This is a genomic window from Streptomyces sp. NPDC002490, from assembly GCF_040296045.1.
Classification (GTDB): Bacteria; Actinomycetota; Actinomycetes; order Streptomycetales; family Streptomycetaceae; genus Streptomyces.
In genome coordinates, this window is sequence record NZ_JBEOWM010000040.1 from 1 (window position 1) to 57,671 (window position 57,671).

General features: G+C 72.7%; 47 protein-coding genes and 1 tRNA gene (1 of these 48 running past the window's edge). 16 read left to right on the plus strand and 32 right to left on the minus strand.

From position 1 onward, the window contains the following. Positions 1 to 143 precede the first annotated feature (143 nt). Positions 144 to 1,640: a 30S ribosomal protein S1 gene (rpsA, locus tag ABT092_RS23165; RefSeq protein ID WP_351246856.1), complete on the minus strand. Its 1,497-nt coding sequence runs from the start codon at positions 1,638 to 1,640 to the stop codon at positions 144 to 146. Positions 1,641 to 1,877: 237 nt separating this feature from the next. On the opposite strand from rpsA, the gene ABT092_RS23170 reads away from it, so the two are divergent. Together ABT092_RS23170 and hrpB are read left to right on the plus strand one after the other, a co-directional pair. Next, positions 1,878 to 2,846 (plus strand): class I SAM-dependent methyltransferase, encoded by a 969-nt coding sequence (locus tag ABT092_RS23170; protein WP_351246858.1) that lies wholly within the window; start codon positions 1,878 to 1,880, stop codon positions 2,844 to 2,846. A 121-nt stretch (positions 2,847 to 2,967) separates the two neighbouring features. Continuing rightward, positions 2,968 to 5,553, plus strand: coding sequence for an ATP-dependent helicase HrpB (gene hrpB / locus ABT092_RS23175; protein WP_351246860.1), 2,586 nt, complete (start codon positions 2,968 to 2,970; stop codon positions 5,551 to 5,553). A 54-nt stretch (positions 5,554 to 5,607) separates the two neighbouring features. Here the strand turns inward: hrpB and ABT092_RS23180 are convergent, their stop codons facing one another. Continuing rightward, a complete protein-coding gene (locus ABT092_RS23180; RefSeq protein WP_351246862.1) occupies positions 5,608 to 7,392 on the minus strand; it encodes a lytic transglycosylase domain-containing protein in 1,785 nt (594 codons plus the stop codon). Between the two features lie 275 nt (positions 7,393 to 7,667). Continuing rightward, positions 7,668 to 10,397, minus strand: coding sequence for a DNA polymerase I (gene polA / locus ABT092_RS23185; protein ID WP_351246864.1), 2,730 nt, complete (start codon positions 10,395 to 10,397; stop codon positions 7,668 to 7,670). Between the two features lie 186 nt (positions 10,398 to 10,583). On the opposite strand from polA, the gene ABT092_RS23190 reads away from it, so the two are divergent. The 7 genes from ABT092_RS23190 to ABT092_RS23220 all read left to right on the plus strand — a co-directional run bounded on the left by ABT092_RS23190 (position 10,584) and on the right by ABT092_RS23220 (position 19,850). After that, positions 10,584 to 12,890 (plus strand): FdhF/YdeP family oxidoreductase, encoded by a 2,307-nt coding sequence (locus ABT092_RS23190; RefSeq protein WP_351246865.1) that lies wholly within the window; start codon positions 10,584 to 10,586, stop codon positions 12,888 to 12,890. Positions 12,891 to 12,966: 76 nt separating this feature from the next. Then, complete coding sequence (locus tag ABT092_RS23195) at positions 12,967 to 13,434, plus strand: PaaI family thioesterase (RefSeq protein WP_351246866.1); 468 nt, start codon at positions 12,967 to 12,969, stop codon at positions 13,432 to 13,434. A 693-nt stretch (positions 13,435 to 14,127) separates the two neighbouring features. Continuing rightward, the gene (locus ABT092_RS23200; protein WP_351246937.1) at positions 14,128 to 15,351 is read left to right on the plus strand and encodes a branched-chain amino acid ABC transporter substrate-binding protein; all 1,224 of its coding nucleotides are present in this window, start codon (positions 14,128 to 14,130) and stop codon (positions 15,349 to 15,351) included. A 149-nt stretch (positions 15,352 to 15,500) separates the two neighbouring features. Then, positions 15,501 to 16,433 carry a branched-chain amino acid ABC transporter permease gene (locus ABT092_RS23205; protein WP_351246868.1) on the plus strand — a complete coding sequence of 311 codons (933 nt, stop codon included), beginning with the start codon at positions 15,501 to 15,503 and terminating at the stop codon, positions 16,431 to 16,433. Then, positions 16,430 to 18,235 (plus strand): branched-chain amino acid ABC transporter permease, encoded by a 1,806-nt coding sequence (locus tag ABT092_RS23210; RefSeq protein ID WP_502968488.1) that lies wholly within the window; start codon positions 16,430 to 16,432, stop codon positions 18,233 to 18,235. Before ABT092_RS23205 ends, ABT092_RS23210 begins: the two co-directional genes overlap by 4 nt. Before the next feature lie 77 nt (positions 18,236 to 18,312). Next, positions 18,313 to 19,137: an ABC transporter ATP-binding protein gene (locus tag ABT092_RS23215; protein WP_351246939.1), complete on the plus strand. Its 825-nt coding sequence runs from the start codon at positions 18,313 to 18,315 to the stop codon at positions 19,135 to 19,137. Then, the gene (locus tag ABT092_RS23220) at positions 19,134 to 19,850 is read left to right on the plus strand and encodes an ABC transporter ATP-binding protein (RefSeq protein WP_351246872.1); all 717 of its coding nucleotides are present in this window, start codon (positions 19,134 to 19,136) and stop codon (positions 19,848 to 19,850) included. Before ABT092_RS23215 ends, ABT092_RS23220 begins: the two co-directional genes overlap by 4 nt. Positions 19,851 to 19,972: 122 nt before the next feature. Here the strand turns inward: ABT092_RS23220 and ABT092_RS23225 are convergent, their stop codons facing one another. Then, positions 19,973 to 20,632, minus strand: coding sequence for an ANTAR domain-containing response regulator (locus ABT092_RS23225; RefSeq protein WP_351246874.1), 660 nt, complete (start codon positions 20,630 to 20,632; stop codon positions 19,973 to 19,975). Between the two features lie 93 nt (positions 20,633 to 20,725). Here ABT092_RS23225 and ABT092_RS23230 point away from each other — a divergent pair. Next, a tRNA-Leu gene (locus ABT092_RS23230) sits at positions 20,726 to 20,808 on the plus strand. 294 nt (positions 20,809 to 21,102) lie between these two features. On the opposite strand, the gene pyk is transcribed toward ABT092_RS23230, so the two are convergent. The 5 genes from pyk to ABT092_RS23255 all read right to left on the minus strand — a co-directional run bounded on the left by pyk (position 21,103) and on the right by ABT092_RS23255 (position 28,456). Next, positions 21,103 to 22,533: a pyruvate kinase gene (gene pyk / locus ABT092_RS23235; RefSeq protein WP_351246876.1), complete on the minus strand. Its 1,431-nt coding sequence runs from the start codon at positions 22,531 to 22,533 to the stop codon at positions 21,103 to 21,105. A 212-nt stretch (positions 22,534 to 22,745) separates the two neighbouring features. Continuing rightward, a complete protein-coding gene (locus ABT092_RS23240; protein ID WP_351246941.1) occupies positions 22,746 to 24,191 on the minus strand; it encodes a lysine N(6)-hydroxylase/L-ornithine N(5)-oxygenase family protein in 1,446 nt (481 codons plus the stop codon). Between the two features lie 294 nt (positions 24,192 to 24,485). Beyond that, entirely contained in the window at positions 24,486 to 26,978 is a 2,493-nt protein-coding gene (gene pepN, locus ABT092_RS23245) for an aminopeptidase N (protein ID WP_351246878.1), read from the minus strand. Between the two features lie 248 nt (positions 26,979 to 27,226). Beyond that, entirely contained in the window at positions 27,227 to 27,571 is a 345-nt protein-coding gene (locus tag ABT092_RS23250; RefSeq protein ID WP_351246880.1) for a chorismate mutase, read from the minus strand. Positions 27,572 to 27,670: 99 nt separating this feature from the next. Further along, positions 27,671 to 28,456 (minus strand): S1 family peptidase, encoded by a 786-nt coding sequence (locus ABT092_RS23255; RefSeq protein ID WP_351246882.1) that lies wholly within the window; start codon positions 28,454 to 28,456, stop codon positions 27,671 to 27,673. Positions 28,457 to 28,687: 231 nt separating this feature from the next. Here ABT092_RS23255 and ABT092_RS23260 point away from each other — a divergent pair, with 231 nt between their 5' ends. Beyond that, positions 28,688 to 29,575 carry a hypothetical protein gene (locus ABT092_RS23260; RefSeq protein WP_351246884.1) on the plus strand — a complete coding sequence of 296 codons (888 nt, stop codon included), beginning with the start codon at positions 28,688 to 28,690 and terminating at the stop codon, positions 29,573 to 29,575. Between the two features lie 9 nt (positions 29,576 to 29,584). Here ABT092_RS23260 and ABT092_RS23265 read toward each other — a convergent pair whose 3' ends face one another. From ABT092_RS23265 to hisI, 15 genes are all read right to left on the minus strand, one after another. Further along, on the minus strand, positions 29,585 to 30,415 hold the full coding sequence (locus ABT092_RS23265; protein WP_351246886.1) for a TrmH family RNA methyltransferase: 831 nt from the start codon (positions 30,413 to 30,415) through the stop codon (positions 29,585 to 29,587). A gap of 150 nt (positions 30,416 to 30,565) precedes the next feature. After that, a complete protein-coding gene (locus ABT092_RS23270) occupies positions 30,566 to 32,026 on the minus strand; it encodes a glutamate synthase subunit beta (RefSeq protein ID WP_351246888.1) in 1,461 nt (486 codons plus the stop codon). Continuing rightward, positions 32,019 to 36,533 (minus strand): glutamate synthase large subunit, encoded by a 4,515-nt coding sequence (gene gltB, locus ABT092_RS23275; protein WP_351246943.1) that lies wholly within the window; start codon positions 36,531 to 36,533, stop codon positions 32,019 to 32,021. Before gltB ends, ABT092_RS23270 begins: the two co-directional genes overlap by 8 nt. A 499-nt stretch (positions 36,534 to 37,032) precedes the next feature. Next, positions 37,033 to 37,764, minus strand: coding sequence for a VIT1/CCC1 transporter family protein (locus ABT092_RS23280; RefSeq protein WP_351246890.1), 732 nt, complete (start codon positions 37,762 to 37,764; stop codon positions 37,033 to 37,035). Positions 37,765 to 37,954: 190 nt separating this feature from the next. Next, on the minus strand, positions 37,955 to 38,896 hold the full coding sequence (lgt, locus tag ABT092_RS23285; RefSeq protein ID WP_351246892.1) for a prolipoprotein diacylglyceryl transferase: 942 nt from the start codon (positions 38,894 to 38,896) through the stop codon (positions 37,955 to 37,957). Between the two features lie 135 nt (positions 38,897 to 39,031). Continuing rightward, entirely contained in the window at positions 39,032 to 39,814 is a 783-nt protein-coding gene (locus ABT092_RS23290; RefSeq protein WP_351246894.1) for a DsbA family protein, read from the minus strand. Positions 39,815 to 39,953: 139 nt separating this feature from the next. Further along, positions 39,954 to 40,748, minus strand: a complete 795-nt coding sequence (trpA, locus tag ABT092_RS23295) for a tryptophan synthase subunit alpha (protein ID WP_502968490.1) — start codon at positions 40,746 to 40,748, stop codon at positions 39,954 to 39,956. Positions 40,749 to 40,804: 56 nt separating this feature from the next. Beyond that, the gene (gene trpB / locus ABT092_RS23300; protein WP_351246898.1) at positions 40,805 to 42,091 is read right to left on the minus strand and encodes a tryptophan synthase subunit beta; all 1,287 of its coding nucleotides are present in this window, start codon (positions 42,089 to 42,091) and stop codon (positions 40,805 to 40,807) included. 111 nt (positions 42,092 to 42,202) lie between these two features. Continuing rightward, on the minus strand, positions 42,203 to 42,397 hold the full coding sequence (gene trpM, locus ABT092_RS31045; RefSeq protein ID WP_502968489.1) for a tryptophan biosynthesis modulator TrpM: 195 nt from the start codon (positions 42,395 to 42,397) through the stop codon (positions 42,203 to 42,205). Positions 42,398 to 42,405: 8 nt separating this feature from the next. Next, positions 42,406 to 43,215 (minus strand): indole-3-glycerol phosphate synthase TrpC, encoded by an 810-nt coding sequence (gene trpC / locus ABT092_RS23305; RefSeq protein ID WP_351246900.1) that lies wholly within the window; start codon positions 43,213 to 43,215, stop codon positions 42,406 to 42,408. A 157-nt stretch (positions 43,216 to 43,372) separates the two neighbouring features. Further along, positions 43,373 to 43,810 carry a DUF2752 domain-containing protein gene (locus ABT092_RS23310; RefSeq protein ID WP_351246902.1) on the minus strand — a complete coding sequence of 146 codons (438 nt, stop codon included), beginning with the start codon at positions 43,808 to 43,810 and terminating at the stop codon, positions 43,373 to 43,375. 181 nt (positions 43,811 to 43,991) lie between these two features. Beyond that, positions 43,992 to 44,213, minus strand: coding sequence for an HGxxPAAW family protein (locus ABT092_RS23315; RefSeq protein WP_351246904.1), 222 nt, complete (start codon positions 44,211 to 44,213; stop codon positions 43,992 to 43,994). Positions 44,214 to 44,365: 152 nt separating this feature from the next. Next, the gene (locus tag ABT092_RS23320; protein ID WP_351246906.1) at positions 44,366 to 45,007 is read right to left on the minus strand and encodes a TIGR02234 family membrane protein; all 642 of its coding nucleotides are present in this window, start codon (positions 45,005 to 45,007) and stop codon (positions 44,366 to 44,368) included. Positions 45,008 to 45,061: 54 nt separating this feature from the next. Beyond that, positions 45,062 to 46,549: an anthranilate synthase component I gene (locus tag ABT092_RS23325; protein ID WP_351246908.1), complete on the minus strand. Its 1,488-nt coding sequence runs from the start codon at positions 46,547 to 46,549 to the stop codon at positions 45,062 to 45,064. 11 nt (positions 46,550 to 46,560) lie between these two features. Then, entirely contained in the window at positions 46,561 to 46,929 is a 369-nt protein-coding gene (hisI, locus tag ABT092_RS23330; RefSeq protein WP_351246910.1) for a phosphoribosyl-AMP cyclohydrolase, read from the minus strand. A gap of 143 nt (positions 46,930 to 47,072) precedes the next feature. Here hisI and ABT092_RS23335 point away from each other — a divergent pair, with 143 nt between their 5' ends. Then, a complete protein-coding gene (locus ABT092_RS23335; protein WP_351246912.1) occupies positions 47,073 to 47,708 on the plus strand; it encodes a TIGR03085 family metal-binding protein in 636 nt (211 codons plus the stop codon). 23 nt (positions 47,709 to 47,731) lie between these two features. Here the strand turns inward: ABT092_RS23335 and hisF are convergent, their stop codons facing one another. The 8 genes from hisF to hisD are packed head-to-tail and all read right to left on the minus strand — an operon-like array spanning position 47,732 to position 53,472. Beyond that, positions 47,732 to 48,487 carry an imidazole glycerol phosphate synthase subunit HisF gene (gene hisF, locus ABT092_RS23340; RefSeq protein WP_351246913.1) on the minus strand — a complete coding sequence of 252 codons (756 nt, stop codon included), beginning with the start codon at positions 48,485 to 48,487 and terminating at the stop codon, positions 47,732 to 47,734. Continuing rightward, the gene (locus tag ABT092_RS23345) at positions 48,484 to 48,882 is read right to left on the minus strand and encodes a RidA family protein (protein ID WP_351246915.1); all 399 of its coding nucleotides are present in this window, start codon (positions 48,880 to 48,882) and stop codon (positions 48,484 to 48,486) included. The genes hisF and ABT092_RS23345 overlap by 4 nt, the downstream gene beginning before the upstream one ends. After that, the gene (gene priA, locus ABT092_RS23350; protein WP_351246917.1) at positions 48,879 to 49,607 is read right to left on the minus strand and encodes a bifunctional 1-(5-phosphoribosyl)-5-((5-phosphoribosylamino)methylideneamino)imidazole-4-carboxamide isomerase/phosphoribosylanthranilate isomerase PriA; all 729 of its coding nucleotides are present in this window, start codon (positions 49,605 to 49,607) and stop codon (positions 48,879 to 48,881) included. Before priA ends, ABT092_RS23345 begins: the two co-directional genes overlap by 4 nt. After that, positions 49,604 to 50,260: an imidazole glycerol phosphate synthase subunit HisH gene (gene hisH, locus ABT092_RS23355; protein WP_351246919.1), complete on the minus strand. Its 657-nt coding sequence runs from the start codon at positions 50,258 to 50,260 to the stop codon at positions 49,604 to 49,606. The genes priA and hisH overlap by 4 nt, the downstream gene beginning before the upstream one ends. An 8-nt stretch (positions 50,261 to 50,268) precedes the next feature. Then, the gene (locus tag ABT092_RS23360) at positions 50,269 to 50,433 is read right to left on the minus strand and encodes a CG2302 family histidine operon protein (RefSeq protein WP_351246921.1); all 165 of its coding nucleotides are present in this window, start codon (positions 50,431 to 50,433) and stop codon (positions 50,269 to 50,271) included. A 2-nt stretch (positions 50,434 to 50,435) separates the two neighbouring features. After that, positions 50,436 to 51,038, minus strand: coding sequence for an imidazoleglycerol-phosphate dehydratase HisB (gene hisB, locus ABT092_RS23365; RefSeq protein WP_351246923.1), 603 nt, complete (start codon positions 51,036 to 51,038; stop codon positions 50,436 to 50,438). Then, positions 51,035 to 52,150 (minus strand): histidinol-phosphate transaminase, encoded by a 1,116-nt coding sequence (locus ABT092_RS23370; RefSeq protein WP_351246925.1) that lies wholly within the window; start codon positions 52,148 to 52,150, stop codon positions 51,035 to 51,037. Before ABT092_RS23370 ends, hisB begins: the two co-directional genes overlap by 4 nt. Further along, positions 52,147 to 53,472: a histidinol dehydrogenase gene (gene hisD / locus ABT092_RS23375; RefSeq protein ID WP_351246927.1), complete on the minus strand. Its 1,326-nt coding sequence runs from the start codon at positions 53,470 to 53,472 to the stop codon at positions 52,147 to 52,149. Before hisD ends, ABT092_RS23370 begins: the two co-directional genes overlap by 4 nt. A gap of 449 nt (positions 53,473 to 53,921) precedes the next feature. Here hisD and ABT092_RS23380 point away from each other — a divergent pair, with 449 nt between their 5' ends. The 4 genes from ABT092_RS23380 to ybaK form a co-directional block, all read left to right on the plus strand. Continuing rightward, the gene (locus tag ABT092_RS23380) at positions 53,922 to 55,523 is read left to right on the plus strand and encodes an oxidoreductase (protein ID WP_351246945.1); all 1,602 of its coding nucleotides are present in this window, start codon (positions 53,922 to 53,924) and stop codon (positions 55,521 to 55,523) included. 117 nt (positions 55,524 to 55,640) lie between these two features. Continuing rightward, positions 55,641 to 56,669: a hypothetical protein gene (locus tag ABT092_RS23385; protein ID WP_351246929.1), complete on the plus strand. Its 1,029-nt coding sequence runs from the start codon at positions 55,641 to 55,643 to the stop codon at positions 56,667 to 56,669. Positions 56,670 to 56,680: 11 nt separating this feature from the next. Beyond that, complete coding sequence (locus ABT092_RS23390) at positions 56,681 to 57,421, plus strand: LON peptidase substrate-binding domain-containing protein (RefSeq protein WP_351246931.1); 741 nt, start codon at positions 56,681 to 56,683, stop codon at positions 57,419 to 57,421. Positions 57,422 to 57,469: 48 nt separating this feature from the next. Continuing rightward, positions 57,470 to 57,671, plus strand: the 5' end (the start) of a protein-coding gene (gene ybaK, locus ABT092_RS23395) for a Cys-tRNA(Pro) deacylase (protein WP_351246933.1). It continues 296 nt past the right edge of the window; only the first 202 of its 498 coding nucleotides appear in the window; its start codon is at positions 57,470 to 57,472; the stop codon falls past the right edge of the window.

The window sequence follows — 57,671 nt, forward strand, 5'->3', positions numbered from 1 at the left end:
GCTCCCGCAACCCCGCAAGATCATCGCGTCCAACAGCCACGGTCCTCGCAACTCCCACACATCGCGGGTGTTGCGAGGACCGTTAGAACCCAAGGGGAAGGGGTGCGGGCCCGACGTCAGCGGCTAGCGCCTAGTGGGGAGCCTCAGCTCTGGCCACCGGCGAGCTTCTCGCGGAGCGCGGCGAGCGCCTCGTCCGAAGCCAGGGCACCGGAGTTGTCCGCGGACTCCGAGGAGTACGAACCGCCACCGGAGGCAGCCTGGGCGGCGACGGCGTCGCCACCCTCGGCGGCAGCCTCCGCGTCGGCCTCGCGGGACTTGATGACCTGGGCCTGGTGCTGCTCGAAGCGGGTCTGCGCCTCCGCGTACTGGCGCTCCCACTCCTCGCGCTGCTTCTCGTACCCTTCGAGCCAGTCGTTGGTCTCGGGGTCGAAGCCCTCGGGGTAGATGTAATTGCCCTGGTCGTCGTAGGACGCGGCCATGCCGTACAGGGTCGGGTCGAACTCGACCGCGGACGGGTCGGCACCGAAGGACTCGTTGGCCTGCTTCAGCGAGAGGCTGATGCGGCGACGCTCCAGGTCGATGTCGATGACCTTGACGAAGATCTCGTCGTTGACCTGGACGACCTGCTCCGGGATCTCCACGTGGCGCTCGGCCAGCTCGGAGATGTGGACCAGGCCCTCGATGCCCTCGTCCACGCGGACGAACGCACCGAACGGAACGAGCTTGGTGACCTTGCCGGGGACGACCTGACCGATCTGGTGCGTCCGGGCGAACTGCTGCCACGGGTCTTCCTGGGTCGCCTTGAGCGACAGGGAGACGCGCTCGCGGTCCATGTCCACGTCGAGGACCTCGACGGTGACTTCCTGACCGACCTCGACGACCTCGGAGGGGTGGTCGATGTGCTTCCAGGAGAGCTCGGAGACGTGGACGAGACCGTCGACGCCACCCAGGTCCACGAAGGCACCGAAGTTGACGATCGAGGACACGACGCCGGAGCGGACCTGGCCCTTCTGGAGGGTGGTGAGGAACGTCTGGCGGACCTCGGACTGGGTCTGCTCCAGCCAGGCACGGCGGGACAGGACCACGTTGTTGCGGTTCTTGTCCAGCTCGATGATCTTCGCCTCGAGCTCCTTGCCGACGTACGGCTGGAGGTCGCGGACGCGACGCATCTCGACCAGGGAGGCCGGGAGGAAGCCGCGGAGGCCGATGTCGAGGATGAGACCACCCTTGACGACCTCGATGACGGTACCGGTGACGATGCCGTCCTCTTCCTTGATCTTCTCGATGGTGCCCCAGGCACGCTCGTACTGGGCGCGCTTCTTCGAGAGGATCAGGCGGCCTTCCTTGTCCTCCTTCTGGAGGACGAGGGCCTCGATCTCGTCACCGACGGCGACGACCTCGTTGGGGTCGACGTCGTGCTTGATCGAGAGCTCGCGGCTCGGGATGACACCTTCGGTCTTGTAACCGATGTCGAGCAGGACCTCGTCCCGGTCGACCTTCACGATGACGCCGTCGACGATGTCGCCGTCGTTGAAGTACTTGATCGTCTCGTCGATCGCGGCGAGGAAGGCTTCCTCGTTACCGATGTCGTTGACCGCTACCTGCGGGGTGGTGGCGGTGGTCTCGGTGCTGCTCGTCATGTGGGAAAGGGCTCCGGTACGGACATTGAAGTCGTAGGTACTGCTACGCCGGGAGCCGTTGTCGCTCTGCAGAAGGCCGGACAGTCCTGAGAAGCGCGCTCCGCACCCTCGCGGGGAAACGGACCACACCTCGAAACCGAGGGGACATACATACAGACGCGAGCGCAGCCTGCTCTGTCTGAGGAGCGCAGGCTCGCAGCGCAACTTGTAGCATACGGGGGCAGCCGGACAGGGTCAATGCGCGAAAGGCGCACACCCGGGGCGGATCGCCGCATTCCCGGCACCGAAACCGTCACACGAGGCCACAGCGGCCACATCCGGCCATGGACCGATCTCTTTCGGCCGACGTGGAACGCGTCCGCGGTTCGTCGGAAGAGTACGACGAGGGAGCCAATCATCCAAGAGGTCGAACTGCCCGAGCCGGAAGCCACCCGGCGCACCGTTTCGGGCACGGAGAGCAGCCGCGCCAACCGCGGCTGGTGGGACCGCAACGCCGACGAGTACCAGAGCGACCACGGGGCGTTCCTCGGGGACGACCGGTTCGTCTGGGGCCCCGAGGGGCTGGACGAGGCGGACGCCGCGCTGCTGGGGCCGGCGACGGAACTGGCCGGGCGGGACGTCCTGGAGATCGGGGCGGGAGCCGCGCAGTGCTCGCGCTGGCTGGCCGCGCAGGGGGCCCGGGCGGTGGCGCTCGACCTGTCGCACCGGCAGCTCCAGCACGCCCTGCGGATCGGGTCGGACGGGGTGGCCCTGGTGGAGGCGGACGCCGGAGCGCTGCCGTTCCGGCCGGACTCCTTCGACCTGGCGTGTTCGGCCTACGGGGCGCTCCCGTTCGTCGCGGACCCGGTGCGGGTGCTGCGCGAGGTGCGTCGGGTGCTGCGACCGGGCGGCCGGTTCGTCTTCTCGGTGACCCACCCGATCCGCTGGGCCTTCCCCGACGAGCCGGGTCCCGAGGGCCTGTCGGTGGCCGCGTCGTACTTCGACCGCACGCCCTACGTGGAGCAGGACGAGAGCGGCGAGGCCGTGTACGTGGAGCACCACCGCACGCTCGGCGACCGGGTGCGGGACGTGGTGGCCGCCGGGTTCCGCCTGGTGGACCTGGTGGAGCCGGAGTGGCCGGAGTGGAACGGGGAGGAGTGGGGCGGCTGGTCGCCGCTGCGCGGGCACCTGATCCCCGGCACCGCGGTCTTCGTCTGCGAGCGGTAGGGATCGCCCCCGGGCCCGGCTGCGCGCCCCCTGCACCATGGAAAATCACATCATCATGCGATCCCACCCCGCTTGTGGATAACCGAACGCACCGGTCGCGCCCAGGCCGCACACTGACCGCATGATCCGAACCGATGCACTCGACCGTCTCCCGGTGCGCGAGGCCGTGCCCGCCCTGCTGTCCGCCCTGGACGACCACGGGACGGCGGTGCTCTGCGCACCGCCCGGCACGGGCAAGACGACCCTGGTGCCGCTGGTGCTCGCCGGTCTCGTCGGCCCGCAGGGCGACCGACCGGGGTCGCCCGCTCCCCACCGGGTCCTCGTCGCCGAGCCGCGTCGGATCGCCGCCCGGGCCGCCGCGCGCCGGATGGCCTGGCTGCTGGGCGAACGGCCCGGCGGGCGCGTGGGGTTCACCGTGCGCGGTGAGCGGGTGGTGGGCCCGCAGACCGTGGTCGAAGTGGTCACGACCGGCGTGCTGCTCCAACGGCTCCAGCGGGAGCAGGAGTTGACGGGGGTGGGGACGGTGGTCCTGGACGAGTGCCACGAGCGGCACCTGGACGCGGACACCGCTGCCGCCTTCCTGCTCGACGTGCGGGGCACGCTCCGTCCGGACCTCCGGCTGGTGGCCGCGTCGGCGACCACCGACGCGCGCGGCTGGGCCGAACTCCTGGGCGGGGCACCGGTGGTGGAGACGGCGGGGGCGTCCCATCCGGTGGACGTGGTGTGGGCACCGCCCCCGCGCACGGTGCGACCTCCGCACGGCACCCGGGTCGACCCGGCCCTGCTCGCGCACGTCGCCTCGGTGGTGCGGCGGGCCTGGGCGGAGCGGACGGGGGACGTGCTGTGCTTCCTGCCCGGGGTCGGGGAGATCGCCCGGGTGGCGGGGCAGCTGGCGGACCTCCCGGCCCCCTCGGGCGAGGGCGGCGCCGAGGTCCTCCAGGTGCACGGACGGGCCCCGGCCGCCGTGCAGGACGCGGTGTTGGCCGGTGGGTCGGCGCGCCGGGTGGTGCTGACGACCTCGGTGGCCGAGTCCAGCCTGACCGTGCCGGGCGTGCGGACCGTGGTGGACGCGGGACTGGCCCGGGAGCCGCGGACGGACCACGCCCGGGGACTCGGTTCCCTGACGACGGTGCGGGTGTCCCGGGCCGCCGCCGACCAGCGGGCCGGGCGGGCCGGGCGGGAGGCCCCGGGGACGGTGTACCGCTGTTGGTCGCCCGCGGAGCACGACCGGTTGGCCCCGTTCCCGCTTCCGGAGATCAAGGTGGCCGAGTTGACGGCGTTCGCCTTGCAGAGCGCGGTGTGGGGTGACCCGGAGGCGACCGGCCTCGCCCTGTTGGACGCGCCTCCACCGGGTGCGCTCGCCGCCGCACGGGCCAGCCTCGGCGCGCTCGGCGCGGTCGACGGATCGGGTCGGGTGACCCGGCGCGGGCTGCGGATGGCGCGCGTGGGGCTGCACCCACGACTCGCGCGGGCCCTGTTGGACGGGGCCGCGGAGGTGGGCGGGCGGCAGGCGGCCGAGGTGGTGGCGCTGTTGAGCGAGGAGCCTCCCCGGGCATACGGGGACGACCTCGCGGCCGCGTGGCGCTCCGCCCGACGGGGCGACGACGGCTACGGCGCACGGTGGAAGGCCGAGGTGCGCCGGCTGACGGCGGCCGTGGACGGGGCGGACCACGAGCGCTCCGGGGGCCCATCGGTCGGGGTCCGGCCCGCTCAGGACTCCCTGCTCGACGACCGGGACCGGGTGGCGGGACTCGTGGCGGCGTTGGCCTTTCCGGAACGGCTGGCCAGGGAACGGGGCGAGGGCGACTACCGGATGGTGTCGGGCACCCGGGCCCAGTTGGGCGAGGGCTCGGCACTGCGGGGCGTGCCCTGGCTGGCGGTGGCCGTGGCGGACCGGCCGGCGGGGGCGGGGCACGCCCGGGTCCGGCTCGCCGCCGCGGTGGACGAGGGGGTCGCGCACCGGGCTGCCGGGTCCCTGCGCACCGAGGGGGACGAGGTCGCCTGGTCGGACGGGGACCTGGTGGCGCGGCGGGTCGAGCGGTTGGGAGCGGTGGAGTTGTCGGTGCGCCCGTTGGCGGAGCCCGATCCCGCGCTGGTCGGGGAAGCGGTGTTGGAGGGGTTGCGCCGGGAGGGGCTGGGCCTGCTCGGCTGGGACCGTGACGCCACGGTGCTGAGGCAGCGGCTGGCGTTCCTGCACCGCACCCTGGGCGGCGGCTGGCCCGAGGTGTCCGATGCGGCACTGATCGCGCGCGCCGCGGAGTGGCTGGAGCCGGAACTGGGGCGGGTGCGGAACCGGGCGCAGTTGGCGCGCATCGATGCGGGGCGGGCGCTGACCCGGTTGCTGCCCTGGGCGAGCGGGGAGGCCGCCCGCCTGGACGCGCTGGCACCCGAACGCATCGAGGTGCCGAGCGGCTCCCGGATCAGGGTGGACTACGCGAACCCCGAACGGCCGGTGCTCGCGGTGAAGTTGCAGGAGGTGTTCGGGTGGGTGCGCACGCCCGAGGTGGCGGGGGTGCCGCTGTTGATGCACCTGTTGTCCCCGGCGGGCCGGCCGGCTGCGGTGACCGCGGACCTTCCCTCGTTCTGGTCCCAGGGGTACCGGGCGGTGCGGGCCGAGTTGCGGGGGCGCTACCCCAAGCACCCGTGGCCGGAGGATCCGTCGACGGCGCCGCCGACTCGGCACACCACGGCCCGGGCGGGGGGATGAGGTGGTGTCCGCCCGGGCCCGCCGAGCGGCGGGCCCGGGCGGGCGGACACCGCCTCAGACGGCGGGCGTCTTCTCGATCGTGAGCTCGATGGTGAGGGTGGCGCCGCCGGCGGTGGTGATGCGGAGCAGGTGGGTGCCCGGGGTCTCGTCCGCGAAGAGTGCGGGCAGGCGGAGCAGTCCGTCCTCGTCGGTGACGAGGTCGGTCCGGGTGCGCACGGGATTGCCGTCAGCGTCCTTGAAGTGGGGGCCCCGGTCGTTCTCGGCAGGGCCGTCGGCGGACTTGACGAGGGTCGCCGTGGCGGCGACCCGGCCGGCCGCGGCTCCCCGGCGGGTGGCCTTGACCTCGATGGCGTCCGGGAACTGCGCACCCGGCAGGCAGACCAACTCCTCGTCGCCGATGCGGACGAGGGCGTCGGCCTCGCGCTGGACGACGGTGGCCGCGAGGTCGGTGTGCACGCTGCGGCCCACCACCGCGGCGCGGACCTCGAAGCGGCCGGTCTGCTCCCCCGCGATCAGTGCGGGCGCGGTGGCGAACCCGGACCGGTCGGTGAGGACGCTGGCGAAGCGTTCGCCGCCGGGGAAGGCGGTGTCGGTTTCGCCCTGGACGGCGAAGCGGACCCGCACCCCGGCCACCGGGTCGCCGGACCGGGTGACCGCACGCACCTTGGCCTGCTGGGCGAAGGCCTCCCCGGCGGTCGCCGTCAGCTGTGCGCTGCTGGCCGCCACCAGTCGCATCACGGTGTCGGTGGGCGTGGGGGGCTTGGTCGGAGGTGTGGTGGGTCGGGTGGCCGGCGGCGGGGCGGGCGGCTTGGTCGGGGGCTTGGCGGGCGGTGTGGTGGGCGGCGTCGTCGGCGGGGTGCGGGGCTCTTCGGGCTCGGGCGACGGGCTGCGGCCCGGGCCCTCGGGCCGGGGGGAGGGCTCGGGTGCGTCCCCGGAGCGGGGCGGTCGGCGCTCCGCCGCCCCGTCGGCGTCCTCGGACCTGTCCGGGCGGCTGCGCTCCTTGGGCACGGTGCCGGTTCCGTCGGGGATCTCGTGGGTGCCCTCGCGGTAGTACTCCAGCCACGACAGCACGGTGTTCACGTACTCGGTGGAACGGTTGTAGCTGAGGATCGCGGCCCGGAGTTGGGAAGCGGAGGAGAGGTCGCGGCCACCGGCGCAGAGGTAGCGTCCGGCGGCGAGCGCGGCATCGTAGATGTTGTTGGGGTTGCGCTGGCCGTCGCCGTTGCCGTCGGCGCCCCAGCCCTCGCCGTCCGGTCCGCCCTGACCCCAGGTGGAGGGGATGAACTGCATCGGGCCCACGGCGCGGTCGTAGTGCGGGTCGTCGTCGTAGGCGCCGTTGTCGGTGTCCCTGATGGTGGCGAAGCCGTTGCCGTTGAGGACGGGGCCGAGGATCGGTGTGGTCGTGGTGCCGTCCGCGTCGACCCGGCCTCCGCTGGCGTGGCCCGACTCGACCTTGCCGATCGCGGCGAGCAGTTGCCACGGCAGCTTGCACTCCGGCTGGGAGGCGCGCAGTGACGATTCGGCCTTCTTGTAGGCGTCGAGGACGGTGGCCGGGATGCCGGACTCGGACCGGCCGCCGGTGGCCTGTTCACCCGCGGTGGGGGGCACCGCCGGGCTCTTGAGCGGTGGGAGTTCCGTGTAGTAGGGCGAGTCTCCGGTGGCCGAGGGCTCGGCGCCCTCTTCGTTCGGCAGGTTGTCGAGCGTCTGGAGGCCCGAGACGGAATCGGTCACTCCCTGGGCTCCAGGAGCGCCCGAGGCGGAGAGTGCCGCCACGGCCAACGCCGCCACGGCGGTGGTCGCCGCCCCCTTGTACAGCCGTTTGCCGAAGTACGCCGCCATGAATCCCCGATTCCCCTTCCGCCGGTGCCCGTTCGCGGTGCGCGCGGCTCTGGCGCACCCCGACGCCAGTGACCCTACGGCAACTTCCCCCGCGTAGGTACGGGCCAGTGACCGTTATGGGCGATTGGCTCATTGGTGGGGGGTGGGCGGGCGCGCACGACTCGCGACCGGGGGCTCCCTCCCGCCGTCACGGGCCCGGAGCCGGTTGCCGTAAGGGCGGGGCCTCGCCGTGCGCACGAGCATGCCGAGGCCCCGCCCACTCCCGTGGCGGCGCCTCAGTGGGCGGCCGACTCCCAGGTGTCGCCGACACCGACCGACACGTCGAGCGGGGCCCGCAGGCGCACCGCGTCCGCCATCTCCCGGCGCACCAGCGCCTCCAGCGGCTCGCGCTCTCCGGGAGCGACCTCCAGCACGATTTCATCGTGGACCTGGAGGAGCATGCGGGAGGCCAGCCGTGCCTCGTCCATCGCCCGGTCGACGTTCAGCATCGCGATCTTGACGATGTCGGCGGCCGTGCCCTGGATGGGGGCGTTGAGGGCCATCCGTTCGGCCATCTCCCGGCGCTGGCGGTTGTCGCTGTTGAGGTCGGGGAGGTACCGGCGCCGGCCGAACAGGGTCTCCGTGTACCCCGTGGCGCGGGCCTCCTCCACCACCCGCTGGAGGTAGTCGCGGACCCCGCCGAAGCGCTCGAAGTACGTGTCCATCAGGGCGCGGGCCTCCGCCGCCTCGATGTTGAGCTGCTGGGAGAGCCCGAACGCCGACAGGCCGTAGGCCAGACCGTAGGACATGGCCTTGATCTTGCGGCGCATCTCCGGGTCCACCGCGGACCGGTCCACGCCGAACACCTGGGAGGCGACGGTGGTGTGCAGGTCCTCGCCGGAGGTGAACGCCTCGATGAGTCCCGCGTCCTCGGACAGGTGCGCCATCACCCGCAGTTCGATCTGGCTGTAGTCCGCCGTCATCAGGGACTCGAAGCCCGCCCCGACGACGAACCCCCGCCGGATCGCCCGGCCCTCGTCGGTGCGGACGGGGATGTTCTGGAGGTTCGGCTCGGTGGAGGACAGTCGCCCCGTGGCCGCGACGGTCTGGTTGAAGGTGGTGTGGATGCGGCCGTCCGCGGCGATCGTCTTGATCAACCCCTCGACGGTGACCCGCAGCTTCGCCTGCTCCCGGTGGCGGAGCATGATGACGGGCAGTTCGTGGTCGGTCTGGGTGGCGAGCCAGGCGAGCGCATCGGCGTCGGTGGTGTACCCGGTCTTCGTCTTCTTGGTCTTCGGCAGGTTCAGCTCCCCGAAGAACACCTCCTGGAGCTGCTTGGGGGAGCCGAGGTTGAACTCACGGCCCACCGCGGCGTGCGCCTCCTTCACCGCCTGCTGGACGGCGCCCGCGAACATCTGCTCCATGGACTCCAGGTGCGCCCGGTCGGCGGCGATGCCGTGCCGCTCCATCCGCGCCAACAGCACGGAGGTGGGCAGTTCCACCTCGCGCAGCAGATCGGCCGCGCCGACCTCCGGCAACCGGGTCCCGAAGGCACCGCCGAGGTCGAGCACGGCCCGCGCCTGCACCATCAGGGCCTGCGCCTCCGCCTGTTCGTCCACGCCGAACGCGAGCTGCCCGTCGGGGGCGGCGGCCGGCGCCAGTTCCCGTCCCAGGTACTCCAGGGTCAGCGCGTCCAGCGCGAAGGAGCGGCGTCCGGGCTTCACCAGGTACGCGGCCAGGGCCGTGTCCATGGCGATGCCCTCGATCGTCCAGCCGTGCTCGGCGAAGGCCCGCAGCACGCCCTTGGCGTTGTGCAGCACCTTCGGCCGGTCGGCGTCGGCCAGCCAGCCGGCGAACGCGTTCTCGTCCGCCTCGTCCAGCTGGGCCGGGTCGAACCAGGCCGCCGCTCCGTCGGCGGCGGCGAGGGCGACCTCGGTCACCGAGCCCGTCCCGAGGGACCAGGTGTCCACCGTGGCCAGCCCGAGGGGGGCGTCCGCGTGCCCGGCCAGCCAGGGGGCGACCTCGCCGGTCCCCAGCACGCTGCCGTCGACCTCGACGGCCGCCTCGATCACCGGCTCGTCCCCGGCCTCTCCCGGGTCCACCGCGAGCAACCGCTCGCGCAGGGACGGGTTGCGGATCTCCAGGGTGTCCAGGACCAGCGCCACGGCCTTGCGGTCGTACGGGGCGCGTTCCAGGTCGGTGACGGTCCTGGGCAGCTCGACGTCCCGGGTGAGCTCGGTGAGCCGGCGGTTGAGCTGCACGGCCTCCAAGTGGTCGCGCAGGTTCTGCCCGGCCTTGCCCTTGACCTCGTCGACCCGCTCCACCAGCTCCGCGAACGAGCCGAACTGGTTGATCCACTTCGCCGCGGTCTTCTCCCCCACCCCGGGGATGCCGGGCAGGTTGTCCGAGGGGTCGCCGCGCAGCGCGGCGAAGTCCGGGTACTGCGCCGGGGTCAGGCCGTACTTCTCCTGGACCTTCTCCGGGGTGAACCGGGTCAGCTCCGAGACGCCCTTCGTCGGGTACAGCACCGTGGTGTGGTCGCTGACCAACTGGAAGGAGTCGCGGTCACCCGTGACGATCAGCACCTCGAAGCCCTCGGCCTCCGCCTGCGTGGCCAGGGTGGCGATCACGTCGTCGGCCTCGAAGCCGTCCACGGCGAACCGCTCGGCGTGCATCGCGTCCAGCAGTTCGCCGATCAGCTCGACCTGGCCCCGGAACTCGTCGGGGGTCTTCGAACGGTTCGCCTTGTAGTCGGCGTACTCCGCGGAGCGCCACGTCCGCCGCGAGACGTCGAAGGCGACCGCGAAGTGCGTGGGCGCCTCGTCACGCAGGGTGTTCGCCAGCATCGAGGCGAACCCGTAGATCGCGTTCGTCGTCTGACCCGCCGCGGTCGTGAAGTTCTCCGCGGGCAGCGCGAAGAACGCCCGGTACGCCAGCGAGTGCCCGTCCATGAGGAGCAGTCGGGGCCGGTCACCCCCGCCCGTGCCCGCCGCGGTCCCGGTCTTCTTCGATGCTGTCTCTGCCACGCCCCCGATCCTGCCACGCCGCACCGACAGCCGTGGCCGCCCCGCCCCGGACGCCCCCTGCGCACCCGGGCGGGACCGCGGGGGCGCGGAACGGAGCCGGGACGGTATAGACAGGGAGCGGCAAGGACGGCAGGAGGGCCCCGCGGGCACGTCACCGCGGGCGCCCGCGCTCGACGAGGAGCCGAGATGGCCAGTGAACCGCCCCGGCACGACCCGGTGCAGGACGATCCCGAGGTGACCCCGCCCCGGCACGCGGCGGCGGGGCTGCCCGGCGTCGGGCACGCCCTGCGCCACGCGCACCGACAGATGGGCGTGCGGCGCACCGCGCTCACCCTGCTGCGCGTCAACCAGGAGGACGGCTTCGACTGCCCCGGCTGCGCCTGGCCGGAGCCGGAGCGCCGCCACACGGCGGAGTTCTGCGAGAACGGCGCCAAGGCCGTCGCCGAGGAGGCCACTCTGAGGCGGGTCGGCCCCGCCTTCTTCGCCGAGCACTCCGTGTCCGGGCTGGCCGCCCGCAGCGGCTACTGGCTCGGACAGCAGGGGCGCCTCACCCACCCCCTGCACCTGCCCGAAGGCGCGGACCACTACCGGCCGATCTCCTGGGAGCGCGCCTTCGAGCTGATCGCCGCGGAGTTGAACGCGCTGGACTCGCCCGACGAGGCCGTCTTCTACACCTCCGGACGCACCAGCAACGAGGCGGCGTTCCTCTACCAGCTCTTCGTCCGCGAGTTCGGCACCAACAACCTCCCCGACTGTTCCAACATGTGCCACGAGTCCTCGGGGTCGGCGCTCACCGAGACGCTCGGCGTCGGCAAGGGCAGCGTCTTGCTCGAAGACCTCCACCGGGCCGACCTGATCGTCGTCGCCGGGCAGAACCCGGGGACGAACCACCCGAGGATGCTCGGCTCGCTGGAGAAGGCCAAGCGGGCCGGGGCGAAGATCATCACGATCAATCCGCTGCCGGAGGCGGGGCTGGAACGGTTCAAGGACCCGCAGAGTCCCCGGGGGCTGCTGCGGGGCACCGCCCTGACCGATCTGTTCCTCCAGATCCGCATCGGCGGCGACCAGGCGCTGTTCCGCCTGCTCAACCGGCTGCTGCTGGACGCCGACGCGAACGGCACCGCGGGGGCCGTGGACCACGAGTTCGTCCGTGCGCACACCCACGGCTTCGAGGCGTTCGCGACCGCCGCCCGGGCCGCCGACTGGGAGCGGACGCTCGCCGCGACCGGACTGGAACGCGCCGCCGTGCAGGAGGCGTTCCGGATGCTCCTCGCCTCCCGTCGGACGGTGGTGTGCTGGGCGATGGGCCTGACCCAGCACAAGCACTCCGTCGCGACCATCAAGGAGGTGGTCAACCTCCTGCTGCTACGGGGGGCCGTCGGTCGGCCCGGTGCCGGGGTGTGCCCGGTGCGCGGCCACTCCAACGTGCAGGGCGACCGCACGATGGGCATCTTCGAGCGCCCGGCGGACGCCTTCCTCGACGCGCTGGCGGAGGAGTTCGGCTTCGCTCCCCCGCGGGCGCACGGCCACGACGTGGTCCGCGCCATCCGGGCGCTGCGCGACGGCGCGGCGAAGGTCCTCGTGGCCATGGGCGGCAACTTCGTCTCCGCCTCCCCGGACACCGCCGTCACCGAAGCCGCGGTGCGGCGGGCGCGGTTGACCGTGCACGTCTCCACCAAGCTGAACCGTTCGCACGTCGTCACCGGGGCGCACGCCCTGATCCTGCCGACCCTCGGGCGCACCGAACGCGACGTGCAGGCGGGCGGGCCGCAGTTCGTGACCGTCGAGGACTCCATGGGCGTGGTCCACGCCTCACGGGGGCGGCTCGCCCCGGCCGGCCCCGAGCTGCTGTCCGAGCCGGTGATCGTCTGTCGGCTGGCCCGTGCCGTGCTCGGCGACCGCAGCGTCGTGCCCTGGGAGGACTTCGCCGTCGACTACGCGAGGATCCGCGACCGCATCGCGCGCGTGGTGCCCGGCTTCGAGGACTTCAACGCCAAGGTCTCCCGGCCCGGCGGGTTCACCCTCCCGCACGCCCCGCGCGACGAGCGCCGCTTCCCCACCGCCACCGGCAAGGCCAACTTCACGGCCGAGCCCGTCACCCACCCCCACGTCCCCGCCGGGCGGTTGCTGCTCCAGACGCTGCGCTCCCACGACCAGTACAACACCACCGTCTACGGGCTCGACGACCGCTACCGGGGCATCAGGAACGGACGCCGCGTGGTGCTGGTCCACCCGGAGGACGCCCGGGCGCTCGGGTTCCCCGACGGGTCCCACGCCGATCTGGTGGGCGAGTGGCGGGACGGGGTCGAGCGGCGCGCTCCGGGGTTCCGGGTGGTCCACTACCCGACCGCGCGCGGGTGCGCCGCCGCGTACTACCCGGAGACGAACGTCCTCGTGCCCCTCGACGCGACGGCCGACACCAGCAACACTCCGGCGAGCAAGTCCGTGGTGATCCGGCTCGAACCGTCCGGCACGGAGCCCGCAGGCACCTGAGCGACCGCTCACCCGACCTGGTAGGAAGGGACGGACACGCCGGGTCGAGCGACCCGGCGCCACCGAGGAGGAGTCCATGGGCGAGCAGCGCACGGTGAAGTTCCCCCAGGAGGTCGTCGACGAGTACGCGGGCCTCGGCGTCGACCTGCCCGCCCTGTTCTCCGCGGGGCACCTCGGCACCCGCATGGGCATCGAGATCCAGGAGGCGTCCGCCGAGCGCGTCGTCGGGACGATGCCCGTCGAGGGCAACACCCAGCCGTACGGGCTGCTGCACGGCGGGGCGTCGGCGGTCCTCGCCGAGACCCTCGGTTCCATCGGCGCGATGCTGCACGGCGGGGCACGCCGGATCGCGGTGGGCGTGGACCTCAACTGCACCCACCACCGCGGGGTGCGCTCCGGCTCCGTCACCGGCACCGCGACCCCCGTGCACCGGGGCCGTTCCACCGCCACCTACGAGATCGCCGTCACCGATGCCGAGGGCCGGCGGGTGTGCACCGCGCGCCTCACCTGCATGCTGCGCGAAGCGGACGCCCCGAAGGGCTGAGCGCGCCCGCCCCACCTGTCGAGCCCGCGGGTCCGCCCGCGGGCTCGACGCGTTCCCGGGCGGTGACGGGGAGGCACGCCCGTTCGCCACCGGGGGATCGATCGTCCCCCGACGCTCCCGGGCACGCCCGCGCCGCGCCCCTGCCGCAGGAGAGACGCCCCGCCCCCTCTCCGCACTCCCGGATCGTTCCGCCCCACTCGGCTCCACCCGCTTCGTGGAGCCTTCATCCACCATTCCCGGAAATCACGAGGAAAAGACCGACAAGGGAGCCCGGTACGAATTCTCGGGAATGCACACCCCCGTCACATCGAGTAGCGGAAAGGCGATCTTGATTCATCGCCTCAATGGTGACCCCATCTAAATTATCGATCATTTCCCGCAGCCGAAAGATCACCGAGCGACCGCTCTCCGGTACATCCCGCACTGCTCAGCGGAGGGGTTCGCGCACGGAATGCCGACCACCGGGAGAAACTCCGGAGCCACCTTCACCACAAAGAACGGAATCTTAAATTCCGCCCTGTCATAACAAGAGAGTCACAAGCGCATCCGGGCCACTGCCCCGGGCCGGGAGTCAGGCTTTAGAGTCACCGCCAGTCACCGATCCATCGGGAGTTCAGTACCAGTTCGACATTGCTCCGACCCATTCAGGGAAGGGCGGGTCGACGGAAAGGACTGATCGTGCGACAGCGTTCTTTGCTGATGCTCACCTCCGTTCTCACCACCGGAGCGCTCGCCCTCACCGCTTGTGGCTCGCGCGACGACACGGGCGCGGGGGACGGCTCCAGCGGCGACACGACCCTCACCATCGGTGTGGACGCACCCCTGTCCGGGGAGAATTCCGCAACGGGACTCGGCATCCGGGGCGGCGTCAAGATCGCCGTCGACGACGCCAACGAAAAGAAGCTCGTTCCTGGTGTGAAATTCGAGCTCAAAGCGCTCGACGACAAGGCGCAACCGGCCACCGGACAACAGAACGCAACAGCCCTGGTCGGCGACAAGTCCGTCGTCGGGGTCGTCGGCCCGCTCAACTCGGGGGTCGCCCGGTCCATGCAGCAGGTCTTCGCCTCCGCCAATCTGGTCCAGATCTCCCCCTCCAACACCGATCCAGAACTCACTCAGGGCAAGAACTGGCAGAACGGCGACAAGAAGCGCCCCTACGCCACGTACTTCCGCACCGCGACGACCGACGTCATCCAAGGTGGATTCGCGGCCGACTACGCCTTCAACACCCTCAAGAAGAAGAAGGTCTACGTGGTCGACGACAAGCAGGCGTACGGCGCCGGCCTCGCGAAGATCTTCCGAGAGGATTTCCAGGAGGCGGGCGGCACGGTCGTCGGCACCGACAGCATCAACACCGGGGACAAGGACTTCGCCGCCCTCATCACCAAGATCGAGGACGCCGAGCCCGATCTCGTCTACTACGGCGGCCAGTACGACGAGTCCCAACTCATCACCAAGCAACTGAAGGAGGCCGGGGCGAAGATCCCGCTGTTCGGCGGCGACGGCATGTTCACCCCCACCTACATCGAGACCGCGGGCGCCACCGCCGAGGGCGACCTCGCCACCTCCGTCGGCGTCCCGGTCGACACCCTGCCGGCCGCCAGGACCTTCATCGAGACCTACAAGGCCAAGGGGTACAAGGGCGACTACGGCACCTACGGCGGCTACTCCTACGACGCCGCGTCCGCGATCATCAACGCCGTCAAGGCGGTCAAGGAAGCCAACGACGGCAAGCTGCCCGGCGGGGACGACCTGCGCGAACAGGTCGTCGAAGCGGTCGGCAAGAGCGACTTCGAGGGCATCACCGGCAAGGTCTCCTTCGACGAGTACGGGGACACCGGCAACAAGCAACTGACCGTCTACCAGGTCGAGCAGGGCACGTGGGAAGCCGTCAAGACCGGCACCCACAACAGCTGACGGACCACGGCACCGCACCGGCCGACGCCCGGACACCGACACCACCCCGGAGTCCGGCGGGCACCCCCGGGCCGCGCGGACGACGCACCCGACCGCGCGGCCCCGCGTCTGACCCACCCCGCCCCCCAAGCGACTATGGAGGCCACGCGGTGAACACCCTGCCGCAACAGCTGGCCAACGGGCTGCTCCTCGGCTCGATGTACGGGCTGATCGCCATCGGCTACACGATGGTCTACGGCATCGTCCAGCTGATCAACTTCGCACACGGCGAGATCTTCATGGTCGGCGGCTTCGGCGCGCTCACCGTGTACGCCTACGTCCTGCCCACCGGCACCTCGATCTGGGCCGCCCTGCCCCTGATGCTCCTCGGCGGCGGACTGATCGCCGTCCTCTTCGCCGTGGGGGCCGAGAGGTTCGCCTACCGGCCCCTGCGCGGAGCACCACGCCTGGCGCCCCTGATCACCGCCATCGGCCTCTCCCTGGCGCTCCAGGAGGCCGTCCGCAACTTCTACCCCCGTGCCGACAAGCCGCGCGTCTTCCCCCAACTCGGCGGCGGGAGCCACCAGATCGGCTCCCTGACCCTCACCCGGGCCGACGTCTTCCTCCTCGCGGTCGCCGTCGTCTGCATGACCGGACTCGCCCTCTTCGTCCGGCGCAGCCGCACCGGACGCGCCATGCAGGCCACCGCACAGGACCCCGACACGGCGCAGCTCATGGGCATCGACACCCACCGCATCATCGTCATCGCCTTCGCCATCGGCGGGTTCTTCGCCGCCGTGGCGGCGGTGGCCTACGGCTTCAAGTACGGGCACGTCGAGTACCGCATGGGCTTCATCATGGGGCTCAAGGCGTTCACCGCGGCCGTCCTCGGCGGCATCGGCAACGTCTACGGCGCCATGCTCGGCGGGGTCGTCCTCGGCCTGGCCGAGACGCTGGCCAGCGCCTACATCGACGGAGTGCCCGGGATGGACCAGCTCGGCGGCGCCAGTTGGGCCAACGTCTGGGCCTTCTGCCTGCTCATCCTCGTCCTCCTGGTGCGGCCCCAGGGGCTGCTCGGCGAACGCGTCACGGACAGGGCGTGAGGGCCGTGACGACGAACCGGTACGCCGCGCTCCTGCCCCTCCCGGTCCCGGCGGCCCGTGCGTTGGTCCTCGCCGGCGCCGGCGCGAGCCTCGTGACGCCGTTCCTCGCCTGGACCTGGACCAGCGCCTTCCCCGGCGACCTCACCGTCCACGGATACCCCGGCGGCCTCCAGTGGATGACCCTCGTCGCCGCCGGCCTGACCCTGCTGTTCGCGCTGGCGACCCGTCCCGTCCCCGGGGTGCGCCGGCTGAACCCGGGCGGCACCGACGCCCCGCTCGTGCTCAGCGCGCTCGGGCTCTTCGCCACCACCTGGTTCACCACCCTCGCCATCGCCGTCACCCTCGGCGGCCTGGCCCACCTGGAACCGGGCGGCCACATCGCCACGGCGGCCTCCGCGCTGCCCCTGCTGGGGGTGCTCGCACTCCCCCAACCCGCCGCGTCCCGCCCCGACGGCACCGTCGACCGGCGCGAGGTGCTGCGCCGGCTCGTCCGCAGACCGGAGCGGCTCGCCGTGCCGAGCCGCCCGGCCGCACCCTGGGTGCAACGGGCGGTCATCACCCTGGTCGTCATGGTGGGGCTGGCCGTCTTCACCTACGGCGTGGACACCCCCTCCGAAGAGGGCGAGACCTTCATCGGCTACCTCATCGTCGTCGTCTCCGGGATCTGGGCCCTGCACGCGGCCGGGGCCGTCGAGCGGTTCTCCCGACTGACCGCCGACAACCGGTCCTTCACCCTGGCGATGGGCTTCGCCGCGGCGATCCTCTTCCCGTTCACCCAGAACGACGACCACTACACCAACATCGGCGTCAACATCCTGATCTTCGGGACCGTCGCCCTCGGCCTGAACGTCGTGGTGGGCCTCGCCGGTCTCCTCGACCTCGGGTACGTCGCCTTCCTCGGCGTCGGCGCCTACACGGCGGCCCTGGTCTCCGGGTCCGAGTTCTCCCGCTTCTCCGGGGTGCAGTTCCCCTTCTGGGCGGCGGCGCTCACCGGGGCCGCGGCCTCCCTCCTCTTCGGAATCCTCATCGGTGCCCCCACCCTGCGGCTGCGCGGCGACTACCTCGCCATCGTCACCCTCGGCTTCGGCGAGATCTTCCGCATCGCGGTCAACAACCTCGACGGGGACTCCGGACCCGACCTCACCAACGGCCCCACCGGCATCCCCGCCATCCCCGACCTCCAGTTCCTCGGCTTCGACTTCGGCGAGACCCACGAGGTGGCCGGCATCACCCTCGGCAGGTTCGCCAACTACTACCTGTTGATGGTGCTGGTGATGGCCGTCGTCGTGATCGTCTACAACCGGGCCGCGGACTCCCGCATCGGCCGCGCCTGGGTCGCCATCCGCGAGGACGAGACCGCCGCCACCGCCATGGGGATCAACGGCTTCCGCGTCAAGCTGACCGCCTTCGCGCTCGGTGCCGCCCTCGCCGGTCTGGCCGGCACCGTGAGCGCCCACGTCACCTACAACGTGGTGCCCACCCCGTACCAGTTCGCCGGCTCCACCCCGCCGAACTCCGCGTTCCTGCTCGCCGCCGTGGTGCTCGGCGGGATGGGCACGGTCAGCGGCCCCCTGCTGGGCGCCGCGCTCCTCTACCTGTTGCCCGAGAAGCTCGTGTTCCTCCAGGACAAGTCCCTGCTCGCGTTCGGCATCGCGCTGGTGGTGCTGATGCGGTTCCGTCCCGAGGGCATCGTCGCCGACCGGCGCCAGCGGCTCGCGTTCCACGAGACCGACCCACTCGACCCACCCGGCGGGCGGCACGCACCCGACCCGGCCGTGGACACCACCAAGGCGGGGGCGTGACCCACGTGAACACCACCACCGGCACCCGTCCCCGGCCCGCCCCCGACACCGCCGTGCTACGGGCCACCGGGGTCACCATGCGTTTCGGGGGCCTCACCGCCGTGCGCTCCGTCGACCTCACCGTCGACGCCGGCGAGATCGTCGGCCTCATCGGGCCCAACGGTGCGGGGAAGACCACCTTCTTCAACTGCCTCACCGGCCTCTACGTCCCCGCCGAAGGCACCGTCACCTACCGCGGCAGGGTCCTCCCGCCCAAGCCCCACCTGGTCACCCGGGCCGGGATCGCCCGCACCTTCCAGAACATCCGGCTCTTCGCCCACATGACCGTCCTGGAGAACGTGCTGGTCGGGCGGCACACCCGCACCAAGGAGGGGCTGTGGTCCGCCCTCCTGCGCGGGCCCGCGTTCACCCGGGCGGAGCGGGCCTTGGAGGAACGCTCGATGGAGCTCCTCGACTTCGTCGGACTCGCCCCCAAGCGCGACCACCTCGCCCGCAACCTCCCCTACGGGGAACAGCGCAAGCTCGAAATCGCCCGGGCGCTCGCCAGCGACCCCGGGCTGCTCCTGCTCGACGAACCCACCGCCGGCATGAACCCGCAGGAGACCCGCGCCGCCGAGGAACTCGTCCTCGCCATCCGCGACCAGGGCACCGCCGTGCTCGTGATCGAGCACGACATGCGCTTCGTCTTCGGCCTCAGCGACCGGGTCGCCTGCCTGGTCCAGGGCGAAAAGCTGGTCGAGGGCACCAGCGACGTCGTCCGGCGCGACGAACGCGTCGTCGCCGCCTACCTCGGCGCCCCGTACGAGGGGGTCCCCGAGGACCCGGCGGACGCCGTCCCGGCCGGGGACGTCGACCCCGCCGGCGGCACCCGCGCCACCCGCCCGAAAGGGGACACCCCGTGACCGCACTCCTGGACGTCAAGGACCTGAAGGTCGCCTACGGCAGGATCGAGGCCGTCAAGGGGATCTCCTTCACCGTGGACGCGGGGCAGGTCGTCACCCTGATCGGCACCAACGGCGCAGGCAAGACCACCACCCTGCGCACCATCTCGGGCCTGCTCAGACCGCTCGCCGGCAGCATCTCCTTCGCCGGCGTCCCGCTGGGTTCCACCCCCGCCCACGAGATCGTCGCCCTGGGCCTCGCCCACTCGCCCGAGGGCCGCCGCGTCTTCCCCCGCCTCACCATCGAGGAGAACCTCCGACTCGGCGCGTTCCTGCGCGAGGACGTCGACGGGATCGACCGGGACATCGCCCGGGCCTACGCCCTCTTCCCCGTCCTAGAGGAGCGCCGGGCGCAGGCCGCGGGCACCCTCTCCGGCGGCGAGCAACAGATGCTGGCCATGGGGCGGGCCCTGATGTCCCGGCCGAAGCTCCTCATGCTCGACGAGCCGTCCATGGGGCTCTCGCCGATCATGATGCAGAAGATCATGGCGACCATCGTCGAGCTGAAGGCCCTGGGCACCACGATCCTGCTGGTGGAGCAGAACGCCCGGGCCGCGCTCTCCCTCGCCGACCGCGGCTACGTCATGGAGACCGGCCGGATCGTCCTCTCCGGCTCCGGAGCGGAGCTCCTCCACGACGAGTCCGTCCGCAAGGCGTACCTGGGCGAGGACTGAAGCGCGCGCCCCGTCCTCGGCCACGGCACACAGGAGGCCCGCCGCCCGGGCGCCCACCCGGGTGACGGGCCCTCGCCGGTGCGTGCGACGGCCGTCGCGACCGCCCCCACGCCCCAGGACGCCTACTGCTGCTTCTCCTTGGCCGCACGGCGCTCCCGGCCGTCCTCGATCACGGCCTCCGCGACCTCGCGCATCGACAGCCTGCGGTCCATGGACGTCTTCTGGATCCAGCGGAACGCGGCCGGCTCGGTCAGCCCGTACTCGGTCTGGAGCACCGACTTGGCCCGGTCCACCAGCTTGCGGGTCTCCAGCCGTTGGGTGAGGTCGGCGACCTCCTGCTCCAGGGTGCGCAGCTCCGTGAAGCGCGAGACCGCCATCTCGATGGCCGGCACGACGTCGCTCTTGCTGAACGGCTTGACCAGGTAGGCCATGGCTCCGGCGTCGCGCGCCCGTTCCACCAGGTCCCGCTGGGAGAACGCGGTGAGCATCAGCACCGGGGCGATGGACTCCCCGGCGATCCGCTCGGCCGCGGAGATGCCGTCCAGCTTGGGCATCTTCACGTCGAGGATCACCAGGTCCGGGCGGAGTTCCTGGGCGAGGGCCACGGCCGTCTCGCCGTCGCCCGCCTCGCCGACCACGCTGTAGCCCTCTTCCTCCAGCATCTCTTTGAGGTCGAGGCGGATCAGCGCCTCGTCCTCGGCGATGACCACACGGGTCGTCAGCGGAGGCACGTGCGACTTGTCGTCGTCTGCTTCGGGCTGGGGTGGCTCGGGGGCGGTCACCTGGGGCTCCTCATGACGGGCCTGTTCTCGTGGTTATGCAGCCTACCCAGCAGCGGGGAAGGCCGCCGACCCGGTATGCTGCTCGGGTGCTCGGCCGGGTTGGCGGAATGGCAGACGCTGATGTCTCAAACACATCTGTCCGAAAGGGCGTGCGGGTTCGAATCCCGCACCCGGCACTCCTGAAGCGGAAGCTCACCTTCGTGTGAACTTCCGCTTTTTCGCTACCCAAGACACCGTTCCGTCACGCAGAGTAGCCGTATGGACCTTCTCTGCACGGGCGTTCGACGAAGCGCACCTTCCCGCCGCGAGGGCGGCAACGACGGCCGTTCCGGACGCGCCGGACGGGCGCTCCGGAGGTTCCGGGGCCGCCCAGGGCGGCTCCGGAACGGGGCGCGTGCGCCGGGGCGGAGGGGTACGCACCCGGGCCCGGTCCGGACGACCGGGCGGGAGGCGTCGTTCACGCGGGTCGATCAGGACGGGTTGTCACCGATGTGGTGGACGCGGACCAGATTGGTGAAGCCCGCGACCCCGGGCGGGGAACCCGCGGTGATCACCACCGTGTCACCGCGTTCGCAGCGACCGATCCTCAGGAGCTGCTCGTCCACCTGCTCGACCATGGCGTCGGTGGAATCGACCCGGGGCCCGAGGAAGGTCTCCACGCCCCAGGTGAGATTGAGTTGGGAGCGGGTCGCCGCGTCGGGCGTGAAGGCGAGCAGCGGGATCGGCGAACGGTACCGGGACAGACGCCTGACGGTGTCGCCGGACTGCGTGAAGGCGACGAGGAACTTGGCACCGAGGAAGTCGCCGATCTCCGCGGCCGCACGGGCGACCGCCCCGCCCTGGGTGCGCGGCTTGTTGGCCTCGGTCAGCGGCGGCAGCCCCTTGGCGAGGAGCTCCTCCTCGGCGGCCTCGACGATCCGCGCCATGGTCCGCACCGTCTCGATCGGGTACTTCCCGACGCTGGTCTCGCCGGAGAGCATCACCGCATCGGTGCCGTCGATGACGGCGTTGGCCACGTCGGACGCCTCCGCCCGGGTGGGACGGGAGTTCTCGATCATCGAGTCCAGCATCTGGGTGGCCACGATGACGGGCTTGGCATTGCGCCGGGCGATTTTGACGGCACGCTTTTGGACGAGGGGGACTTGCTCCAGGGGCATTTCGACGCCGAGGTCGCCCCGGGCCACCATGAGGCCGTCGAATGCGGCGACGATGTCGTCCAGGTTGTCGACCGCCTGGGGCTTTTCGATTTTGGCGATGACCGGGACGAAACGGCCCTCTTCTTTCATAATGCGGTGGACGTCCCTGATGTCCTGTCCGCTCCGCACGAAGGAAAGGGCGATGACGTCGAAACCGGTACGCAGCGCCCAGCGGAGGTCTTCCTGGTCCTTGGCGGAGAGGGCGGGCACCGAGACGGCGACACCGGGGAGGTTGAGGCCCTTGTGGTCGGAGACCATGCCGCCCTCGATGACGGTGGTGCGCACCCGAGGACCGTCGACGGCGACGACCTCCAGGGTCACCTTGCCGTCGTCCACCAGGATGCGTTCACCGGGGGTGACGTCGGCGGCGAGGCCGTCGTACGTGGTCCCGCAGGTGTGGCGGTCCCCTTCGACTCCGTCCTCGACGGTGATGGTGAAGGCGTCCCCGCGCTCTAGGAGCACCGGGCCTTCGAGGAAGCGGCCGAGCCGGATCTTGGGACCTTGGAGGTCCGCGAGGAGCCCGACGCTGCGGCCGGTCTCCTCGGCCGCCTTGCGGACGCGCTGGTAGCGCTCCTCGTGTTCGGCGTAAGACCCATGACTGAGGTTGAAACGGGCAACGTCCATTCCGACCTCGACCAGTGCCTTGATCTGGTCGTACGAGTCAGTGGCGGGGCCCAGAGTACAGACGATTTTTGCTCGGCGCATGGTTCGAGCCTAGGGCTTACCGGCGGGTAGGAAATTGGTATCCGGTGACTGCCCAACATCCTTTCCATGAAAGGGTTTTAACAACTGTCGAATTGTGCAGAGGGGCGCTCCGATGAGCATTTACTCGCGTCCACGACCAGCCTCGCACCGGGAGGCACGGGGCAGGGGGGCCACGCTCCCGGGAGGGACCGGACCGCGGCGAGCGGTGCGGCTCAGCGGGGCGCGTCCTGTGCGCGGGAGCCGACGGGGCCGAGTCCGAAGGTGGTGAACGCGGTGCGGGCGGGCAGGGGGTAGGGGTTCTTGCCGGTGAGGTCGTTGAGGATGGTGGCGCCGCGCCAAGCGGCGAGTCCGAGGTCGGGGGTGCCGACGCCGTGCGTGTGGCGCTCCGCGTTCTGGACGTAGACGTGGCGGCCCGGGCCGACCACGGACGGGTCGAGCACCAGCCGTTGGTGCCGGTCGACACGGAGGCGTCCGGTCTCGTCGTGGCGCAGCAGGGGGACGAGGTCCGCGAGGACCGGGCCGAGGGGGCGCTCGTGGTAGCCAGTGGCGAGGACCACCGCGTCGGTGGCGAGCCGACTGTGGCGGTGTTGCTGCCGGTGCTCCAGGTGGAGGGCGATCCGTGCGTCGGCGAGGCGTTCGACGGAGCGGACCTCGACCGCGGGGGTGAGGACGACGTCGGGCCAACCGCCGTGCAGGGTACGGCGGTAGAGCTCCTCGTGGATGGCGCTGATGGTCTCGGTGTCGATGCCCTTGTGGAGTTGCCACTGCCGGGGCACGAGGGCCTCGCGGACGGACGCGGGGAGGCCGTGGAAGTAGCGGGTGTAGTCGGGGGTGAAGTGTTCGAGGCCGAGTTTGGAGTACTCCATGGGGGCGAACGCCTCGGTGCGGGCGAGCCAGTGGAGGCGTTCGCGACCGGGGGGCCGCTGCCGCAGGAGGTCGAGGAAGACCTCGGCGCCGGACTGGCCGGAGCCGATGACGGTGAGGTGGTCGGCGGTGGCGAGGCGTTCGCGGTGGGTGAGGTAGTCGGCGGCGTGGTGGACGGCCACCGCGGGGTCGTCGGCCAGGGGGCGCAGGGGCTCGGGGACGTGGGGAGCGGTGCCGATGCCGAGGGCGACGTTCTTGGCCCGGGCGCGCTCGCGGGACAGGAGGTGGCCGTCCGGGTCGAGGCGGGTGAGCTCGACGTCGAAGAGGGCGTCCGCACGGTTCCAGCGGACGGAGTCGACGCGGTGGCCGAAGCGGAGGCTGGGGAGTCCTTCGCTGACCCAGCGGCAGTAGGCGTCGTACTCGGTGCGGTGGATGTGGAAGCGCTCGGCGAAGTAGAAGGGGAAGAGGCGCTCGTGGGCGCGGAGGTAATTGAGGAAGGTCCAGGGGTTCGCCGGGTCGACGAGGGTGACGAGGTCGGCGAGGAAGGGGACCTGGAGGGTGGCTCCGTCGAGCAGCAGCCCGGGGTGCCAGTGGAAGGCGGGGTGCTGGTCGTAGAAGACGGCGTCCAGGGTGGTGAGGGGGTGGGCGAGGGCCGCGAGGGAGAGGTTGAAGGGGCCGATGCCGATGCCGATGAGGTCGCGGGGGGTGGCGGACTCCGGCCGGGGGCTCGGCGGGGCGGAGGACCGGACGGGTGCGGGGGACGCGGGGCGCGGGGGCGTCGGGGCGGGGGCCATGGGGGTGTCCTTGTGCCGGGGCGGGGTCGGTTCCTCCCGGTCGGGGGTGGCCTGGGTGCGGGGGTGGTGCGGCGAGGACACCGCGCCCGGACGGGAGGGCGCCCGCTCGACGGGCGCAGCGTGTTCATCCTGGCGCGCGGGGCGAGGTGCCCGGGGCGATGTGCGGGCGGGGAACCCGAAAGAGTTACCGCGGGTGGACACGGGCCGCCGGCGGCCCGCTCACCGCGGGGCGGAGCGCGGCTGCCGCGCCCGGAGGGGCGCGGCAGCCGTGGGGACGGGTTGGTCCCGGTGCCGTCAGGCGCTGCGGATGCGGAGGGCGCGGGCGAGGTCGTCGAGTTGGTCCGCGAGCCGACGGTGCAGGGCCGGGGTGGTCTCGGGATCGGCGAGGCAGGCACGGCCGAGGGCGAGGGTGTCGGGGTCGACGGCGTGCACGGGGAAGCCGTGGTGGCCGAGCGCGGTGGCGATCGCGGGTCCGCGGCGGGCGGAGAGCGCGATGGCCTCGGTGAAGTAGCGGGGGACGTAGTCCGCCACCAGGTCGGCCTGTTCGGGCTGCCAGAAGCCCCGTGCGGTGGCGGTGAACAGGTAGTTGGAGAGCCGGTCGTCGGGGTGGAAGAGGGCCTCCCAGGCGGCCTGCTTGGACTCCGGGTCGGGCAGGGCGGCGCGGCAGAGCGCGGCGCCTTCCTGGCCGGTGGCGCTGGGGTCGCGGGCGAGTTCGGCGTCGATGGCGGCGTGGTCGGTCGCGCCGAGGACGGCGAGGCGGGCGAGGATGCGCCAGCGCAGTTCGGGGTCGAGTTCGGGGCCGCCGGGGACGGTGCCCTCGTCGAGCCAGTCGCCGATGGTGTCCGGGTGGGCGGCGGCGGAGATGAGGTGGCGGACCGCGGTCAGGCGCAGCCCCGGGTTGTCGCCGTCCTCGGTGCGGCGGATCAGCGCGCGGCAGATCCCGGTGACGGCGGTGAGCGCCTCGGGGCGCTGTTCGGGGGTGAGGTAGCGGTCCGCGATGTGGGTGGCGGCGAAGGTGAGGACGCCCTGGACGAGGGCCAGGTCGGTCTCGGCGGGCAGGTGGGCGTCGGCGGTGACGAGGTAGGCGGCGGGTTCGAGGTCGCCGTCGCGGACCATGTCGCGCAGCGCGTTCCACAGGACGGCGCGGGCCAGCGGGTCGGGCACTGCGGAGAGTGCGCGCAGCGCGGTTTCCTCGGAGTCGGTGTCGAGGCGGAGCTTGGCGTAGGTGTGGTCCTGGTCGTTGGGGAGGACGAGGGCCGGCCGGACCCCGGTGCGGGTGGTGGGGGCGTCCTGCGGGAGGTCGACGTCCAGCCGTTCGCGCAGGACGAGGGCGTCCGTGTCGTTGAGGTCGCGGTCGTAGACGCCGACGGTCACCCGGTGCGGACGGCTGCCGTCCCGGTCGAGGGCGAGGGACCAGGTGCCCGGCTTGGCGGTGACGGCGGCGGTGAGGGTGTCGACCCCGGTGGTGCGCAGCCAGGCGTCGGCCCATCCGTGGACGTCGCGTTCGGTGGCGCTGGCGACGGAGTCCAGGAAGTCGGCGAGGGTGGCGTTGCCGAACTTGTGGCGGGCGAAGTGGGTGTTGATGCCGGCGAGGAAGTCCTTCTCGCCGAGCCAGGAGACGAGCTGGCGCAGGGCGGAGGCGCCCTTGGCGTAGGAGATGCCGTCGAAGTTGAGCAGGGCGGAGGCAGTGTCGTCGACGGCGTCGGGGGCGACGGGGTGGGTGGTGGGGCGCTGGTCGGCGTCGTACCCCCAGGCCTTGCGGGCCACGCCGAAGTCGACCCAGGTGTGGGTGAAGCGGGTGCACTCGGTGAGCGTCTGGTAGCCCATGTACTCGGCGAACGACTCGTTCAGCCAGATGTCGTCCCACCACTTGAGGGTGACCAGGTCGCCGAACCACATGTGCGCCATCTCGTGGGCGATGACCATGGCGCGGGTCTGCCGCTCGGTCTCCGTGACGGCGGAGCGGTAGACGAACTCGTCGCGGAAGGTGACGAGGCCGGGGTTCTCCATGGCGCCGGCGTTGAACTCGGGGACGAACGCCTGGTCGTAGGAGTCGAAGGGGTAGGGCTCCTCGAACTTCTCGTGGTAGCGGTCGAAGAGGGCCTTGGTGAGGTCGAGGATCTCGTCGGCGTCGGGGTCGAGGTAGGGGCCCAGGGAGCGACGGCAGTGGATGCCGAAGGGCAGGCCGCGGTGCTCGGTGCGGACGCTGTGCCAGGGTCCGGCGGCGACGGCGACGAGGTAGGTGGAGATGCGGGGGGTGGTGGCGGCGGTCCAGCGGCCGTCGCCGTGGTCGGTGGTGACGGTGTTGGCGAGGACGGTCCAGTCGTCCGGGGCCGTCACGGTCAGGTCGAAGGTCGCCTTGAGGTCGGGCTGGTCGAAGGCGGCGTAGACGCGCTGGACGTCGTCGAGGAAGAGCTGGCTGTAGACGTAGGTCTCGCCGTCGCTGGGGTCGGTGAAACGGTGCATGCCCTCGCCGGTGTGGCTGTAGCGCATGGTGGCGGTGACGGTGAGCTCGTGGGGGCCCTCGGCGAGGGTGAGGGGGAGCCGGTTGTCGTCGAGGGTGGCGGGGTCCAGCGGGGTCCCGTCCAAGGTGGCGGAGTGCAGGTCCACGGGCTTCAGCTCGACGAAGGTGTCCGCGTCCGCGCGGGAGACGAAACGGATGACCGTGCGGGAGGCGAAGGTGTCGTCGCCGGTGGTGAGGTCCAGTTCGACGGTGTAGTGCTGGACGTCGAGGAGCTTGGCTCGGTTGTGCGCTTCGTCGCGCGTCAGTACGGACATGCAGCACATGCTGCACGATGCACGGCCCGCGGCACAGGGCAGCCGTCCACTCCGGGCGGTTCTGCGGCACTTGTACCGTTGTTCAGCAGGGCGCGGGAGCGAAGCGGGGGAGGTGCGCGGGCGCCGCCTGCGCCGGGGTGCCGGTCGGGCGGATCCGGGCGGGCGGGACGGTGGCGCGGCCCCGTCCGGGTCGGACGGACCCGGGCCCGGGCTGCCGGGGCGGGTGACCGGGGGCGGCCGTCGGCGGTGGGCCGGGGTCAGCGGGTGTCGGCGATCTGTTCGTGGTGGCGGATGACCTCGGCGATGATGAAGTTGAGCAGCTTCTCCGCGAAGGCCGGGTCGAGCTTGGCGTTCTCGGCCAGGCTGCGCAGCCGGGTGATCTGTGCGGCCTCACGGGCCGGATCGGCCGGTGGCAGGTGGTGGGCGGCCTTGAGGACGCCCACCTGCTGGGTGCACTTGAAGCGCTCCGCGAGCATGTGGACGACGGCGGCGTCGATGTTGTCGATGCTGTCCCGCAGGCGGGCGAGTTCGGCCTGCACGTCCGCTTCGACGGTGCCGGAGCCCGGACGGTCGTGCTGGTGATCGGTGTCGCTGGTGGTCATGGTGGATCACCCTACGGTGCGAGGGGCCGGCGCCGGGCGCGGCCCCGCCCGGCGCCGCGGGGGCGGGGGCGGGGCCGCACGGCGGCGACTGAGGGGGCACTACAGGGCGGCGGCGGCCGCGGCGATCTCCGCGGCGAAGGCGGACACTTCCGTGTACACCCCGGGGTGGCCCGGTCGGGCGCATCCCTGACCCCAGCTCACGATGCCGACCTGGATCCACTGGCCGGCGGCGTCCCGGCGGAACATGGGCCCGCCGGAGTCGCCCTGGCAGGTGTCGACGCCGCCGGTCTGCACGTACCCGGCGCACAGTTCCTCTTCGGGCACCAGGGAGGAGCCGTACGCCTGCTGGCAGACGGCGTCGCTGACGTGGGGCACCTCCGCCTTGAGCAGGTACCGCTGCTGGGCGCCGCCCTCCCGGGCCGAGCCCCAGCCGGCGACGGTGAAGGTCCCGGTGTCGTACTCGGGGGTGGTCGCGGTCGCCAGGGTGGGCAGGGCGACGGGCCGGTCCAGTTTGACCAGGGCCCAGTCCTTGCCGTAGCCGAAGTAGCCGGGGGCCTGGAGCACCTCGGTGGAGCGCGCCGTGACGGCGCGCGGGTCCTGGAGGTCGACGACTCCGGCGGTGGCGGTGATGGACGTGTTCGGCCCCGAGCCGCTGACGCAGTGGGCGGCGGTGAGGACGATCTGCTGGGTGTACAGCGAACCGCCGCAGCCCATCGAGAGCCGGACCATGAACGGGAACTCCCCCTGTGCCGCCCGGGTGCCGCCGACGACGGGCGAGGGGGTCGCCCGGGCGGGTCCGGGGAGTTGGAGGGAGACGGCGGCGAGGAGGACCGCGCCGATCGCTATCGGTCGTCTGGCGCCCGGCAGGGTCTTCAGGAGCTTCACGGTGCGTCCTTTCGTGGGGGGGTGCCGGGCGGCCGCTACCGCGCCGGCGACGGCGGGAGCCCGCTCACCGGTCGTCGAACGCCCAACATGACATGCACCCGCCAACATGGTGGGGGGTGTGGGGACGGACCGCCGGCACCCGCCACGGACCCGGTTCCGGACAGTGGCCGCGCCGGCGGCCCGGACCCACCTACAGTGGAAACCGGTTCGGTGTCGGCAGGGGGTCCGGACGTGGCGAACGGCTCAACGGTCGAACACGGCTACCCGCACCTGGGCACCGTGCGGGCGGCGATCACCGCGCTGCACCGGCACCTGCCCCCCGGGGCGCTCCACGCCTTCGCCACCAGCGTGACCCCGCTGGACGTGGCGTTCGACGACTCGGAGGACCTGCTGCCGGGGGCGCAGCGGGTGGCCCGGGACATGGTGCACCACTACGGGCTGCCGGACGCCCGACTGGTCATCGCCTTCCGGGCGATGGACCGGGCGGCGACCGTGGAGCTCGGCGACGGACCCGTGTACTCCGTCGAGCTGAACGACCGGTTCCGCCGCCACCGCCGGGACATCGGCGCGGCCCTCGCCCACGAGGTGGCCCATGTGTACCTCCACCGACTGGGCCTGGTCCTCCCGGACACCGCGGAGAACGAGGTCCTGGTGGACACCACCGCCGCGTACCTGGGCGCCGGATGGCTGCTGCTGGACGCCTACCGGGTGGACGGCGTCTCCTCGCAGAAACTCGGGTACCTCACGCCGGAGGAGTACGGGTACGTCCTGGCCAAACGGGCGCTGCTGTTCGGCGAGGACCCCTCGCCGTGGTTCACCAGCCCCCAGGCGTACCCGGCGTACCTCCGGGGAGCGGCCCGGGCCCGGCACGACCGGCGGCAGCCGCCGCTGGTCGGAGCCGGCTGGGCGGCCCGGCGCCGCTACGCGGCGGACCGCCGCCGGGCCGGGACCGGCCGAGCGGTCCCCTCCCCCGACGACGCCTACCGCTTCGAGGGTCCTCCACCGCTGCGGGTGACCTTCGCCTGCCCCACCTGCCACCAACGGCTCAGGGTGCCCGTGCGGGGGCGGGTCCGGGCGCGCTGCGGACTGTGCCGGACGGTCCTGGAGTGCGACACCTGAGCCCGGCGGTCAGTGCGGGGGGAAGCCGCGCTGCCGGGCCGTCTCGTACAGCAGGACGGTCGCCGCGGCGGCGGCGTTCAGGGAGCTGGCGGCACCGCCGATCGGAATGGCGACCGTGGCGTCGCACAGCTCGCGCCAGGCCGCGCTCATCCCGGAGGTCTCGTTGCCGATCACGATCAGGGTCGGCCCGGTCAGGTCGGTGTCCGTGATGCCCGCCGAGCCCCGCTCGTCGGTGCCGACGATCCGCAGCGGCACCCCGCGGGCCCGGACCCCGGCCGCCCAGCCGTCCACGTCCTGCGGGGACGGCACCCGCACCACGGGCACGGCGAACAGGGAGCCGGTGCTGGCCCGCAGGGACCTGGGGTCGTAGACGTCGGCGGCGTGCCCCGAGACGACGACCCCGTGGGCGCCGAAGGCGTCGGCGGAACGGATGAGGGTGCCGATGTTGCCCGGGGTGATGGGGCGGTCGAAGGCCACGCCCAGGAAGTCGGGGCCCGGCGCGATCCGGTCGAACCCGTCCTCCGGCATCGCGGCGACGGCCAGCAGTTCGGGGACGGTGTCCTCCTTGCCGCCGAGTTCGTGGAGCAGTTCCTCCGCCATGGCCACCCGCGGGGTGTGGGCGGGCACCCGGTCGAGTACCTCGCGCGCCCAGCGGGACAGGCCCCGGTCGCCGGAGTGCAGCACCGCGCGCAGGGGCCAGTCGTGCTCCACGGCGAGCGTGATCGGCCGGACGCCCTGGACGAGGAACTCCCCGGCCCGTTGCCGCTTGGAGCGGTTGCCGAGGAGGGCCTGCCACTGCTGGAACCTGGCGTTGCGGGTGGTCACCCGTAGCGAACTCATGCGCCCCACTCTGCCACCGGCCCGGTGGCGGAAGGCACTCGGCGCCCGTTCCCCTCCGTCCGGTCGGGGACGTGGAGGGGAGGGCGCCGAGCTGTACCGCACGCCGTTGTGCGGAACGAACGGTGGCGACCGCGGCGCGGTCGCGGGACCTCAGGCGGTCAGGGCCCGGTCGGTGGGCCGCACCGGGGCGGGCAGGTCGCTGGCGCCGCCGAGGAAGCGGTCGACGCCCCGGGCCGCGGAGCGGCCCTCGGCGATCGCCCACACGATGAGCGACTGCCCGCGACCGGCGTCACCGGCGACGAACACCCCGGGCACGTTGGTCTGGTACTCGCCGTCGCGGGCGACGTTGCCCCGTGCGTCGAGCTCCAGTCCGAACTGGGCGACCAGCCCGTTCTCCTGGTCGGTGCCGGTGAAGCCCATCGCCAGGGTGACCAACTGGGCGGGCAGCGCCCGCTCGGTGCCGGGCTTCTGGACCAGCTTGCCGTCCACGAACTCGACCTCGACCAGGTGCAGCGCCTGGACGTTGCCGTCCTCGTCGCCCTCGAAGCGGGTGGTGGAGACGGAGTAGACCCGCTCGCCGCCCTCCTCGTGCGCCGAGGTCACCTTGTACAGCATGGGGAAGGTGGGCCAGGGCTGGTTCGCGTTCCGCTCCTCGCCGGGGCGCGGCATGATCTCCAGCTGGGTCACGGACAGCGCGCCCTGCCGGTGGGCGGTGCCGACGCAGTCGGCGCCGGTGTCGCCGCCGCCGATGACCACGACGTGCTTGCCCTCGGCGGTGATCGGCGGGGCGACGAAGTCGCCCTCCTGCACCTTGTTGGCGAGCGGCAGGTACTCCATCGCGAAGTGGACGCCGTTCAGCTCGCGCCCGGGCACGGGCAGGTCGCGGGAGACGGTGGCGCCGGCGGCGATGACGACGGCGTCGTAGCGCTTGCGCAGCTTCACCGCGTCGATGTCCCGACCCACCTCGACACCGGTGCGGAACTTGGTGCCCTCGGCGCGCATCTGCTCGACGCGCCGGTTGATGTGCCGCTTCTCCATCTTGAACTCGGGGATGCCGTACCGCAGGAGCCCGCCGATCCGGTCGGCGCGCTCGTAGACGGCGACGGTGTGCCCGGCCCGGGTGAGCTGCTGGGCGGCGGCGAGTCCGGCGGGGCCGGAACCGATGACCGCCACGGTCCTGCCCGACAGGCGCTCGGGGGCCTGCGGGGCGACCCCGCCGTCCTCCCACGCCTTGTCGATGATGGAGACCTCGACGTTCTTGATGGTCACCGCGGGCTGGTTGATGCCGAGGACGCAGGCCGACTCGCAGGGGGCCGGGCAGAGCCGACCGGTGAACTCCGGGAAGTTGTTGGTGGCGTGCAGCCGCTCGGAGGCGGCCTGCCAGTCCTCGCGGTAGGCGTAGTCGTTCCACTCGGGGATGAGGTTCCCCAGCGGGCAGCCGTTGTGGCAGAACGGGATCCCGCAGTCCATGCAGCGGCTCGCCTGGGTGCCGATGACGGGCAGCAGGGAGCCGGGGACGTAGACCTCGTTCCAGTCGCGCAGCCGCTCCTGCACCGGGCGGGAGCAGGCGACCTGGCGGCCGTGGTTCAGGAAGCCCTTCGGGTCAGCCATTGATCGCCGCCTCCATCATCTTCTCGGTGATCTCGGACTCGGGGAGTCCGGCTCGCTCGGCGGCGTCCTTGGCGGCGAGCACTGCCTTGTAGGTGCTGGGGATGATCTTGCTGAAGCGCTCCGCGGCGGTGTCCCAGTCGGCGAGCAGCTTCTCGGCGACGGTGGAGCCGGTCTCCTCGTGGTGGCGGCGCACCACGTCGTGCAGCCACTGCCGGTCGGCCCCGTCCAGCGCCTCGACCGCACCGAGGTTGCCGGAGTTGACGTTGTCGCGGTCCAGGTCGATGACGTAGGCGACGCCGCCGGACATGCCCGCCGCGAAGTTGCGTCCGGTCTCGCCGAGGACGACCGCCCGTCCGCCGGTCATGTACTCGCAGCCGTGGTCGCCGACCCCCTCGGAGACGACCAGCGCGCCGGAGTTGCGGACGCAGAACCGTTCGCCGGTCCGACCGCGCAGGAACATCTCGCCGCCGGTGGCGCCGTAGCCGATGGTGTTGCCGGCGATGGTGGAGTACTCGGCCAGGTGGTCGGCCGAGCGGTCCGGCCGGACCACGATCCGGCCGCCGGACAGGCCCTTGCCGACGTAGTCGTTGGCGTCGCCCTCCAGCCGCAGGGTGACTCCGTGTGGCAGGAACGCGCCGAAGGACTGGCCCGCGGAACCGGTGAAGGTGATGTCGACGGTGTCGTCGGGCAGGCCCGCGCCGCCGAAGGCCCGGGTGACCTCGTGGCCCAGCATGGTGCCGACCGTGCGGTTGATGTTGCGGATCGCGACCCGTGCCCGGACCGGGGCGGCCTCCTCCCGGGAGGGGGCGGCGAGCGCGTCGGCGGCGATCCTGATCAGCTCGTTGTCGAGGGCCTTCGCCAGCCCGTGGTCCTGCTCGACGAGCTGGTGCCGGACGGCGCCCTCGGGCAGCTCCGGGACGTGGAAGAGCGGGGCCAGGTCCAGGCCCTGGGCCTTCCAGTGGTCGACGGCGCGGCCGACGTCCAGCGCCTCCGCGTGGCCGACGGCCTCCTCGACGGAGCGGAAGCCCAGCTCGGCGAGGATCTCGCGGACCTCCTCGGCGATGAACTCGAAGAAGTTGACGACGAACTCGGGCTTGCCGGAGAACCGGTCCCGCAGCACCGGGTTCTGGGTGGCGATGCCGACCGGGCAGGTGTCGAGGTGGCAGACGCGCATCATGACGCAGCCGGAGACCACCAGCGGCGCGGTCGCGAAGCCGAACTCCTCGGCGCCGAGCAGCGCGGCGATGACCACGTCGCGGCCGGTCTTGAGCTGGCCGTCGGTCTGCACGACGATGCGGTCCCGCAACCCGTTGAGCAGCAGCGTCTGCTGGGTCTCGGCGAGACCCAGCTCCCAGGGGCCGCCCGCGTGCTTGAGCGAGGTGAGCGGTGAGGCGCCGGTGCCTCCGTCGTGGCCGGAGATCAGGACGACGTCCGCGTGGGCCTTGGAGACGCCCGCGGCGACCGTGCCGACGCCGACCTCGGAGACCAGCTTCACGTGGATGCGGGCCTTCGGGTTGGCGTTCTTCAGGTCGTGGATGAGCTGGGCGAGGTCCTCGATGGAGTAGATGTCGTGGTGCGGCGGCGGGGAGATCAGCCCCACGCCCGGGGTGGAGTGCCGGGTCTTGGCCACCCACGGGTAGACCTTGTGGCCGGGCAGCTGGCCGCCCTCGCCGGGCTTGGCGCCCTGCGCCATCTTGATCTGGATGTCGTCGGCGTTGACCAGGTACTCGGAGGTGACGCCGAAGCGGCCGGAGGCGACCTGCTTGATGGAGGAGCGGCGCGCCGGGTCGTACAGGCGCTCGGGGTCCTCCCCGCCCTCACCGGTGTTGGACTTGCCGCCGAGCCGGTTCATCGCGACGGCGAGCGTCTCGTGCGCCTCGCGGGAGATGGACCCGTACGACATGGCGCCGGTGGAGAAGCGCTTGACGATCTCGGAGACCGGTTCCACCTCGTCCACCGGGACCGGGGCGCGTCCGCTGTCGAAGGCGAACAGGCCGCGCAGCGTCATCAACCGCTCGGACTGCTCGTTCACCCGGTCGGTGTACTGCTTGAAGATGTCGTAGCGACGGTTGCGGGTGGAGTGCTGGAGCCGGAACACGGTCTCCGGGTCGAACAGGTGCGGCTCGCCCTCGCGGCGCCACTGGTACTCGCCGCCGATCTCCAGCGCGCGGTGCGCGGGGGCGATCCCGGAGGCGGGGTACGCCTTGGCGTGCCGGGCGGCGACCTCCTTGGCGACGACGTCGATGCCGACGCCGCCGATCTTGGTGGCGGTGCCGTTGAAGTAGCGGTCGACGAACTCGTCGGAGAGCCCGACCGCCTCGAAGACCTGGGCGCCCCGGTAGGAGGCGACGGTCGAGATGCCCATCTTGGACATGACCTTGAGGACGCCCTTGCCGAGCGCGTGGATCAGCTTGCGGATCGCGGTCTCGGGCTCGCCGCCGGGCAGGAAGGTGCCGGCGCGGACCAGGTCCTCGACGGACTCCATGGCCAGGTACGGGTTGACGGCGGCGGCGCCGAAGCCGATCAGCAGCGCGACGTGGTGGACCTCGCGCACGTCGCCGGCCTCGACCAGCAGGCCCACGTGGGTGCGCTGCTTGGTGCGGATGAGGTGGTGGTGCACGGCGGCGGTGAGCAGCAGCGAGGGGATCGGCGCGTGCTCGGCGTCGGAGTGCCGGTCGGAGAGCACGACCAACCGGGCCCCGGCCTCGATCGCGGCGTCGGCCTCGGCGCAGACCGCGTCCAGCCGGGCGGCCAGGCCCTCGCCGCCGTCCGCGACCCGGTAGAGGCCGGAGAGCGTGACGGCCTTCATGCCGGGCATGTCGCCGTCGGCGTTGATGTGGATGAGCTTGGCCAGCTCGTCGTTGTCGATGACCGGGAACGGCAGGGTGACGTTGCGGCAGGACGCGGCGGTCGGGTCCAGGAGGTTGCCCTGCGGACCCAGCGAGGAGCGCAGCGAGGTGACGAGCTCCTCGCGGATGGCGTCCAGCGGCGGGTTGGTGACCTGGGCGAAGAGCTGGGTGAAGTAGTCGAAGAGCAGCCGGGGCCGCTCGGAGAGGGCGGCGATGGGCGTGTCGGTGCCCATGGAGCCGATGGGCTCCGCGCCGGACTTCGCCATCGGGGCGAGCAGGACGCGCAGCTCCTCCTCGGTGTAGCCGAAGGTCTGCTGGCGACGGGTCACCGAGGCGTGGGTGTGCACGATGTGCTCGCGCTCGGGGAGGTCCGACAGCTCGATCTCGCCGGCCTCCAACCACTGGGCGTAGGGCTGGTCGGCGGCGAGGGCGGCCTTGATCTCGTCGTCCTCGATGATGCGGTGCTCGGCGGTGTCCACCAGGAACATCCGGCCGGGCTGGAGGCGGCCCTTGCGCACGACGCGGGCGGGGTCGATGTCCAGGACGCCCACCTCGGAACCGAGGACGACGAGTCCGTCCTCGGTCACCCAGTAGCGTCCGGGGCGCAGCCCGTTGCGGTCGAGCACGGCGCCGACCTGCACGCCGTCGGTGAAGGTCACGCAGGCGGGGCCGTCCCAGGGCTCCATCATCGTGGCGTGGTACTGGTAGAAGGCCCGGCGTGCGGGGTCCATGGAGGCGTGGTTCTCCCACGCCTCCGGGATCATCATCAGCACGCTGTGCGGCAGGGAGCGTCCGCCGAGGTGGAGCAGTTCCAGGACCTCGTCGAAGGAGGCCGAGTCGGAGGCGTCCGGGGTGCAGATCGGGAAGATCCGGTCGAGGGTGGCCCGGTCGCCGCCGAAGAGTTCCGAGGCGAGCTGCGATTCGCGGGCGCGCATCCAGTTGCGGTTGCCCTTGACCGTGTTGATCTCGCCGTTGTGGGCGACGAACCGGTAGGGGTGGGCCAGCGGCCAGCTCGGGAAGGTGTTGGTGGAGAACCGGGAGTGCACCAGCGCGACGGCGCTGGCGAACCGGCGGTCCGACAGGTCGGGGAAGAAGGGTTCGAGCTGCCCGGTGGTCAGCATGCCCTTGTAGACGACGGTCCGTGCGGACAGCGAGGGGAAGTACACCCCGGCCTCGCGCTCGGCGCGCTTGCGCAGCACGAACGCCTTGCGGTCCAGGGCGATCCCGCTGCTGGTGCCGTCGGAGACGAAGAGCTGCCGGAAGGCCGGCATCGTGGAGCGGGCGGTGGCGCCGAGGAGCTGCGGCGCGACGGGCACCTCGCGCCAGCCGAGGACGGTCAGGCCCTCTTCGGCGGCGATGGCGTCGATCCGCGCGGCGTGGGCGTCGGCGGCGTGCTCCGGCAGGAAGGCGATGCCGACCGCGTAGCCGCCCGCGTCGGGCAGCGGGAAGTCGGTGACCTCGCGCAGGAAGGCGTCGGGCACCTGGGTGAGGATGCCGGCGCCGTCGCCGGAGTCGGGCTCGGAGCCGGTGGCGCCGCGGTGCTCCAGGTTGCGCAGAACCGTGAGTGCCTGGTCGACCAGCGCGTGGCTCGCCTCGCCGGTGAGGGTGGCCACGAAGCCGACGCCGCAGGCGTCGCGCTCGTTGCGCGGGTCGTACATCCCCTGGGCTGCGGGGCGAGCGTCCATGTGCGCCCAGGGGGCGCTCACGGGGAGCTGGGATGGCTGGCGCGGCGTACGCATCGGCACTCCCGTCGTCGTCGTGGCATGTATCCGGTGCCGAGGGACGACGTTGGCCCTCTGCGAAAAATTTCGTGCAGGTTACATGATGGAATTGCTTCTCGAAAAGCGGATAACTCATTCCAACATGCGGACGCCCCGAGGGCCCGTGGAGGTGGTGCGGGCGTGGGACGCGGAGGCGGCGCGCGTCGACCGGCCCGGAGGGTTCTCGGGGGCCTGGACGTCGGCGACCGTGGTTCGGGGGACCCGCGTGGGGTCGAGGCGGTGACCGTGCGGGCCACCGGAGGACGGGTGGGCTTCGTTGCCCACGGCGCTTACGGCTCATGCCCAGCCGTCGGAGACTCGAAACCGCTCTTCGACGGCTGCCCTCAGGCTTCCGCGCCGGGATCCCGTCCCGGCTCGGCGGCACCGGGCGCACCCGTCATCCTACGGCCGTCCCCAGGATATTGCCCAGGAGGTAAGTCACAGCGGCTGCCGCGCCGCCCAGCGCCAGCTGTCGCAGTCCGCTGTACCACCAGCTGCGGGCGGTCACCTTGGCCACCACCGCCCCGCACAGGAAGAGCCCGACGAGCGCCACCACCACCGCCGGCCACAGCGCACCGGCACCCAGCAGGTAGGGCAGCACGGGAAGCAGCGCGCCCAGGGCGAAGGCGGCGAACGACGAGGCCGCCGCGACCAGCGGGGACGGCAGCTCGCCCGGGTCGATGCCGAGCTCCTCGCGGGCGTGGATCTCCAGCGCCTGCTCCGGGTCCCGGGAGAGCTGCCGGGCGACCTCCCGGGCCAGTTCGGGCTCCACCCCGCGGGCGGTGTACAGCTCGGCCAGCTCCCGTTCCTCGTCCTCGGGGTGCTTGCGCAGTTCCCGGCGTTCCACGGCCAGCTCGGCCTCCACCAGCTCCCGCTGGGAGGCCACCGAGGTGTACTCCCCCGCCGCCATGGAGAACGCGCCCGCCGTGAGTCCGGCCAGTCCGGCGATCACGATCGTCCGTTGGGAGACGTCGCCGCCGGCGACGCCGGTCATCAGTGCGAGGTTGGAGACCAGGCCGTCCATCGCACCGAACACCGCCGGCCGCAGCCACCCACCGTTGACGTCGCGGTGCGTGTGGTTGTCGCGGTGGGCCGCGTGGAGCGGCGCCTCCGTCTGGATGAGGGCCATGGTGGTGCCGACTCCGTTCCGTGGTGAGTTCCGGTGACAGCACCGAACTTACGCACGAAAAACGGCTCTGACCAGCAAGGAAGGCCATACTTACCTGGCGTGGAGGGGCTTGCTGGAAACCCGGGGCGGCAGGCAGGAGGGGGGCGGACACCGAGTGTCCGCCCCCCCTCTTCCGGATGGGTGTGCTCCGTCAGCCCTTGCCGCTCGGGGTCCCGGACCGGCCGGATCCGGCCGACCGCTCCCCGGGGCCCTCGGTCCCGTCGGTCGCCCCGGACTCCTCGTCCGCGTCCGCCCCGCCGGAGTCCTCGCCGGAACCGTCACCCGGCTCGACGACCTCCTCGCGGCCGGGCCGCTTCTTCAGCGAGACCACGAGGTAGACCACGGCGAGCACGAAGACGAACAGTGCGGTCCAGTTGTTGAGGCGCAGTCCCAGGATGTGGTGGGCCTCGTCGACCCGCAGGTACTCGATCCAGAACCGGCCCGCGCAGTACGCGGCGACGTAGAGGGCGAAGGCGCGGCCGTGTCCGAGCCGGAAGCGGCGGTCCGCCCAGATGACGAGCACGGCGACGCCCACGCACCACAGCGACTCGTACAGGAAGGTCGGGTGGTACGTGCCGGGCACCCGACCGTCCGCCGTGGAGGTGATCTCCACGGCCCAGGGCAGGTCGGTGGGACGTCCGTAGAGCTCCTGGTTGAACCAGTTGCCCCAGCGGCCGATCGCCTGGGCGAGGGCGATGCCGGGGGCGACGGCGTCCGCGTACGCGGGCAACGGGATGCCCCGCTGACGGCAGCCGATCCAGGCGCCGAGCGCACCGAAGGCGATCGCGCCCCAGATGCCGAGGCCGCCCTCCCAGATCTTGAACGCGTCGATCCAGTCCCGGCCCGCGCCGAAGTACAGCTCGTAGTCCGTGATCACGTGGTAGAGCCGGCCGCCCACCAGACCGAAGGGGACCGCCCAGACGGCGATGTCGGCGACGGTGCCGGACCGGCCGCCCCGGGCGATCCAGCGGCGGTTGCCGAGCCAGACCGCCACGAAGACGCCGATGATGATGCAGAACGCGTAGCCGCGCAGCGGAATGGGCCCGAGATACACCACACCGCGCGAGGGGCTGGGGATGAAGGCAAGTTCCATGGCGATGACGACGCTACCTTGCCGAACGCCCCGCCCGGCAGCCGACCCCGGACACGTCTGGGTAACGGGGCCCGCTCGGGCGGCCCGCCGTCCGAGCGGGGCGGCGGGGCGCACCCGCCCCGCGTGCGCGCCCGGTCAGCCCCGGTCGGCGGCTGCGGCGTCGACCTGCTGCTTCAGCTTCGCCGGGGTGAGCGGGTTGGACTGGTCCCCGTAGACGTCCTTGCCGTTGAGCAGGACGGTCGGAGTGCCGCGCAGTTCGGCGTCCTGGAACGCCTGGTTGGACTTGGCCACCCAGGCGTTGTGGGTCCCGTCGTCCACACAGGCGCGGAAGGCGTCGGTGGCGAGGCCCTGGACCTCGCCCGCGAGGTCGATCAGGGTGCCGTCGTCGGCGAAGGCGTCATCGGTCTCGGCGGGCTGCTTCTCGAAGAGCACGTCGTGGTAGGCGGGGAACTTCCCGGTCTCCTGGGCGCACGCGGCGGCGTTCGCGGCGTGCAGCGAACCGCTCCCGCCCATGTTGCCGTCGATCAGCGTCGCGAAGCGGTACTCCACCTTGAGCTTGCCGCTGTCGGTCAGCTCGTGGATGGTCGAGCGGTAGCTGTCCTCGAACATCTTGCAGCCGGGGCAGCGGAAGTCCTCCCAGACCGTGAGGGTCGACGGGGCGTTGTCCTTGCCGACCGGGATGACCAGCCCGTCCTTGCCGGTGGCGCCCTTCGGCACCACCACGGGGCCCGAGGTGTCGCCCCCGCCGCCCGAATTCGCGGCGATCACCCCGACCACGGCAGCCAGGCCGAGCACCCCGACGACGGCGCTGCTGACGATCAGGGTCCGGCGGCGGCGCTCCCGCGCCTTCTCACGCTCGCGTTCGACCGCCAGCCGCTCGCGGGCGGTGCGCTTTCCCTCACGGTTCTTGTCACTCACACCCGGCAAACGAGCCGGCGGCCCGGCCGTCCCCACCCGGCCGGAGGACCATCCCTTCGGGTGACGGGCCGCCCCTGCTCAGCCGTTCGAACAGCACGTCGGGGCGCGCGCGCCGGCGTGCGCCCCGAAGAGGAGGTGATCAGCCGCGGCGTACGCCGGCGGCCAGCTCACCGGCCAACTGCCGCACCGCGGCGAGTCCCTCGGCGGGACCGTCCGCGTCCAGCATCCGCTTGACGAAGGCCGATCCGACGATGACCCCGTCGGCGAAGCCGGCGACCTCCGCCGCCTGCTCCGCGTTGGACACGCCGAGCCCCACGCACACCGGCAGCTCGGTGCTGGCCCGGGTGCGCCGCACCAGGTCCTGCGCCTGCTCCCCCACCGACTCGCGGGTGCCCGTGACCCCCATCAGCGAGGCGGCGTAGACGAACCCGGAGCCGGCGGCGGTGATCTCGGCGAGCCGGGAGTCCCGGCTGCTGGGCGCCACCACGAACACGGTCGCCAGCCCGTGCTTCTCGGCGTGCTCCCGCCACAGCGCCGACTCCTGGACCGGGAGGTCGGGCAGGATGCACCCCGCGCCGCCGGCCGCGGCCAGCTCCGCGGTGAACCGCTCGACGCCGTAGCGGTCGATCGGGTTCCAGTAGGTCATCACCAGGACCGGCTTGCCAGTGGCCAGGAACGCCTCGCGGACCGTGCGCATCACGTCGGCGATGCGCACCCCGCCCCGCAGCGCGATGTCGTCGGCGGTCTGGATGACCGGCCCGTCGAGGACGGGGTCGCTGTGCGGCAACCCGACCTCGACCACGTCCGCGCCGCCCTCGAAGGCCGCCTTGACGGCCTCGATGCCGCCGTCCACGGTCGGGAAGCCGGCCGGGAGGTAGGCGATCAGGGCGGCACGGCCCTCGGCGCGACTCGCGGCGAGGGTCTCCTCCAACAGCCGTCGCTGGCCGCCGAGGCCGGCGGAGGGCTCGGTGCTCGTGTCGGTCGTCGCGGTCACTTCGCGTCCCCCTGGATCTCGGCGGCGCCGCCGTCGCTGTCCGCCGCGACCGCGGCGTCGGTGTCGTACAGCCCGAAGTACCGGGCGGCGGTGTCCATGTCCTTGTCACCGCGACCGGAGAGGTTCACCAGGACGAGCCCGTCCGGACCCAGCTCCCGGCCCACCTCCAGGGCGCCCGCGAGGGCGTGCGCGCTCTCGATGGCCGGGATGATGCCCTCGGTGCGGGAGAGCAGACGCAGCGCCTGCATCGCCGCGTCGTCGGTGACCGCGCGGTACTCGCCGCGCCCGCTGTCCTTGAGGTACGCGTGCTCGGGGCCGATGCCGGGGTAGTCGAGGCCGGCGGAGATGGAGTAGGGCTCGGTGATCTGGCCCTCGTCGTCCTGGAGGACGTAGGAGCGCGAACCGTGCAGGATGCCCGGCTCGCCCTGGGTCAGGGTCGCCGCGTGCTCCCCGGTCTCCACCCCGTGGCCGGCCGGCTCGCAGCCGATCAGCCGGACGGAGGGGTCCGGGACGAAGGCGTGGAAGAGGCCGATCGCGTTGGAACCGCCGCCCACGCAGGCCACCGCGGCGTCGGGCAGGCGACCGGCGCGCTCCAGGACCTGCCGGCGGGCCTCGACGCCGATGACCCGGTGGAAGTCGCGGACCATCCCCGGGAAGGGGTGCGGCCCGGCGACCGTGCCGAACAGGTAGTGCGTGCGGTCCACGTTGGCCACCCAGTCGCGGAACGCCTCGTTGATGGCGTCCTTGAGGGTGCGCGAACCGGACCGGACGGCGACGACCTCCGCGCCGAGCATCCGCATGCGCGCGACGTTCAGCGCCTGGCGCTGGGTGTCGATCTCGCCCATGTAGACGGTGCATTCGAGGCCGAACAGCGCGCAGGCGGTGGCGGTGGCCACGCCGTGCTGACCGGCTCCGGTCTCGGCGATGACCCGGGTCTTGCCCATCCGCCGGGTGAGCAGGGCCTGGCCCAGCACGTTGTTGATCTTGTGCGAGCCGGTGTGGTTGAGGTCCTCGCGCTTGAGGAACACCCGGGCGCCGCCGGCGTGTTCGGCGAACCGCGGCACCTCGGTCAGCGCGCTGGGGCGCCCCGTGTAGTGGACCAGCAGGTCCTCCAACTCGGCGGCGAAGGCGGGGTCCGACTTGGCCTTGTCGTACTCGACGGCGACCTCGTCGACGGCGGCCACCAGGGCCTCGGGAATGAACTTCCCGCCGTACGCCCCGAAGTAGCCCTCGGGGCTCGGGACGGAGCCGTCGGGGTCGGGAACGAAGAAATCACTGGGCATGTCTGGCTTCCTCACGGGGCGCACGCGCCCCGGAAACTCGGTCCGACGATGACTGCGCGGGACGGCCGCCGGGATCCGGGTGCCCTTGAGGGACCGACGTCGACGCGTCGGTCAGCCCCGCCCGGCGCACGCCGGGCGGACGGGTACCACGGTCCCCGGACCGTCCGGGGCACACCATCGCATGCCGTTCACCTGGCCGGGCTCGTCCCCGATGACGTACCGCACCCGCCGCCCCCGGACCCGCCGTGCGGGCGCACGGCAGCCGCGCGGCTTGCAGCCGCGGGCGAGTCGGGAGGCGATGGGCACGGGTGTCGTCAGCTCCGCCCGTGCCGCAGCGCGGGGTGCGCGCCGGCGGCGACCAGGTCGGACACCGCGGTCCGCGGGTCCTTGCCGGTGACCAGGGACTCGCCCACGAGGACCGCGTCGGCGCCGGCGTTGGCGTACGCGATGAGGTCGTGCGGCCCCCGCACGCCGGACTCGGCGACCTTGACGATCCCGTCCGGGATCTCCGGGGCGACCCGGTCGAAGGTGCCGCGGTCCACCGCGAGGGTCTTGAGGTTGCGGGCGTTCACCCCGATGATCCGGGCGCCGGCGTCCACCGCGCGCTCCGCCTCGTCCTCGTCGTGGACCTCCACCAGCGGGGTCAGCCCGATGGACTCGGCGCGTTCGATCAGCGACACCAGGGCGGGCTGGTCGAGGGCGGCGACGATCAGCAGGGCCAGGTCGGCGCCGTAGGCGCGGGCCTCCCACAGCTGGTAGGAGGTGACGATGAAGTCCTTGCGCAGGACCGGGATGTCGACCCGGGCCCGGACGGCCTCCAGGTCGGCGAGCGAGCCGCCGAAGCGACGCTGCTCGGTGAGGACGGAGATGACGGCAGCGCCGCCCTCCTGGTAGTCGGAGGCGAGGCCGGCCGGATCGGCGATGGCGGCCAGCGCGCCCTTGGAGGGGCTGGACCGCTTCACCTCGCAGATCACCCGGACGCCCTCGCCGCGCAGCGCGGCGACCCCGTCACGGGCCGCGGGAGCCTTCGCCGCACGCTCCTTGAGCTCGTCGAGGCTGGTGCGGGCCTGCCGTTCGGCGAGGTCGGCACGGACTCCGTCGATGATCTCGTCGAGCACACTCACGCGAGCGGCCCCCTTCCCTGACGGTTGGCGGGTGGAGAGGTGGTGCTCCCGGGCCGCCGGGGGGCGGATCGGGTGGTCACTTGCGATGGTATCCGCAGGACGGCGGCGGGTTCGCATCGGTGCCGCGCAGTCCCATGGGATGGACGTTCTCCGGTGGTCAAGGTCTCAGCCAGCCACCGAAGGGCAGGTTCCGGACGACCGTGAACACGGCCACCACGGCGCCCAGCGTCCAGAGCACCGCGGTGGGCGGCACCGCGAGGGGCCGTCCCCGTGCCGCGCGCAGCGCCCACCCCGTCCACAGCAGCGCGAAGGCGAGGAAGGCGAGGACGGCGAGGGCGTTGGCGCCCAGGGCGGTGCCCAGGTCCCCGTGGACGAAGGCGTGGGCGCTGCGCAATCCGCCGCAGCCCGGGCAGTACGCCCCGGTCACCCGGAACAACGGGCAGGGCGGGTAGTGGCCCGGCTCGTTGGGATCGACGGCCCCCACGTACCCGAACCCCGCGAGGACCGCGCCCAGGACGCCGAGCGGCACGAGGAGGCGCCGCAGGGCCCCGGGTTCGGGCGGGGCGAGGGGGGCCGGTTCGGGATCGACGCTCACCCGTGCATTCTGCCCGGCGGGCGCGGCCCGCGCGCGGCGGCGGGGCGGGCGGGGCGGACACGACCCCCCAGAACGCGCGGGTTCCGCGCGCGCGGAAGGCGGGCCGCCGGCGTGCTCGCCGGGCCCGCCCGTCCTTCGGGACGGGTCGCGCGCGGCGTACCAGTGCGCCCCCGGCCGGGGCTCAGCTCTCGGGGTTCAGGATGTCCCTGGGGCGCTTCTGGCCCATGCCGGCCATGCTCATGGCGCCGCCGACGACCGGGGAGAGCCCGAGGATGGCCATGCCGACCCAGAAGCCGGTGGTGTTCGCCATGACCATGAAGGCGCCCGCGACGCAGAAGCCGACGAAGGCGATGATGACGCTGGCCCAGGCGGCGGGGGTGTGACCGTGGCTGCTGGCCGACATGACGTGCTCCTCGTTGCTGAAAGGCGGCTGGGTGCGGCCGTATCCGTGGGGGGAGCCGGACGCTCGGTGGTCATTGTTCCGCACCGGGGGCCCGGAGGTGTGCGCGGGGTGCGTGGCGGCGCGCTGCCGTCCGGGTGGGACCCGGGAGGGCGTCAACCGTCCTGTCGGGTGGGGTCCTCACCGCGGTCCAGGGCCTTCCACAGGTCCTCGGGGCGGTCCGGGTCCACGGGGGCCGCGGCGCGGCGGCGCGGGGTGCCGTCCCGTTCGTAGCGCCCGGACATGGCCGGCCACAGCCGCCCGTAGCGCAGCGCCAGCAGCCCGGCGAGCAGGATCAGCAGCCCGCCGACCGCGGCCACGTAGGGCCAGCCGCTGTGGCTGAGGGCCTGCACGGTGGCGGAGGTGTCGCCGGAGACCTCGGCGGCCCGTTCGTCCAGGGCACCGCTGTCGCTCGCGCCGAGGACGGCCGCGACGACGGTGCCCGCCCCGCAGAGGGTGAGCAGCGCGGCGACGGCGACCCGTCCGCTGCGGCGCACCGCGAAGACCGCCACCAGGGCGGCCAGCCCGACGACCGCGAGCGCCGCGGGGACCCCCGTCACCTCGCTGCCCTTGGCGGTCAGCGGGAAGTCGCCGCCGGGAACGGTGGCCGTGCCCGCGGTCCACCCCTGACGGCTGGCGAGCAGGGCCACCGCGGCCCCGGCCGCGCCCAGCAGCAGGGCCACGGCCAGGCTGCGGAGCCCGGCCCTCGCGGACGGTCGTTCGGTGCCCCCTCGGGGCTGCGGTACGGCAGTAGTCACCCCACCACTATCCCTTGCCCGGCCTCCGGCGCCGAGCCGGGGGTGCGGCTCCGGTCAGCCGGTGGCGAGGCGGTTCGCGGTGTGCACGGCGCGCAGCACCGCCGCCGCCTTGTTGCGGCACTCCTGGTCCTCCAGCTCGGGGTCGGAGTCGGCGACGACCCCGGCTCCGGCCTGCACGTAGGCGGTGCCGTCGCGCAGCAGGGCGGTGCGGATGGCGATGGCGGTGTCGGAGTCCCCGGCGAAGTCCAGGTAGCCGACGCAGCCGCCGTACAGCCCGCGCCGGGACGGCTCCAGCTCGTCGATGATCTGCATGGCCCGCGGCTTGGGGGCGCCGGAGAGGGTGCCCGCGGGGAAGCAGGCGGTCAGCACGTCGAAGGCGGTGCGGTCGGGGGCGACCCGCCCGGTCACCGTGGAGACGATGTGCATGACGTGCGAGTAGCGCTCGATGGACATGAAGTCCACGACCTCGACGGAGCCGGGCTCGCAGACCCGTCCGAGGTCGTTGCGCCCGAGGTCGACGAGCATCAGGTGCTCGGCGCGTTCCTTGGGGTCGGCGAGGAGTTCGTCCGCGAGGGCCTGGTCCTCCTGGGGCGTGGCGCCGCGCGGCCGGGTGCCCGCGATGGGGTGCAGCAGGGCGTGCCCGTCCTCGACCTTCACCAGGGCCTCCGGGGAGGAGCCGACGACGTCGAAGTCCTCGAAGCGGATCAGGTACATGTACGGGGACGGGTTGGTGGCCCGCAGCACCCGGTACACGTCCAGGGCGCTGGCCTCGCAGGCGGTCTCGAAGCGTTGCGAGGGCACCACCTGGAACGCCTCGCCGGCCCGGATGCGCTCCTTGACGTCCTCCACGGCGGCCCGGAAGTCCGGGCCGCCCCAGCGGGCGGTGAACTCGGGCAGTTCGGAGGGCGGCAGCGCGGCCGGGGGCTGGGCGACCGGTCGGGAGAGGTCGGCCTCCATGGCGTCGAGCCGAGCGACCGCGTCCGCCCACGCCTCGTCCACCCCGGTGTCGAGGTCGTTGTGGTTGATGGCGTTGGCGATCAGTTGGACGGTGCCGTTCCAGTGGTCGAGGACGGCGAGGTCGGAGGTGAGCAGCATGGTCAGCTCGGGGAGCTTCAGGTCGTCCCGCTCCCCGGGGCCGATCCGCTCCAGCCGGCGCACGATGTCGTAGCCGAGGTAACCGACCATGCCCCCGGTGAAGGGCGGCATCCCGGCGGTGAGGTCGCGGGGGGTGTGCAGCAGTTCCACGGTGGCGCGCAGCGCCGCGAGCGGGTCCCCGTCGACCGGGACCCCGACCGGCGGGGTGCCCAGCCAGTGGGCCTCGCCCCCGCGGGTGGTGAGGGTCGCGGCGCTGCGGACCCCGACGAAGGAGTAGCGGGACCAGGAGCGGCCGTTCTCGGCGGACTCCAGCAGGAAGGTGCCCGGCCGCTCGGCGGCGAGCTTGCGGTACAGGCCGACCGGGGTGTCGCCGTCCGCGAGGAGGGTGCGGCTGACGGGGACGACGCGGCGGTCGGCGGCGAGCTTGCGGAAGGTCTCCAGGTCCATGGCGGGTGACCCTACTGGCCCAGCGGCAGGGCGCCGGCATCGAAGCAGGTGCGGTCGCCGGTGTGGCAGGCGGCGCCGACCTGGTCGACCTTGACGAGGACGGTGTCCGCGTCGCAGTCGAGGGCGACGGACTTGACGTGCTGGACGTGTCCGGAGGTGTCGCCCTTGACCCAGTACTCCCGGCGGCTGCGGGACCAGTAGGTGCAGCGGCCGGTGGTGAGCGTGCGGTGCAGTGCCTCGTCGTCCATCCAGCCGAGCATGAGCACCTCACCGGTGTCGTACTGCTGGGCGATGGCGGGCAGGAGGCCGTCCGGGCTGCGCTTGAGGCGGTCGGCGATCTCGGGGGCGAGACCGCTGGGCTCACGGGGCGTGCTGGTCATGGCCCCATTGTGCGCCACCCGGGTGACCCCGCGGGGTGCCCGTCCGGTCGCTGGACGCGTTCGGGGGGCGCACGGGTGCGTCGGGGCCCGCGGTGGGCGGTGTCCCGTGGCAGGGCCACCGACTCGGCCGTACCCTGGGCCGCATGTCGACCCATGCCACGCGTGAACGCCTCTTGCTCGCCGATCTGTTGGAGTCCGCGGGCCCCGACGCCCCCACCCTGTGCGAGGGCTGGCGCACCCGGGACCTGGCCGCGCACCTGGTGGTGCGCGAGCGCCGGGCGGACGCGGCGGGCGGAATCGTCTTCAAGCCCCTCGCGGACCGCTTGGAACGGGTGCAGGCGGAGTTCGCGGCGAAGCCGTACGAGGAGTTGTTGCAGCTCATCCGGTCGGGGCCGCCGAAGTTCTCGCCGTTCTCGCTGAAGCAGGTGGACGAGGCGTCGAACGTGGTGGAGTTCTACGTGCACGCCGAGGACGTGCGCCGGGCGCAGGAGGAGTGGGCGGCGCGCCCCCTCGATCCCGTCTTCGCGGACGTGCTGTGGCGCCGGCTGGAGCGTTCGGCCCGTCTGGTGGGCCGCAAGTACCCGGTGGGCGTGGTGCTGCGGCGCCCGGACGGTCAGACGGTGGTGGCCCACCGCGGCGCGCCCGTGGTGACGGTCACGGGCGAGCCGGGTGAGCTGTTGATGTTCGCGCTGGGACGCCGGGACGCCGCCCGGGTGACCCTGGACGGCGACCCCGAGGCCGTCGAGCGGCTGAACGCGGCCAAGCAGCTCGGCATCTGAGGCGGGGCGCGGCCCCCGGCGGCTCAGCGCACCGGGTGGCCGGCCTCCCGCAGGGCCTGCTTGACCTCGCCGATGCGCAGGTCGCCGAAGTGGAACACGGACGCGGCCAGCACCGCGTCGGCGCCCGCCCCGATCGCCGGCGGGAAGTCGGCGAGGCGCCCGGCGCCGCCGGAGGCGATGACCGGGACGGTGACGTGCTGCCGGACCGCGGCGATCATCTCCAGGTCGTAGCCGTCCTTGGTGCCGTCCGCGTCCATCGAGTTGAGCAGGATCTCCCCGGCGCCGAGCTCGGCGGCCCGGTGGGCCCACTCGACGGCGTCCAGGCCGGTGCCGCGGCGACCGCCGTGGGTGGTGACCTCGAAGGTGCCCTCCGGGGTGCGGCGGGCGTCGACGGAGAGCACCAGGACCTGGCGGCCGAACCGCTCGGCGATCTCCCGGATGAGCTCGGGACGGGCGATGGCGGCGGTGTTCACGCCCACCTTGTCGGCCCCGGCCCGCAGCAGCTTGTCGACGTCCTCGGCGGTGCGCACGCCCCCGCCGACGGTGAGCGGGATGAACACCTGTTCGGCGGTGCGGCGCACCACGTCGTAGGTGGTCTCCCGGTTGCCGGAGGAGGCCGTGATGTCGAGGAAGGTCAGCTCGTCGGCGCCCTCGGCGTCGTAGACCTTGGCCATCTCGACGGGGTCGCCCGCGTCCCGCAGGTTCTGGAAGTTGACGCCCTTGACGACCCGGCCGGCGTCCACGTCCAGACAGGGGATGACCCGGACCGCGAGGGTCATGCGGCACCTCCCCGGTACGCCTCGACCTCGACCTCCACCAGCAGTCTGGGGTCGACCAGGCCGGCGACGATCACCATGGACGCCGCGGGGCGCACGGCGTCGAAGAGCTCCTTGTGGGCCCGGCCGACCTCCTCCACGTCCCGTGCGTGGGTGACGTACATCCGGGTGCGCACCACGTGCTCCGCACCCAGGCCGAGCTGGTCGAGGGCGGCGAGGGCGACCCGGAAGGCGTTGACCGCCTGCTCGTGGGGGCCGCCCTCGGCGATCCGCCCGTCGACCACGGAGGTGCAGCCGGAGACCAGGACGAGCCCGCCGGGGAGTTCCACCGCGCGGGAGTAGCCGAACTTCTCCTCCCAGGGGGCGCCGGTCACCACCTTGCGCACGGAGTCGGTCATGCGGACGCCACCGCCTGGAGCGCCTCTTCCAGGGTGAACGCCTTGGCGTAGAGGGCCTTGCCGACGATCGAGCCCTCCACGCCCCGGGGCACGAGGGCGGCGATGGCCCGCAGGTCGTCGAGGGAGGAGACGCCTCCGGAGGCGACGACGGGCCGGTCGGTGGCGGCGCAGACGTTCTCCAGCAGCTCCAGGTTGGGGCCCTGGAGCGTGCCGTCCTTGGCGATGTCGGTGACCACGTAGCGGGCGCAGCCCTCGGCGTCGAGCCGGGCCAGCGTCTCGTACAGGTCGCCGCCGTCGCGGGTCCAGCCCCGGCCGCGCAGGGTGGTGCCGCGGACGTCCAGGCCGACGGCGATCTTGTCGCCGTGCTCGGCGATGACCTTGGCGACCCACTCGGGGGTCTCCAGGGCGGCGGTGCCGAGGTTGACCCGGGTGCAGCCGGTGGCGAGCGCGGCGGCCAGGGAGGCGTCGTCGCGGATGCCGCCGGAGAGTTCGACCTTGATGTCCATGGCCCGGGTGACCTCGGCGATCAGCTCCCGGTTGTCGCCGGTGCCGAAGGCCGCGTCGAGGTCGACCAGGTGCAGCCACTCGCCGCCCGCCCGCTGCCAGGCGAGGGCCGCCTCCAGCGGGGAGCCGTAGGAGGTCTCCGTGCCGGACTCGCCGTGCACGAGGCGGACGGCCTGTCCGTCGCGGACGTCGACGGCGGGGAGGAGTTCAAGCGTGCTCACAGGGTTCCGATCCAGTTGGTGAGGAGCTGGGCTCCGGCGTCGCCGGACTTCTCGGGGTGGAACTGGGTGGCCCACAGGGCGCCGTTCTCGACCGCGGCGACGAACGGCTTGCCGTGGGTGGACCAGGTGACGAGCGGCGCGCTCATCGCCTCGTTGGTGATCTCCAGGGTCCAGTCGTGGACGGCGTAGGAGTGCACGAAGTAGTAGCGGGCGTCGGCCTCCAGGCCGGCGAAGAGCCGGGAGTCCCCGGGGGCGTCGACGGTGTTCCAGCCCATGTGCGGAACCACCTCGGCCTCCAGCGGCGCGACGGTGCCGGGCCACTGGTCGAGGCCCTCGGTGCGCTCACCGTGCTCGATGCCCTCGGCGAAGAGGATCTGCATGCCGACGCAGATGCCGAGCACGGGACGCCCGCCGGAGAGCCGGCGGTCGACGATCCAGTCGCCGCGGGCTTGCCGGAGGCCGTCCATGCAGGCGGCGAAGGCGCCGACGCCGGGCACCAGCAGGCCCTCGGCGTTCATCGCGGTGTCGTAGTCGCGGGTGATCTCGACCTCGGCGCCCACCCGGGCGAGGGCGCGCTCCGCGGAGCGGATGTTGCCGAAGCCGTAGTCGAAGACCACGACCTTCTTGCGGCGGCCGGTGGTGGGGGTGCTCACGGTGGCCCTCAGTTCCAGTAGTCGAGCCGCAGGACGCCGGCCAGCAGGCACATGCCGGCGGCGATGGACAACAGGGTGACCACGTTCTTGGACGTGCCCTGCTTGGCGAACGAGACGATGCCGCCGACCAGGAAGAGCCCCACGAAGATGAGGACGGTGGAGAGGCCGTTCATGCCTACAGGGCGCCCTTCGTGGACGGGAGGATGCCCGCGGCGCGCGGGTCCCGCTCGCTGGCGTAGCGCAGGGCGCGGGCGAGCGCCTTGAACTGGCACTCCACGATGTGGTGGGCGTTGCGGCCGTAGGGCACGTGGACGTGCAGCGCGATCTGCGCCTGGGCGACGAACGACTCCAGGATGTGCCGGGTCATGGTGGTGTCGTAGGTGCCGATCATGGGCGCCATGTTCTCGGGCTCGCTGTGCACCAGGTAGGGGCGGCCGGAGAGGTCCACGGTGACCCGGGCGAGGGACTCGTCCAGCGGGACGGTGCAGTTGCCGAAGCGGTAGATGCCGACCTTGTCGCCGAGCGCCTGCTTGAAGGCGGCGCCGAGGGCGAGGGCGGTGTCCTCGATGGTGTGGTGGGTGTCGATGTGGAGGTCGCCCTCGGTCCGGACGGTCAGGTCGAACAGACCGTGCCGGCCGAGCTGGTCGAGCATGTGGTCGTAGAAGCCGACCCCGGTCGACACGTCGACCTTGCCGCTGCCGTCCAGGTCGATCTCGACGAGGACGGAGGTCTCCTTGGTGGTGCGTTCCACCCTGCCGGTGCGTGCCTGGCCGGTCATGCGCTGAGCTCCTTCTTCACTTCACGGACCGCGTCGAGGAACGCGTCGTTCTCTTCGGGGGTGCCCGCGGTGACCCGCAGGTAGCCGGGTACGCCGTTGTCGCGGACCAGGACGCCCCTCTCCAGGATGCGCTGCCACACGGCGTGCGTGCCGTCGGGGTCCTCGAAGCGGCCGAACTGCACGAAGTTGGCGTCGGAGACGGTGACCTCGTACTCCAGCGCCCGCAGCTCGGTGACCAGGCGGTCGCGTTCGGACTTGAGCTGGTCGACGTAGCCGAGCAGGGTGTCCGTGTGCTCCAGCGCGGCCAGGGCGGTGGCCTGGGTGACGGCGGACAGGTGGTAGGGCAGCCGGACCAGTTGGACGGCGTCCACCACGGCCGGATCGGCGGCGAAGTAGCCCAGGCGCAGCCCGGCGGCGCCGAAGGCCTTGGACATGGTCCGGGAGACGACCAGGTTCGGGCGGCCCGCCAGCAGCGGCAGCAGCGAGTCGCCGTGGCTGAACTCGACGTACGCCTCGTCCACGATCACCAGCGAGGGCCGGGCGGCCTGGGCGGCCTCGTAGACGGCACGGACGGTCTCGGCGGGGACGGCGTTGCCGGTGGGGTTGTTGGGGGTGGTGATGAACACCACGTGCGGACGGTGCTCGGTCACGGCACGGACCGCGGCCCCGGTGTCGAGGGTGAAGTCGGGCTCGCGGGGGCCGTCGATCCAGTCGGTGCCGGTGCCGCGGGCGATCAGCGGGTGCATCGAGTACGAGGGCTCGAAGCCGATCGCGGTGCGGCCGGGGCCGCCGAAGGTCTGGAGGAGCTGCTGGATGACCTCGTTGGAGCCGTTGGCCGCCCAGACCTGTTCCCCGGTGACGGGGTGGCCGCCGGTGCGGGTGAGGTACTTGGCGAGTTCGGTGCGCAGCTCGACGGCGTTGCGGTCGGGGTAGCGGTTGAGGTGGCGGGCGGCCTCGCGGACCCGCTCGGCGATCCGCTCGACCAGGGCCTCGGGCAGCGGGTAGGGGTTCTCGTTGGTGTTCAGCCGGACGGGGACGTCGAGCTGGGGCGCGCCGTAGGGGGACTGGCCGCGCAGCTCGTCCCGTACGGGCAGGTCGTCGATGCTGGTCACTTGCTCTGGGGAACCTTCCATCCGAACCGTGCCTTGACCGCCGCGCCGTGCGCGGGCAGGTCCTCCGCCTCCGCGAGGGTCACCACGTGGTGCGCCACGTCGGCGAGCGCCTCCCGGGTGTAGTCCACGACGTGGATGCCGCGCAGGAAGGACTGCACGGAGAGCCCGGAGGAGTGGCAGGCGCAGCCGCCGGTGGGCAGCACGTGGTTGGAGCCGGCGCAGTAGTCGCCGAGGGAGACCGGGGCCCAGGGGCCGACGAAGATCGCGCCGGCGTTCTTGACCCGGTCGGCGACCGCGGCGGCGTCGGCGGTCTGGATCTCCAGGTGCTCGGCGCCGTAGGCGTCGACCACCCGCAGGCCCTCCTCGACGCCGTCGACCAGGACGATCGCGGACTGCCGGCCGGTCAACGCGGGCCGCACCCGGTCCTCGACGTGCTTGGTCGCGGCGACCTGCGGCTCCAGTTCCTTGACGACGGCGTCGGCGAGGGTGACGGAGTCGGTGACGAGCACCGCGGCGGCCAGCGGGTCGTGCTCGGCCTGGCTGATCAGGTCGGCGGCGATGTGCGCCGGGTCGGCGGTGTCGTCGGCGAGGACCGCGATCTCGGTGGGGCCGGCCTCGGTGTCGATGCCGATGCGGCCGGTGAAGTAGCGCTTGGCGGCGGCCACCCAGATGTTGCCGGGGCCGGTGACCATGGCGGCGGGCGGGCAGGACTCGGTGCCGTAGGCGAACATGGCGACGGCACCTACGCCGCCGGCGGCGTACACCTCGTCCACGCCGAGCAGGGCGCAGGCGGCGAGGACGGTGGGGTGCGGCAGCCCGTCGAAGTCCCGCTGCGGGGGCGAGGCCAGGGCGATGGAGCCGACACCGGCCTCCTGCGCGGGGACGACGTTCATCACCACGGAGGACGGGTACACCGACCGGCCGCCGGGGGCGTACAGCCCGACCCGCTCGACCGGCACCCACTTCTCGGTGACCGTGCCCCCGGGGACGACCTGGGTGGTGTGGCTGGTGCGGCGCTGCGCGCGGTGGACCAGCCGGGCGCGCCGGATGGACTCCTCCAGGGCGGCGCGCACCGCGGGGTCGAGGGCGGCGAGGGCGGCGGAGAGCGCCTCGGCGGGGACCCTGACCCGGTCCAGGGCGACCCCGTCGAACCGCTTGGCGAAGTCGATCAGCGCTGCGTCGCCGCGATGGTGCACGTCCTCGCAGAGGGGGCGCACCTTCTCCAGGGCGGCCTCGACGTCGAAGTCGGCACGGGGCAGCAGGTCGCGCAGGGCGCCACCCTCGGGGAGGGCGTCGCCGCGCAGATCGATTCGGGAGATCACGGGGCCAATTCTCGCAGACGGCGCGGGCTCCCCGGGCGGCCGTATCAGTCACTGATACGGCCGCCCGGGGACGTCGGGGAGCGCCCCGGAGCGCGCGGGGGCGACGCGGGAGGGCCCGCACCCCCGATCAACCTCACCGTACGTGTTCATATCGTCACTCCATGGGTATGAACGACTGTACGAGTCGCCGAGGCGGGTGAGCCGCGCGGGGTCGAGGTGATCACCCACCCGGAACGGGCCGCACGGACGGCACGAGCACCGCGCACCGACGGCAGTCGACGGACGGCCCCGGGAGCGTGCGCTCCCCGTCGCCGAGCCCGCGGGTTCCCGACGGCTCCGTCGCCCTCCGCTCCCCCGGCCGACCGCGGGCGGGGCCGACCGGCCGGCGGCGAACGGCGCGCACGGTGAGGCGAGGAGGCGTGGTCGTGGGCAACGGCACGGAGCACGGGATGGGCGGCGGCGGTAGCGCCGGCAGCGAGGGGACGGCAGTGAGCGGCAACGGCGAACCGCCGGACGGGCTGACCCCCGCCGAGGTCGGCATGTGGCAGGCGTTCCGCAACGGGAGCCGCTACGACCTGCGCACGGGCGACCCGTTCGTGGACGACCCGCACGGCGGACGGCCCTGGGGGCCGGAGCGCACGGTGCGGGCGCGGGTGGTGTGCTGGCTGCTGCTGGACGGGCCGCCGGCGCTGCCCGGCCGGGTGGCCTCCCTGAAGCTGACGGGCCTGCTCATCACGGGCACCGTCGACCTCGCGGGCGGTGACGTCACCCCGTACGTGGAGATCAACCGCTGCCGCTTCGAACGGGAGGTGCTGCTGCCCGAGGCCGGGTTCACCACGCTGCGGCTCGTCGACTGCGCGGTCCCCCGGCTGGAGGCGGCGCGGGTCCACACCGAGGGCGACCTCCACCTGCCGCGCTGCCGGTTCCAGCACGGCGTCCGGATGACCGACGCCCAGATCGGCACGGACCTGCTGCTCAGCCAGGCGGTGGTGTTCGGCGACCGGCGCGGCCGGGCCCTGGTGGCGGACGGCATGAGCGTCGGCCAGGACCTCCAGGCGGAGCTGCTGGAGGCGTACGGGGAGGTGAGCCTGCGCGGCGCGAAGGTGGGCGTCTCGTTGAGCCTGCGCGGCTGCCACCTGACCAACCCGTACGGGGACCGGGCGCTGAACGCCCCGCAGCTCACCGTCGAACGGACCCTGTACCTGACGCCGGCGAGCATCGGGGACCCGCTCACCCGGGGCACCACGCCCGCGCACGGCACCCGGGTGCAGCGCTTCGAGTGCCGGGGCAGCGTCCGCCTGGACGACGGACGGTTCGGCGACGCCGTCGACCTGGCGGGGGCGCGGTTCGCACTCACCGACGAGCAGGAGCTGTCCCTGCGCCGCGTCCACACCCCGGAGCTGCGGTTCCTCGGGGAGCGGCCGGAGCGGGGCCGGGTGGTGCTGTCGGGGGCCCGGGTGGTCAACCTGGTCGACCGGGCCACGAGTTGGCCGGGGCTGGGGCGCCTCCAGATGGACGGTTTCCGGTACGAGCGCCTGGTGCCGACCGGCGGGTTCCCGTTGGCCCGCCGGCTGGAGTGGGTCGCGGCGGCCACCCCCGAGTACCACCCGGAGCCCTACGAGCGGCTCGCCACGGTGCTGCGGGACGGCGGCGAGGACGAGGACGCCCGCGAGGTGCTGCTGGCCAAGCAGCGCCGGCGCCGGGAGACCCTGCCCCTGACCGGCCGGGCGTGGGGGTACGCGCAGGACTGGACGGTGGCCTACGGGTACCGGCCCGGGCGGGCGGCCTGGTGGATGGCGGTGCTGTGGGGGGCGTGCGGGCTCGCGTTCTCCCGGGCCGCACCGGCCCCGCTCAAGCCCGGGGAGAACCCGGAGTGGAACGCCGGGCTGTTCGCCCTGGACCTGCTGGTCCCGGTGATGGACCTGGGGCAGGACGGCCACTGGCGGCTGTCCGGGGGGTGGCAGTGGTTCGGGACCGGCGTGATCGTCGCGGGCTGGATACTGGCGACGGCCGTGGCCGCGGGCGCCACCCGGTTGCTGCGGCGCGGGTGAACGATCCGCCCCCGCCCGGGTGCTTTGCCGGGACTTGACCCGGCGGCGGGCAACCCCGGACGGGGTTACCGAACCGTCACCGGCTTCCCCTGGTGCGGGTCCGACCTGCGGTTTTCAATGGTTCGGACCATGGTTCTGCTGCGTGCCCTCATCCGTACCGCCCGGATGGCCCGACACACCTCCTCGCTGGCCGCGGGACTGCCCGCCGACGACGAGGTGCTCCTGGACGCCCCCGACGCCCGGCTGGGTCCGGCGCTGGTGGCCGCCGGCCGCGGCGAGTACCGCCCCGCGGCCCGACTGCTCGCCGCCACCCGCGAGGACGCCGCCTGGGAGGACCGCGACCGCTACGTCATGCGGCTCGCCGCCTTCGCCGGGGCCCGGCCCGAGTGGCTGGCCAGGTGGCGGACCGACGCCCCGCGCGACCCGGACCTGCTGTTGCTGGTCGCCGAGCGGGCCGTGGCCGACGCCTGGTCCTCGCCGGCCCGGGCGGAGCGGCTGCACGAGGTCACCGACCTGGTCACGGCCGCCGCCCGGCCCGCTCCGGGCGACCCGGTGCCCTGGCGGGTCGCGCTCGACCACGCCCGCGGCACCCTGGTGCCCCGCGTCCCCTTCGAGGAGCTGTGGGCCGAGGCGGTGCGGCGCTCCCCGCACCACTACGGCTGCCACGTGGCCGCGCTGCGCTTCCTGGCCACGGCCGGCGGCGGTGCGGGGCACGGACAGTGCTTCGACTTCGCCGAGCGCGCCGCGCAGGACGCGCTGCCCGACTCGCTGGTGCAGGCGCTGCCGGTGCGCGCCGTCTTCGGCCACCTCTCCTCGCCGGCCGGCCCCGACCCCGTGCCCCGGGCCCGCCTGGACGCCGCCGCGGACCGGGGGGTCGCCCTCTCCGCGCGGTACGCGCCCGCCGACCCCTGGCCGGCGGAGGTGCGCAACCTCCTGGTCTGCGTGCTGGTGCGGCTGGAACGCTGGACGGACGCCCTGGAGCAGGTGCGCCGGATCGGCCCGTACGCCACCTCCTTCCCCTGGGACCGGCTCTCCGACGATCCGCTCGGCCAGTTCCTGGAGGTGCGCGACGGCGTGCGGATCGAGGTGGCCGCCTCGACACCGCTGCGGACCCGTCCGCGCCGCGCCCCGGCCGACGACCACTAGGCTTGGACGTCGTGACCACCGTCCGGCTGCCGCTGTTCCCGCTCAACTCGGTGCTGTTCCCGGGGCTCGTCGTGCCCCTGAACGTCTTCGAGGAGCGCTATCGCGCCCTGATGCGCGACCTGCTGAAGACCCCCGACGACGAGCCACGCCGGTTCGTGATCGTCGCGATCCGGGACGGCCACGAGGTCGCGCCCAGCGAACCGGGGCTCCCCGACCCGACGGCCGCCGCGGAGCGCGGTCCGGCCGCGGGCTTCGGCACCGAGCCGCTGACGGCGTTCCACGGCACGGGCTGCATCGCCGACGCGGCCACCGTGCGCGAGCGCACCGACGGCGGCTTCGAGGTCCTCGCCACCGGCACCACCCGGGTGCGGCTGCACTCCGTGGACGCCTCCGGGCCGTATCTGACGGCCGAGGTGGAGGAGTTGGCCGAGGAGCCGGGCGACGAGGCGGGCGCCCTCGCCGAAGGCGTGCTGCGGGCCTTCCGGACGTACCAGAAGCGGCTCGCCGGGGCACGCGAACTGTCGCTGTCGACGGGCGGCGACCTCCCGGACGAGCCCTCGGTGGTGTCGTACCTGGTGGCCGCGGCGATGATGCTCGACATCCCGACCAAGCAACGGCTGCTCCAGGCCCCCGACACCGCCTCCCGGCTCCGGGACGAGTTGCGGCTGCTGCGCACCGAGAGCGCGATCCTGCGCGCCCTGCCCTCCGTCCCGGCGATGGACCTCACCCGCGCGCCCACCAACCTGAACTGATCCACCGCACGATCCCGGGAGACCGGGGAGACGAGGACCGCACAGCCGATGGCGAAGAAGCAGAAGCAGCAGCCGGGCGGCACCCCCGCGACGGTGGCCCTGACCGCGGCGGGCACCGCGTTCACCGTCCACGCCTACGCCCACGACCCGGGGCACCCCTCGTACGGCGAGGAGGCCGCCCAGGCGATGGGGGTCTCCCCCGAGCGGGTGTTCAAGACCCTGGTCGCGGAGGTGGACGGGGAGCTCACGG

What these genes read in the sequence shown, in the direction of transcription:
- ABT092_RS23240 (WP_351246941.1), bottom strand. Translation starts at nt 24,191, where the DNA reads ATGGCCCCCGCCCCGACGCCCCCGCGCCCCGCGTCCCCCGCACCCGTC.
- trpB (WP_351246898.1), bottom strand. Translation starts at nt 42,091, where the DNA reads ATGCCCAGTGATTTCTTCGTTCCCGACCCCGACGGCTCCGTCCCGAGC.
- ABT092_RS23280 (WP_351246890.1), bottom strand. Translation starts at nt 37,764, where the DNA reads ATGGCCCTCATCCAGACGGAGGCGCCGCTCCACGCGGCCCACCGCGAC.
- ABT092_RS23215 (WP_351246939.1), top strand. Translation starts at nt 18,313, where the DNA reads ATGCGTTTCGGGGGCCTCACCGCCGTGCGCTCCGTCGACCTCACCGTC.
- ABT092_RS23190 (WP_351246865.1), top strand. Translation starts at nt 10,584, where the DNA reads ATGGCCAGTGAACCGCCCCGGCACGACCCGGTGCAGGACGATCCCGAG.
- ABT092_RS23345 (WP_351246915.1), bottom strand. Translation starts at nt 48,882, where the DNA reads ATGACCGACTCCGTGCGCAAGGTGGTGACCGGCGCCCCCTGGGAGGAG.
- hisI (WP_351246910.1), bottom strand. Translation starts at nt 46,929, where the DNA reads ATGACCAGCACGCCCCGTGAGCCCAGCGGTCTCGCCCCCGAGATCGCC.
- gltB (WP_351246943.1), bottom strand. Translation starts at nt 36,533, where the DNA reads ATGTACGACCCGCGCAACGAGCGCGACGCCTGCGGCGTCGGCTTCGTG.
- ABT092_RS23180 (WP_351246862.1), bottom strand. Translation starts at nt 7,392, where the DNA reads ATGGCGGCGTACTTCGGCAAACGGCTGTACAAGGGGGCGGCGACCACC.
- hisB (WP_351246923.1), bottom strand. Translation starts at nt 51,038, where the DNA reads ATGACCGGCCAGGCACGCACCGGCAGGGTGGAACGCACCACCAAGGAG.
- ABT092_RS23270 (WP_351246888.1), bottom strand. Translation starts at nt 32,026, where the DNA reads ATGGCTGACCCGAAGGGCTTCCTGAACCACGGCCGCCAGGTCGCCTGC.
- ABT092_RS23385 (WP_351246929.1), top strand. Translation starts at nt 55,641, where the DNA reads ATGGTTCGGACCATGGTTCTGCTGCGTGCCCTCATCCGTACCGCCCGG.
- pepN (WP_351246878.1), bottom strand. Translation starts at nt 26,978, where the DNA reads ATGTGCTGCATGTCCGTACTGACGCGCGACGAAGCGCACAACCGAGCC.
- ABT092_RS23250 (WP_351246880.1), bottom strand. Translation starts at nt 27,571, where the DNA reads ATGACCACCAGCGACACCGATCACCAGCACGACCGTCCGGGCTCCGGC.
- ABT092_RS23170 (WP_351246858.1), top strand. Translation starts at nt 1,878, where the DNA reads ATGCGCGAAAGGCGCACACCCGGGGCGGATCGCCGCATTCCCGGCACC.
- ABT092_RS23265 (WP_351246886.1), bottom strand. Translation starts at nt 30,415, where the DNA reads ATGAGTTCGCTACGGGTGACCACCCGCAACGCCAGGTTCCAGCAGTGG.
- hisF (WP_351246913.1), bottom strand. Translation starts at nt 48,487, where the DNA reads ATGACCCTCGCGGTCCGGGTCATCCCCTGTCTGGACGTGGACGCCGGC.
- rpsA (WP_351246856.1), bottom strand. Translation starts at nt 1,640, where the DNA reads ATGACGAGCAGCACCGAGACCACCGCCACCACCCCGCAGGTAGCGGTC.
- ABT092_RS23195 (WP_351246866.1), top strand. Translation starts at nt 12,967, where the DNA reads ATGGGCGAGCAGCGCACGGTGAAGTTCCCCCAGGAGGTCGTCGACGAG.
- hrpB (WP_351246860.1), top strand. Translation starts at nt 2,968, where the DNA reads ATGATCCGAACCGATGCACTCGACCGTCTCCCGGTGCGCGAGGCCGTG.
- ABT092_RS23380 (WP_351246945.1), top strand. Translation starts at nt 53,922, where the DNA reads ATGGGCGGCGGCGGTAGCGCCGGCAGCGAGGGGACGGCAGTGAGCGGC.
- ABT092_RS23325 (WP_351246908.1), bottom strand. Translation starts at nt 46,549, where the DNA reads ATGGACCTGGAGACCTTCCGCAAGCTCGCCGCCGACCGCCGCGTCGTC.
- lgt (WP_351246892.1), bottom strand. Translation starts at nt 38,896, where the DNA reads ATGGAACTTGCCTTCATCCCCAGCCCCTCGCGCGGTGTGGTGTATCTC.
- ABT092_RS23335 (WP_351246912.1), top strand. Translation starts at nt 47,073, where the DNA reads ATGTCGACCCATGCCACGCGTGAACGCCTCTTGCTCGCCGATCTGTTG.
- ABT092_RS23315 (WP_351246904.1), bottom strand. Translation starts at nt 44,213, where the DNA reads ATGTCGGCCAGCAGCCACGGTCACACCCCCGCCGCCTGGGCCAGCGTC.
- pyk (WP_351246876.1), bottom strand. Translation starts at nt 22,533, where the DNA reads ATGCGCCGAGCAAAAATCGTCTGTACTCTGGGCCCCGCCACTGACTCG.
- ABT092_RS23360 (WP_351246921.1), bottom strand. Translation starts at nt 50,433, where the DNA reads ATGAACGGCCTCTCCACCGTCCTCATCTTCGTGGGGCTCTTCCTGGTC.